57 protein-coding genes and 1 other RNA gene (1 of these 58 only partly in view) are annotated in these 55,439 nt (G+C 66.4%); 37 read left to right on the top strand and 21 right to left on the bottom strand.

What is annotated here, in order from left to right:
• Positions 1-32 precede the first annotated feature (32 nt).
• From IBX22_RS10295 to IBX22_RS10285, 3 genes are all read right to left on the bottom strand, one after another.
• Positions 33-974, bottom strand: coding sequence for an alpha/beta hydrolase family protein (locus tag IBX22_RS10295; protein ID WP_194815065.1), 942 nt, complete (start codon positions 972-974; stop codon positions 33-35).
• 247 nt (positions 975-1,221) lie between these two features.
• Positions 1,222-2,442, bottom strand: a complete 1,221-nt coding sequence (locus IBX22_RS10290) for an acyl-CoA dehydrogenase family protein (protein WP_194815064.1) — start codon at positions 2,440-2,442, stop codon at positions 1,222-1,224.
• Between the two features lie 33 nt (positions 2,443-2,475).
• Positions 2,476-3,870, bottom strand: coding sequence for an acyl-CoA dehydrogenase family protein (locus IBX22_RS10285; RefSeq protein WP_375540212.1), 1,395 nt, complete (start codon positions 3,868-3,870; stop codon positions 2,476-2,478).
• A gap of 141 nt (positions 3,871-4,011) precedes the next feature.
• On the opposite strand from IBX22_RS10285, the gene IBX22_RS10280 reads away from it, so the two are divergent.
• The 3 genes from IBX22_RS10280 (at position 4,012) to IBX22_RS10270 (ending at position 7,240) form a co-directional block, all read left to right on the top strand.
• Positions 4,012-5,550 (top strand): glycosyltransferase family 39 protein, encoded by a 1,539-nt coding sequence (locus IBX22_RS10280; RefSeq protein WP_309234518.1) that lies wholly within the window; start codon positions 4,012-4,014, stop codon positions 5,548-5,550.
• Positions 5,551-5,686: 136 nt separating this feature from the next.
• On the top strand, positions 5,687-6,652 hold the full coding sequence (locus IBX22_RS10275; protein WP_194815062.1) for an SMP-30/gluconolactonase/LRE family protein: 966 nt from the start codon (positions 5,687-5,689) through the stop codon (positions 6,650-6,652).
• A gap of 75 nt (positions 6,653-6,727) precedes the next feature.
• Positions 6,728-7,240 carry a GNAT family N-acetyltransferase gene (locus tag IBX22_RS10270; protein ID WP_309234517.1) on the top strand — a complete coding sequence of 171 codons (513 nt, stop codon included), beginning with the start codon at positions 6,728-6,730 and terminating at the stop codon, positions 7,238-7,240.
• Here the strand turns inward: IBX22_RS10270 and hisN are convergent.
• On the bottom strand, positions 7,237-8,019 hold the full coding sequence (gene hisN / locus IBX22_RS10265) for a histidinol-phosphatase (protein ID WP_194815061.1): 783 nt from the start codon (positions 8,017-8,019) through the stop codon (positions 7,237-7,239). The genes IBX22_RS10270 and hisN overlap by 4 nt on opposite strands.
• A 50-nt stretch (positions 8,020-8,069) precedes the next feature.
• Positions 8,070-8,648, bottom strand: a complete 579-nt coding sequence (locus IBX22_RS10260; protein ID WP_194815060.1) for an NADPH-dependent FMN reductase — start codon at positions 8,646-8,648, stop codon at positions 8,070-8,072.
• Between the two features lie 183 nt (positions 8,649-8,831).
• Between IBX22_RS10260 and IBX22_RS10255 the strand changes: the two genes are divergently transcribed.
• From IBX22_RS10255 to smpB, 11 genes are all read left to right on the top strand, one after another.
• Complete coding sequence (locus IBX22_RS10255) at positions 8,832-9,689, top strand: helix-turn-helix domain-containing protein (protein ID WP_194815059.1); 858 nt, start codon at positions 8,832-8,834, stop codon at positions 9,687-9,689.
• Between the two features lie 96 nt (positions 9,690-9,785).
• Entirely contained in the window at positions 9,786-10,901 is a 1,116-nt protein-coding gene (gene prfB, locus IBX22_RS10250; protein WP_194815058.1) for a peptide chain release factor 2, read from the top strand.
• 198 nt (positions 10,902-11,099) lie between these two features.
• Entirely contained in the window at positions 11,100-11,951 is an 852-nt protein-coding gene (locus tag IBX22_RS10245) for a mechanosensitive ion channel family protein (protein ID WP_194815057.1), read from the top strand.
• A 25-nt stretch (positions 11,952-11,976) separates the two neighbouring features.
• On the top strand, positions 11,977-12,144 hold the full coding sequence (locus IBX22_RS10240) for a hypothetical protein (protein WP_194815056.1): 168 nt from the start codon (positions 11,977-11,979) through the stop codon (positions 12,142-12,144).
• Positions 12,145-12,194: 50 nt separating this feature from the next.
• Positions 12,195-12,884, top strand: coding sequence for a cell division ATP-binding protein FtsE (ftsE, locus tag IBX22_RS10235; protein ID WP_194815055.1), 690 nt, complete (start codon positions 12,195-12,197; stop codon positions 12,882-12,884).
• On the top strand, positions 12,884-13,786 hold the full coding sequence (gene ftsX, locus IBX22_RS10230; RefSeq protein WP_194815054.1) for a permease-like cell division protein FtsX: 903 nt from the start codon (positions 12,884-12,886) through the stop codon (positions 13,784-13,786). Before ftsE ends, ftsX begins: the two co-directional genes overlap by 1 nt.
• Positions 13,787-13,936: 150 nt before the next feature.
• Positions 13,937-15,811, top strand: a complete 1,875-nt coding sequence (gene recQ / locus IBX22_RS10225) for a DNA helicase RecQ (RefSeq protein WP_375540211.1) — start codon at positions 13,937-13,939, stop codon at positions 15,809-15,811.
• A 91-nt stretch (positions 15,812-15,902) separates the two neighbouring features.
• Complete coding sequence (locus tag IBX22_RS10220; protein WP_194815052.1) at positions 15,903-16,691, top strand: alpha/beta fold hydrolase; 789 nt, start codon at positions 15,903-15,905, stop codon at positions 16,689-16,691.
• A 147-nt stretch (positions 16,692-16,838) separates the two neighbouring features.
• The gene (locus IBX22_RS10215) at positions 16,839-17,903 is read left to right on the top strand and encodes a metallophosphoesterase (protein ID WP_194815051.1); all 1,065 of its coding nucleotides are present in this window, start codon (positions 16,839-16,841) and stop codon (positions 17,901-17,903) included.
• A gap of 100 nt (positions 17,904-18,003) precedes the next feature.
• Positions 18,004-18,231, top strand: a complete 228-nt coding sequence (locus IBX22_RS10210; protein ID WP_194815050.1) for a hypothetical protein — start codon at positions 18,004-18,006, stop codon at positions 18,229-18,231.
• Between the two features lie 48 nt (positions 18,232-18,279).
• On the top strand, positions 18,280-18,756 hold the full coding sequence (gene smpB, locus IBX22_RS10205; RefSeq protein WP_194815049.1) for an SsrA-binding protein SmpB: 477 nt from the start codon (positions 18,280-18,282) through the stop codon (positions 18,754-18,756).
• On the opposite strand, the gene IBX22_RS10200 is transcribed toward smpB, so the two are convergent.
• Both IBX22_RS10200 and IBX22_RS10195 read right to left on the bottom strand, forming a co-directional pair.
• Positions 18,753-19,424: a class I SAM-dependent methyltransferase gene (locus IBX22_RS10200; protein ID WP_194815048.1), complete on the bottom strand. Its 672-nt coding sequence runs from the start codon at positions 19,422-19,424 to the stop codon at positions 18,753-18,755. The genes smpB and IBX22_RS10200 overlap by 4 nt on opposite strands.
• Before the next feature lie 33 nt (positions 19,425-19,457).
• Positions 19,458-20,207, bottom strand: a complete 750-nt coding sequence (locus tag IBX22_RS10195; RefSeq protein WP_194815047.1) for an SDR family NAD(P)-dependent oxidoreductase — start codon at positions 20,205-20,207, stop codon at positions 19,458-19,460.
• Positions 20,208-20,258: 51 nt separating this feature from the next.
• On the opposite strand from IBX22_RS10195, the gene IBX22_RS10190 reads away from it, so the two are divergent.
• Positions 20,259-21,806, top strand: a complete 1,548-nt coding sequence (locus IBX22_RS10190; RefSeq protein WP_194815046.1) for an AMP-binding protein — start codon at positions 20,259-20,261, stop codon at positions 21,804-21,806.
• A gap of 106 nt (positions 21,807-21,912) precedes the next feature.
• Positions 21,913-22,989 carry a phospho-N-acetylmuramoyl-pentapeptide-transferase gene (gene mraY, locus IBX22_RS10185; RefSeq protein ID WP_194815045.1) on the top strand — a complete coding sequence of 359 codons (1,077 nt, stop codon included), beginning with the start codon at positions 21,913-21,915 and terminating at the stop codon, positions 22,987-22,989.
• A 33-nt stretch (positions 22,990-23,022) separates the two neighbouring features.
• Here mraY and IBX22_RS10180 read toward each other — a convergent pair whose 3' ends face one another.
• Positions 23,023-23,607 (bottom strand): hypothetical protein, encoded by a 585-nt coding sequence (locus IBX22_RS10180; RefSeq protein ID WP_194815044.1) that lies wholly within the window; start codon positions 23,605-23,607, stop codon positions 23,023-23,025.
• Between the two features lie 209 nt (positions 23,608-23,816).
• On the opposite strand from IBX22_RS10180, the gene IBX22_RS10175 reads away from it, so the two are divergent.
• Genes IBX22_RS10175 through IBX22_RS10155 form a run of 5 tightly spaced genes read left to right on the top strand, consistent with a single transcriptional unit; the run spans position 23,817 to position 26,121 of the window.
• Positions 23,817-24,101 carry a hypothetical protein gene (locus tag IBX22_RS10175; RefSeq protein ID WP_194815043.1) on the top strand — a complete coding sequence of 95 codons (285 nt, stop codon included), beginning with the start codon at positions 23,817-23,819 and terminating at the stop codon, positions 24,099-24,101.
• Complete coding sequence (gene atpB / locus IBX22_RS10170) at positions 24,098-24,820, top strand: F0F1 ATP synthase subunit A (protein WP_194815042.1); 723 nt, start codon at positions 24,098-24,100, stop codon at positions 24,818-24,820. The genes IBX22_RS10175 and atpB overlap by 4 nt, the downstream gene beginning before the upstream one ends.
• Positions 24,821-24,860: 40 nt before the next feature.
• The gene (atpE, locus tag IBX22_RS10165; RefSeq protein ID WP_194815041.1) at positions 24,861-25,121 is read left to right on the top strand and encodes an ATP synthase F0 subunit C; all 261 of its coding nucleotides are present in this window, start codon (positions 24,861-24,863) and stop codon (positions 25,119-25,121) included.
• Between the two features lie 6 nt (positions 25,122-25,127).
• Positions 25,128-25,601, top strand: a complete 474-nt coding sequence (locus tag IBX22_RS10160; protein WP_194815040.1) for a F0F1 ATP synthase subunit B — start codon at positions 25,128-25,130, stop codon at positions 25,599-25,601.
• 4 nt (positions 25,602-25,605) lie between these two features.
• Positions 25,606-26,121 (top strand): hypothetical protein, encoded by a 516-nt coding sequence (locus IBX22_RS10155; RefSeq protein WP_194815039.1) that lies wholly within the window; start codon positions 25,606-25,608, stop codon positions 26,119-26,121.
• Between the two features lie 5 nt (positions 26,122-26,126).
• Here the strand turns inward: IBX22_RS10155 and IBX22_RS10150 are convergent, their stop codons facing one another.
• Positions 26,127-27,335 (bottom strand): multidrug effflux MFS transporter, encoded by a 1,209-nt coding sequence (locus IBX22_RS10150; RefSeq protein ID WP_194815038.1) that lies wholly within the window; start codon positions 27,333-27,335, stop codon positions 26,127-26,129.
• Between the two features lie 53 nt (positions 27,336-27,388).
• Positions 27,389-28,858, bottom strand: a complete 1,470-nt coding sequence (locus IBX22_RS10145; protein ID WP_194815037.1) for an alpha/beta fold hydrolase — start codon at positions 28,856-28,858, stop codon at positions 27,389-27,391.
• A 108-nt stretch (positions 28,859-28,966) separates the two neighbouring features.
• Here IBX22_RS10145 and IBX22_RS10140 point away from each other — a divergent pair, with 108 nt between their 5' ends.
• Complete coding sequence (locus IBX22_RS10140) at positions 28,967-29,881, top strand: LysR family transcriptional regulator (RefSeq protein ID WP_228538279.1); 915 nt, start codon at positions 28,967-28,969, stop codon at positions 29,879-29,881.
• A 51-nt stretch (positions 29,882-29,932) separates the two neighbouring features.
• Here IBX22_RS10140 and IBX22_RS10135 read toward each other — a convergent pair whose 3' ends face one another.
• From IBX22_RS10135 to ssrA, 3 genes are all read right to left on the bottom strand, one after another.
• Positions 29,933-31,009: a class I SAM-dependent methyltransferase gene (locus tag IBX22_RS10135; RefSeq protein ID WP_194815036.1), complete on the bottom strand. Its 1,077-nt coding sequence runs from the start codon at positions 31,007-31,009 to the stop codon at positions 29,933-29,935.
• Positions 31,010-31,020: 11 nt separating this feature from the next.
• Complete coding sequence (locus IBX22_RS10130) at positions 31,021-31,383, bottom strand: cupin domain-containing protein (RefSeq protein ID WP_194815035.1); 363 nt, start codon at positions 31,381-31,383, stop codon at positions 31,021-31,023.
• 720 nt (positions 31,384-32,103) lie between these two features.
• Positions 32,104-32,475, bottom strand: a transfer-messenger RNA (tmRNA) gene (gene ssrA, locus IBX22_RS10125).
• A 215-nt stretch (positions 32,476-32,690) separates the two neighbouring features.
• Here ssrA and IBX22_RS10120 point away from each other — a divergent pair.
• Genes IBX22_RS10120 through IBX22_RS10095 form a run of 6 tightly spaced genes read left to right on the top strand, consistent with a single transcriptional unit; the run spans position 32,691 to position 38,941 of the window.
• A complete protein-coding gene (locus IBX22_RS10120) occupies positions 32,691-33,476 on the top strand; it encodes an ABC transporter ATP-binding protein (protein WP_194815034.1) in 786 nt (261 codons plus the stop codon).
• A complete protein-coding gene (locus tag IBX22_RS10115) occupies positions 33,473-34,270 on the top strand; it encodes an ABC transporter ATP-binding protein (RefSeq protein WP_194815033.1) in 798 nt (265 codons plus the stop codon). The genes IBX22_RS10120 and IBX22_RS10115 overlap by 4 nt, the downstream gene beginning before the upstream one ends.
• Positions 34,267-35,499, top strand: a complete 1,233-nt coding sequence (locus IBX22_RS10110) for an AMP-binding protein (protein ID WP_194815032.1) — start codon at positions 34,267-34,269, stop codon at positions 35,497-35,499. Before IBX22_RS10115 ends, IBX22_RS10110 begins: the two co-directional genes overlap by 4 nt.
• Positions 35,496-36,434, top strand: coding sequence for a branched-chain amino acid ABC transporter permease (locus IBX22_RS10105; protein ID WP_194815031.1), 939 nt, complete (start codon positions 35,496-35,498; stop codon positions 36,432-36,434). The genes IBX22_RS10110 and IBX22_RS10105 overlap by 4 nt, the downstream gene beginning before the upstream one ends.
• Positions 36,431-37,609 (top strand): branched-chain amino acid ABC transporter permease, encoded by a 1,179-nt coding sequence (locus IBX22_RS10100; protein ID WP_194815030.1) that lies wholly within the window; start codon positions 36,431-36,433, stop codon positions 37,607-37,609. The genes IBX22_RS10105 and IBX22_RS10100 overlap by 4 nt, the downstream gene beginning before the upstream one ends.
• Before the next feature lie 27 nt (positions 37,610-37,636).
• Positions 37,637-38,941, top strand: a complete 1,305-nt coding sequence (locus IBX22_RS10095; protein WP_194815029.1) for an ABC transporter substrate-binding protein — start codon at positions 37,637-37,639, stop codon at positions 38,939-38,941.
• Here the strand turns inward: IBX22_RS10095 and IBX22_RS10090 are convergent.
• Positions 38,910-39,569 (bottom strand): TetR family transcriptional regulator, encoded by a 660-nt coding sequence (locus IBX22_RS10090; RefSeq protein ID WP_194815028.1) that lies wholly within the window; start codon positions 39,567-39,569, stop codon positions 38,910-38,912. The two genes, IBX22_RS10095 and IBX22_RS10090, sit on opposite strands and share 32 nt — an antisense overlap.
• A 97-nt stretch (positions 39,570-39,666) precedes the next feature.
• Between IBX22_RS10090 and IBX22_RS10085 the strand changes: the two genes are divergently transcribed.
• Complete coding sequence (locus IBX22_RS10085) at positions 39,667-40,062, top strand: nuclear transport factor 2 family protein (protein WP_194815027.1); 396 nt, start codon at positions 39,667-39,669, stop codon at positions 40,060-40,062.
• Positions 40,063-40,083: 21 nt separating this feature from the next.
• Here the strand turns inward: IBX22_RS10085 and IBX22_RS10080 are convergent, their stop codons facing one another.
• Positions 40,084-41,352 (bottom strand): MFS transporter, encoded by a 1,269-nt coding sequence (locus IBX22_RS10080; protein ID WP_228538278.1) that lies wholly within the window; start codon positions 41,350-41,352, stop codon positions 40,084-40,086.
• A 317-nt stretch (positions 41,353-41,669) separates the two neighbouring features.
• Here IBX22_RS10080 and IBX22_RS10075 point away from each other — a divergent pair, with 317 nt between their 5' ends.
• On the top strand, positions 41,670-42,506 hold the full coding sequence (locus IBX22_RS10075) for an alpha/beta fold hydrolase (protein ID WP_194815026.1): 837 nt from the start codon (positions 41,670-41,672) through the stop codon (positions 42,504-42,506).
• Between the two features lie 29 nt (positions 42,507-42,535).
• A complete protein-coding gene (locus IBX22_RS10070; protein WP_194815025.1) occupies positions 42,536-43,438 on the top strand; it encodes an alpha/beta fold hydrolase in 903 nt (300 codons plus the stop codon).
• Positions 43,439-43,442: 4 nt separating this feature from the next.
• On the opposite strand, the gene IBX22_RS10065 is transcribed toward IBX22_RS10070, so the two are convergent.
• Positions 43,443-44,276, bottom strand: a complete 834-nt coding sequence (locus IBX22_RS10065; protein ID WP_194815024.1) for an SDR family oxidoreductase — start codon at positions 44,274-44,276, stop codon at positions 43,443-43,445.
• 146 nt (positions 44,277-44,422) lie between these two features.
• On the opposite strand from IBX22_RS10065, the gene IBX22_RS10060 reads away from it, so the two are divergent.
• Positions 44,423-45,901, top strand: a complete 1,479-nt coding sequence (locus IBX22_RS10060) for a DUF6882 domain-containing protein (RefSeq protein ID WP_194815023.1) — start codon at positions 44,423-44,425, stop codon at positions 45,899-45,901.
• Here the strand turns inward: IBX22_RS10060 and IBX22_RS10055 are convergent.
• Positions 45,898-46,803 (bottom strand): triacylglycerol lipase, encoded by a 906-nt coding sequence (locus IBX22_RS10055; RefSeq protein WP_194815022.1) that lies wholly within the window; start codon positions 46,801-46,803, stop codon positions 45,898-45,900. The genes IBX22_RS10060 and IBX22_RS10055 overlap by 4 nt on opposite strands.
• A 190-nt stretch (positions 46,804-46,993) precedes the next feature.
• On the opposite strand from IBX22_RS10055, the gene IBX22_RS10050 reads away from it, so the two are divergent.
• Entirely contained in the window at positions 46,994-47,869 is an 876-nt protein-coding gene (locus IBX22_RS10050) for a hypothetical protein (protein ID WP_194815021.1), read from the top strand.
• Between the two features lie 9 nt (positions 47,870-47,878).
• Here the strand turns inward: IBX22_RS10050 and IBX22_RS10045 are convergent, their stop codons facing one another.
• Together IBX22_RS10045 and IBX22_RS10040 are read right to left on the bottom strand one after the other, a co-directional pair.
• Complete coding sequence (locus IBX22_RS10045) at positions 47,879-48,550, bottom strand: response regulator (protein ID WP_194815020.1); 672 nt, start codon at positions 48,548-48,550, stop codon at positions 47,879-47,881.
• Entirely contained in the window at positions 48,547-50,106 is a 1,560-nt protein-coding gene (locus IBX22_RS10040; RefSeq protein ID WP_194815019.1) for a sensor histidine kinase, read from the bottom strand. The genes IBX22_RS10045 and IBX22_RS10040 overlap by 4 nt, the downstream gene beginning before the upstream one ends.
• 174 nt (positions 50,107-50,280) lie before the next feature.
• Between IBX22_RS10040 and IBX22_RS10035 the strand changes: the two genes are divergently transcribed.
• The 3 genes from IBX22_RS10035 to IBX22_RS10025 are packed head-to-tail and all read left to right on the top strand — an operon-like array spanning position 50,281 to position 53,376.
• Complete coding sequence (locus IBX22_RS10035) at positions 50,281-51,258, top strand: tripartite tricarboxylate transporter substrate-binding protein (protein ID WP_309234515.1); 978 nt, start codon at positions 50,281-50,283, stop codon at positions 51,256-51,258.
• Positions 51,255-51,830 (top strand): tripartite tricarboxylate transporter TctB family protein, encoded by a 576-nt coding sequence (locus IBX22_RS10030; RefSeq protein WP_194815018.1) that lies wholly within the window; start codon positions 51,255-51,257, stop codon positions 51,828-51,830. The genes IBX22_RS10035 and IBX22_RS10030 overlap by 4 nt, the downstream gene beginning before the upstream one ends.
• A 1-nt stretch (position 51,831) precedes the next feature.
• Positions 51,832-53,376, top strand: a complete 1,545-nt coding sequence (locus IBX22_RS10025; RefSeq protein ID WP_194815017.1) for a tripartite tricarboxylate transporter permease — start codon at positions 51,832-51,834, stop codon at positions 53,374-53,376.
• 80 nt (positions 53,377-53,456) lie between these two features.
• Here IBX22_RS10025 and IBX22_RS10020 read toward each other — a convergent pair whose 3' ends face one another.
• On the bottom strand, positions 53,457-54,392 hold the full coding sequence (locus IBX22_RS10020; protein ID WP_194815016.1) for an ADP-ribosylglycohydrolase family protein: 936 nt from the start codon (positions 54,390-54,392) through the stop codon (positions 53,457-53,459).
• 186 nt (positions 54,393-54,578) lie between these two features.
• Here IBX22_RS10020 and IBX22_RS10015 point away from each other — a divergent pair, with 186 nt between their 5' ends.
• Complete coding sequence (locus IBX22_RS10015) at positions 54,579-55,358, top strand: Rossmann-like fold-containing protein (RefSeq protein ID WP_194815015.1); 780 nt, start codon at positions 54,579-54,581, stop codon at positions 55,356-55,358.
• A 6-nt stretch (positions 55,359-55,364) separates the two neighbouring features.
• On the opposite strand, the gene IBX22_RS10010 is transcribed toward IBX22_RS10015, so the two are convergent.
• Positions 55,365-55,439, bottom strand: the 3' end of a protein-coding gene (locus tag IBX22_RS10010) for a GNAT family N-acetyltransferase (RefSeq protein ID WP_194815014.1). The gene runs 417 nt beyond the window's last position; the window shows 75 of its 492 coding nt (coding positions 418-492); its start codon lies off the right edge, out of view; it ends in the stop codon at positions 55,365-55,367.

Raw genomic sequence — 55,439 nt, 5'->3', positions numbered from 1 at the left:
CGCTCGCCTTCGGCGATAAGGATCGGTTCGGGTCAGGCGCCGATGGCGCGGGCCAGGTGCGGCCAGGAGTCGTGCAGGTCGGTCTCGAACTGTCCCCAGGTGTGTGAACCCTCCGGGCGGTTTACGTGGATGACGGGTAGTCCGAGCTGGGTCAGGCGGGCTGCGAACGCCGCGGTGCACGAGCTCGCGATGGCTTCGACGGGCGGGGCCGGCCACCCGCCCTGGTCGATAGCGCCCGGTGTGCCGGTCGCGGCGGACAGGTAGATGGTTTTGCCGGCCAGTGCCGCCGCGTTGGCGAAGGCGTCGTGCGCTTGCCAGATCGCGCTACCGGGCGCGCCCCACATGTTCGCGGTGTTGGCGCCGCCGCGCCCGACCTGCGCGTTGATCATCGCAATGCCGAGCGGGTCCGCGGTCCACGGGCAGCCGCTGTAGGCCGCGACCGCGCTGTACAGATTGCCGGACTGGATCGCCAGATCCACCGCTGATCCCGCGCTCATCGACACTCCGGCGATCGCGTTGCGTCCGGTGCTGCCGAGCCGCGCGTCGAGCACACCGGGCAGCTCCTGGGTGAGGTAGGTCTGCCACCGGTTGCGGCCGATCGCGGGATCGTCGGTGACCCAATCGGTGTACAGGCTGAACTTGCCGCCCACCGGCATCACCACGTTGACGTGCTTGTCCGCGAAGAACTCTCGCACATCGGTGTCGTCCCACCAGGAAATGCCGTCTTCGCCACCGCCGACGCCGGTGAGCAGGTACAGCGTCGGCGCGGGGCCACCGGCCGCGTGGATCACCCGATTGCTGATCACCCGATTCATCGCGGGGGAGTAGACGTCGATCCGGGAGATGTTGTCGGCCAGTGGCGCCTCGTCCACCAGCCGGGGTTGCGCCGCGGCCGGCCCAACGGCCAAGACGGACAACACGAAAGCGGCCACGAGCACCCCCGAGAACGAGGCCGACAACTTTGAAAACGCCATAGTTCATCTATACCGCTAGGTGATCATGATGAAACCCCTTGCGCCGAACCACGATCCGGAACCACCCGCACGCGGGCAGTCGAGTGTGAGCCGAAACACGCACGCGCACCGTGTCGTAGCTCCTCGCCGAGGGCGACGCCGCAGCCGACCGGAGCGAGCCGGCGAGGCCAGTACAACCGACTCCGGGAACAAGAAATCCGGTGCGAGTCGAATTGCTGACTCGCACCGGATTTCGTTGTCTACCAGCTTACTTCAGTTCGGCACTGGTCTTGCCGAGTACACGCCGTGCCACGATCAGCTGCTGAATCTGCTGGGTACCTTCGAAGATGTCGAGGATCTTCGAGTCGCGACCCCACTTCTCCAGCAGGGTGTGCTGCGAGTAGCCGATGGTGCCGGCCAGTTCGACGGCCTTGAGGGTGACGTCGGTGCCGGTGCGGCCCGCCTTGGCCTTGGACATCGAAGCCTCGAGCGAGTTCGGCTTCTTGTTGTCGGCCATCCACGCGGCGCGCAGCGAGAGCAGGTAGGCCGACTCGTAATCGGCTTCCATACGCAGGAATTCGGCGGCGGCGGCGTGCTGGTTGTTCGGCGGGGTGTCGTAGGAGATCTCGACACCGGCGTCGGTCAGGATCGCACGCAGTTCCTCGAGGGCGGCGCGGGCGACACCGACGGCCATCGCGGCCACCAGCGGACGGGTGTTGTCGAAGGTCTGCATGACCCCGGCAAAGCCCTTCTCCACGTTGACTTCCGGGCTGCCGAGGATGTTGTCGGCGGGAATCCGGCAGTCCTGCAGCAGCAGCACTGCGGTGTCGGAGGCCTTGATGCCGAGCTTGTGCTCGAGCCGCGCCACCGACAGGCCCGGAGCGTCCCGCGGCACGACGAACGACTTGATGGCCGCGCGGCCCAGGCTCTTGTCGACGGTCGCCCACACCACGATGTGGGTGGAGCGCTGACCGGCGGTGACGAAGATCTTCTCGCCATTGAGCACCCACTCGTCGCCGTCGCGCACCGCGGTGGTGGTGACCGCGGCCGAGTCGGAACCGAAGGACGGCTCGGTGATCGCCATGGCGGCCCACACCTTGCCGAAACGCTCCAGCTGCTCATCGGTGGCGACCGCGGCGATGGCGGCGTTACCCAGGCCCTGGTAGGGGATCGACAGCATCAGGCCGACATCACCCCAGGAGGTCTCCAGGGCGTTCAGCAGCGCGGACATGTTGCCGCCGTTGCTGTTTCCGAGCAGTTCGGTGGCGTGCTCGTCCTCGTCGGAACGGCCACCGGCCGCGCCGCCGATCTTCTGGGTGCCCGAGTCGGCGAGGCCTTCCACCATGGCGGCCATGGTGTCCAGCTCGACCGGGTAATCGTGCTCGCCGAGGTCGTACTTGCGCGAGATCGGACGGAAGATCTCCTGCGCGACCTGATGCGCCTGGTTGGCGCTGGCCCGCAGCTTCTTGGGGAGTTCGAGGTTGATCATGAGGAATTCTCCTGGAAGTAAGGAACGGGCCGGTTAGATGAGCACGACACCTTCGGCGACGCCGACGGCCCGCAGATCGCGGTACCAGCGCTCGACCGGGTGTTCCTTGGTGAAGCCGTGACCGCCGAGCAGCTGCACGCCGTCCAGGCCGATCTGCATGCCCTTGTCCGTGGCCAGCTTGCGGGCCAGCGCCGCCTCGCGACCGAACGACAAGCCCTGCTCCGCGCGTGACGCACCCCGCAGGGTCACGAGACGGAGACCGTCGAGCTCGATGGCCATGTTGGCGACCATGAAGGCAACCGCCTGCCGGTGCGAGATCGGTTCGCCGAACGCCTCACGCTCGTTCACGTAAGGGATCACGTAGTCGAGCACGGCCTGGCCGGTGCCCGCGGCGAGCGAGGCCCAGCCCAGGCGCGCCAGGCGCACCGCGTCGGCGTAATCCTCGGCGCGGGACTTCGAGTCACCGTCGCCCAGGATGGCGTCGGTGCCGACCGCGACATTGTTGAGGAGCAGACGGCCGATGCCCGCGGCGCGCAGACCCATGCTCGGGTCGGCCTCCACGACCAGGCCGGGGGCGTCCGACTCGACGATGAAGATCGCCGGGCGGCCGTCGAGCTCGGCGGCGACCAAGAATAGTTCGGCGTCCGCGGCGGCCGGGACCAGGGACTTCACGCCGCTGAGACGGTAGCCGCTGGGCGAGCGGGTGGCCTTGGTCTGCAGCGCGAACGGGTCGAACAGGGCGCGCGGCTCGCTGATCACGACCGAGGCCTGCGGCACGCTCTCGCCGGTGAAGGCCGGGAGGTAGGTCTTCTGCTGGGCGTCGGTGCCCCACTGTGCCAGCGCGACCGCGACACCGGAGGGCGCCAGGATCGGCAGCGCCAGACCCATATCGCCGTGCGCGAGCGCCTCGGCGACGATCGAGTTGGTGACCGCGCCCCGCTCGGAGGCCGCGCCTTCGAGCTCCTCGGGCACATTGATCAGGGTGATGCCGAGCTCGGCGGCGCGTTCCAGCAGGTCACGCGGGGCCTTGGCGGCGGCATCGGCTTCGTAGGCGGCTGGGCGCAGGATCTCGGCGGCGAATTCCTTCACCGTCTCGACGATCATCTGCTGCTCTTCGGACGGAGTGATGTCGAAGAGGTCCTTCTTCTTGGACTCGTTCTCCGGCAACCGCTTCGGCGCGCCGCCGCCGGCGACCTTGTTGAACACGCGGGTCGCGGCGCCCAGGGTGCGGAAACCGGTCTTCGTGCCCTCGTAGGTGACTCGCTCGATCGGCTTGCGCAGGTTGTACTTCTCGGCGAGCTCCGACCCGGTAATGGTCGTCATGACCCGCATCGCCGCCCCCATCCAGTCCCGCTTGGGGTGGCTGAGGCCGACTGCGGACGTGTCTTGACGTCGCGTCGTTGCGCTGTCTCGAGTGCTCATCATCACCTGTTTTCTCGGGTGGGTGGGGTGAGGTCTTGTCCCAGCTATCTTACTGCGGAGTAAGTCTATCTTACTCCTCGGTAAGAACTGCGTCGAGGCGCAGCATACGCCGTTGTTTCCGATCACGGCACCGGGGCGGGTATCGCTGTGGCCGGCAATAGTGCGCAGCGCCTGGTCGGCGGGGTTTGCGCGCGGACCCGTACCCATGCCGCGAAGGTGGTCGCGGGCCACCGCGCGGTGTGGGACAGTGGCCGAATGTACTGGGTGGCAGGGGCTTTCGCCGCCGTACTGGCAGCGTTCGCGAACCGTTACGGCTATCACCGTGACGAGCTCTATTTTCTGGCCGCGGGGCGGCGACTGGAGTGGGGGTATGCGGATCAGCCGCCGCTGACGCCGTTGGTGGCTCGGGTGCTGTCCGCTATCGATGCGGAATCGCTTGTATCGCTCAGAGTTCCGGCTATTGCCGCGGCCACGCTGGTGGTGCTGTGCACGGGCTGGATGGCGCGAGAACTCGGCGGGGGACGGGCGGCGCAAGCGTTGGCCTCGGGGGCGGTAGCCAGCGCGGCGATGGTGCTGGGTGTTGGGCACATGCTGAGCACCGCGGTGTTCGATCTAGCTGCGTGGGCGCTGGTCGTTCTGCTGGTGCTGAAGGTGGTGAATGACGCCGACCGGCGCTGGTGGCTGGTGATCGGGGTGGTGGTGGGTGTCGGTTTGCAGAACAAGGTGCTGGTGATCTTCCCGGTGCTCGCCCTCACGATTGCGCTAACTTTGGTCGGTCCGCGGAAAGTGTTCTCCACCAGGTACTTTCCGGCCTCTGTTGGCATCGCCGGGCTGATCTGGCTGCCGTATCTGGCGTGGCAGGGCGGCAATGGGTGGCCGCAGTGGGAGTTGAGCCGCGCGATCGCGGGCGGGTCGTCGGGGACTTCGGATTCGCCGATCGAGTTCGTGGTCTTGCAGTTCGGTTTGATGGGGCCGTTGCTGGTGCCGCTGTGGGTGTTCGGGCTGTGGCGTTTGTGGCGGGCGCCCCGGTATCGCGCGTTCGCGGTGAGTTATGTGCTGTTGTTCGTGGTCTTCCTGGCGACCGGCGGGAAGGCGTACTACCTGGGCGGGATGTACCCGATCCTGCTGGCCGCCGCCGCGGTGCCGGTCGCGGAGTGGTTGGCGCGAAGCCGAATCCGTTGGGTCGCAATGGGTTCTGTCGTCGCGGTGAATGCCGTGGGTTCGGCGCTGTTGTTCCTGCCGGTGCTTCCGGTGTCGGCGTTGAACGATTCCCCGGTCCTCGCCGTCAACTACGACGCCGGAGAGACCGTCGGCTGGCCCGAATTCGTGCGGCAGATCGGCCAAGTCCGCAGTGGTCTCGGGCCCTCCATCGCCATCCTCACCGCGAACTACGGTGAGGCGGGCGCCATCGAACGCTTCGGTGCGGCCCACAACCTGCCGACGCCACACTCCGGTCACAATGCGTACTGGTGGTGGGGCCCACCGAGTGACACCGCATCCGAAGTGATCACCGTCGGTATCGACACCGACCGGCTCACCCAGTTCTTTGCCGACTGCCGGCCCGCAGGCCACATCGATAACGGCCTCGACATCGACAACGACGAGCAGGGTGAACCGATCCATATCTGCCGCAGCCCGCGTGCGCCATGGTCCGATCTCTGGCCCCAGGCAAAGCATCTCGGCTGATGAGCCCCCCGCGCGGTTGTGCTGTCGGAAGTGTTTGGAGCGGAGCGAGTTTCGATCTTGAAGGCCTCTGGTGCGGGCTGTGGTCGGCGATCTCGACACGCGCGGATACCAGGGTGCGGCTGTTAGGTTGTCCCGCATGGGAAAAGGGATGGGGAGTCGGCGGATTCGGGCTGTCGGCCTGACGTGCGCGATGGCGGTCGGGTTGATCGTCGGAGCGCCACAGACGGGGTTGGCGAATCCTGGAACATGCTCGGACGGTTGGGAAGTCGGTAGCGTCGTCAGCGGGATCGGGAATCTGGAGAATCTGGATTCCGATGGGGCGGGCGGGTTCTACGTGACGGGCATTCTCGACGGATATCTCGCACACGTCGATGCGCGTGGGCGGGTCGAGAAGCTGGTGACGGGGTTGAAAAGCCCGGCCGGCGTGCGCGTTGCCGGGAAGTACGTCTACTTCGTCACCGGCGACGGATTTATGGAGGAGCCCGGCACGCTGGAGCGCTACGACCGTGAAACCCGCACGGTGACAACACTGCTCACGGGGTTGAACGGCCCGAACGGGCTCCTGCTGCTGCCGGACGGCGACCTGCTCTTCACCAATATCGGCGTCAACGGCGTGCCATCCGGGATCTCGCGCTACCGCCCCAGCACCGGCGAATACACCAAGACCTGGGCCAATGTGCCACTGTCCAACGGAATCGCGCTCGCCCCAGACGGCACATCGATCTTCGCCGACAATCTGACCCTGCGGATCTTCCGCATCCCGCTGAACCGTCCCAGCGAGCAGACCGTCGTCGCCGGTGTCCCGCAACTGATGGGCCTGCTCGACGACATGGAGGCCACCCGCGCGGGCCAGCTCTTCGTCGCCGACCATATGCAGGGCGCGATCTACCAGGTAGACACCGCCACCGGAACCGCCTGCTCCATCGTCACCGGCTTGATCAAGTCCGCGGGCAACCGCAACCCGCCGGACGGCGCCACCTCCGTCCGGATCGCCCGCGACGGCGACACCTGGGCGCTCTATGCCACCAGCATGGACGGCACGCTCTATCGCCTCCGTCCGCCGGCCGGGCTCGACCTCACCCCCGCCACTCCCCAGCGCTGACCCAGGCGGGCAAGGGGCCACTGGCGTCCGGTGGTGGCGCGGTACTGTCGATTGAACTTCGTGAGAGGAGCGTTGGTGGTCGAGGCAGCTCCGATGGTGATGGCTCGGCCCGCGGATGCGGTGGATATCGCCGCGCTGCGGGATCGGCTGGCGCAGTGGATGATCGACAACGGGATCGCGCAGTGGTTGCCCGGCGAGTACACGGTCGATCGGGTGGCGGCGGAGGTGGCGCGCGGCGAGTGGTTCCTCTGGCGTGAAGGTGCGCAGCTGATCGCGACGGTCCGGTTGATCTGGCGGGATCCGGAGTTCTGGGGCGCCGACGACGCCGAAGCCGGGTACATCCACGGCCTGATGGTGGCCCCGGAGCAGCGCGGTCGTGAGCTCGGCGCCCGGATAATCCAGTTCTGCGCCGAGCGCACTCTTGCCCAGGGCATCACCCGGCAACGCTTGGATGCCGCGGCCGACAACCAGGTGCTCCGGAAGTATTACGCCACACAGGGTTTCACCGAACTCCGGGAAGCGCCGTTGCCGCCGGAGTTTCAAGGCACCGCGACGGTGCTCCTCTTCGAGAAAGACCTCGCCGACTAACGCAGGCGGTCGAGCACTTCGTCCTGGAGCAGGCCGTTGCTCGCGACCGCGTCGCCGCCGTGCGGTCCGGGCTTGCCGTCCAGCGAGGTGAAGACGCCGCCGGCCTCGCGGACGAGGATGTCGAGGGCGGCCAGGTCCCACAGCGACACTTCGGGTTCCGTGGCGATGTCGACCGCACCCTCGGCGAGCAGGCAGTAGGACAGGAAGTCGCCGTATCCGCGCACCCGCCAGACCGCGTCGGTCAGGTCGAGGAACTTCTCGCGCAGGCCACGCTCCCGCCAACCGGAGAGGCTGGAGAACGCCAGGCTGGCCGAAGCCAGGTCTGCGACGGCGGACACCGAAATCGGCTTCGCCGCCTCGGATCCGAAAGCCGACCAGGCCCCGGCGCCGCTCGAAGCCCACCACCGCCGGGCCAACGCGGGCGCGCTCACCACGCCCAGCACCGGTACGCCGTCTTCCAGCAGTGCGATCAGGGTGGCCCAGATCGGGACGCCGCGCACGAAGTTCTTGGTGCCGTCGATCGGGTCGACCACCCACTGCCGCCCGGTGAACTCGGCCTCCCCGCCGAACTCCTCACCGAGCACCGAATCGCCGGGCCGCGCATGTTCGAGCAGCCCCCGGATCGCCTTCTCCACGGCCAGGTCGGCATCCGACACCGGCGTCAGATCCGGCTTCGAATCCACCTTCAGATCCAGCGCGCCGAAGCGCGCCTTGGTGATCGAGTCGGCCTCATCGGCCAACCGGAGGGCAAGTTCGAGGTCAGAGGAGTGCGCAGCCACGAACCGAAACCCTATCCGGCGCTACCGCGCGAACAGTGCCCGGCACACGCTCACCCGACCGCCACGCTGCGGGCTGCCGTCAACGCGGCCGACCACCAGTGCAATTGGTCGAGCATCGCCGCGGCGGCCTCGTTCGGCTCGGCCGGGTCGACCAGTTTCCCTTCCTCATCGAAGAGCAGGTAGTACCGCGGGAACGAGACGTAGTTGCGGACGGTGTGGGCGTTGAGCTCGTTGAAGACCTGGCGCAGGTGTTCGATGGCGAGCAGGCCGCCGGTGAGGCCGCTGTAGCCGACGAATCCGATGGCCTTCTCGTTCCACTCGGTGAAGTGCCAGTCGATGGCGGTCTTGAGCGAGGACGGGTAGCTGCGGTTGATGTCGGGGGTGACGATGACGAAAGCGTCGGCGGCGCCGAGCCGCTCGGTCAGGTCCATCATGCCCGCGGGGCGGGGTGGGTTCGGCTCGAACATCGGTGGGGTGGCGGGCAATTCGAGCGGCAGGTGCGCATCGGCCAGGTCGATGACGTCGACCTCGAATCCGCCGTGCGCCTCGGCCTGTTGGGCGAACCAGTTGGCGACGGTGGGGCCGAAGCGGCCTTCCCGGACGCTGCCGATGATCACTGCGAGCTTCATGGGGTGCTCCTTCGACGGTGCGGGCCGCGGGTCGGCCGCCCCTCAAATCTGCGGCCGCGCGGCGTCCCCAGGAAGACCGCCGTGAGAGTGGTAGTGACAGGGTCACCTACGGGTCTTCGGATCTTGTTAGGTTCGAAGAGTGCGGGAGTGACCTGCACGGGGAGTTGGGGAGGAGTGAGGCAAGTGAGCGACAACGAGCTGGGCCTGTTCCTGCGGAGCCGCCGGGAAGCGGTCGCGCCCGCGAAGGTCGGCCTGCCCGCCGGCCCGCGCCGCCGCACTCCCGGATTGCGCCGCGCCGAGCTGGCCACCCTGGCCGGAGTGAGCGTGGAATACATCATCCGGCTGGAGCAGGGCCGCGACCGCCGGCCCTCGCCGTCGGTGCTCTCCGCCATCGCCGACGCCCTGCATCTCACCCCGAACGAGCGAATTCACCTGCACCGCTTGACCAAATCCGCGGACGCCGGATTCAGCTGCATGGGCTTCGTGCAGCCGAACCGCGAGGTCCGACCCGCGGTCCGCGCGATCCTCGAGCATCTCGAACCCGCGCCCGCCGTGGTGGTGAACCGCCTGAGCGAGGTCATCGCCTACACCGACGGCTACCACCGGCTGATGTCCTCGACCGGCCTGCTCGACGACCCGCTGCGCGCCAACCTGATCCTCTTCGCCTTCTGCGATCCGCGCGCTCGTGCCCTGTATCCGGACTGGTCGCATGTAGCCGACGAACTGGTCGCCGGCCTGAAGAACGGCCCGTTCCGCACCGATCCGGCAGCCGCCGCACTGGCCGATGAACTGACCGTCCTCGCCGGCGAGGAATTCACCCGCCGCGTCGACACGGTGCCGAGCCTGGCCGCCGCCACCGGCACCACCCGGATCGAGCACCCGGAGGCGGGCACTTTGCGACTGACCTTCGAAACCCTGGACCTACCGGCCGACGACGACCAGCAGCTGATCGTGCACCTCCCCGCCGACCAGGCCACCGCCGCGGCCCTCGACACTCTCGCCGGGCGTCGCCCAGGAGCGCTCCGCGCAGTCTCCGGTTGAAAAGGTCTCGTCAGCGCGAGGGCGCTGTCGCAAGCGGCATCCGCTCACCCGGCCTGAAGAGCCGCGGGGGGACGGAGCCCGCTAGTCTTGAACACCGTGCATCCTGACGTTTCCGCTGATCTCGCCGAACTCGACGCCACGCTCAAGACGGTCGAGTCGGTCCTCGACATCGAGGAACTGCGCCGCCGCATCGATGAGCTCGAACATCAGGCCGCCGACCCGGAACTGTGGAACGACCAGGACCACGCCCAGCAGGTGACCAGCGAGCTGTCGCACGCTCAGGGTGAGCTGCGCCGCGTCGAGGATCTGCGTCAGCGTCTCGAGGATCTGCCGGTGCTCTACGAGCTGGCCGAGGGCGAAGAGGAGGGTGACGCGCAGGTTCAGGCGCTCGCCGATGCCGATTCGGAACGGGCCGCGCTGCACATTGACGTGGAAGCGATGGAGGTCCGCACGCTGCTGTCGGGTGAATACGACAAGCGTGACGCGCTGGTCAACATCCGCTCCGGCGCCGGTGGCGTGGACGCCGCCGACTGGGCGCAGATGCTGATGCGCATGTACATCCGCTGGGCCGAGCGGCACAAGTACACCGTCGAGGTCTACGACACCTCCTACGCCGAAGAGGCCGGCATCAAGAGCGCCACCTTCGCGGTGAAGGCGCCCTACGCCTACGGCACCCTGTCGGTGGAGATGGGCACGCACCGCCTGGTGCGCATCAGCCCGTTCGACAACCAGGGCCGCCGCCAGACCTCCTTCGCCGAGGTCGAGGTGCTGCCGGTGGTGGAGACCACCGACCACATCGAGATCCCGGAGAACGAGATCCGCGTCGATGTGTACCGCTCCTCGGGCCCGGGTGGTCAGAGCGTCAACACCACCGACTCGGCGGTGCGCCTGACCCACATCCCGACCGGCATCGTGGTCACCTGCCAGAACGAGAAATCCCAGCTGCAGAACAAGATTTCGGCCATGCGCGTGCTGCAGGCCAAGCTGCTGGAACGCAAGCGGCTTGAGGAGCGCGCCGAGATGGACGCCCTCAAGACCAACGAGGGCGCGTCCTGGGGCAACCAGATGCGCTCCTACGTGCTGCACCCGTACCAGATGGTGAAGGATCTGCGCACCAACTACGAGGTGAACAACCCGTCAGCGGTACTGGACGGCGAAATCGACGCCTTCGTGGAGTCGGGCATTCGCTGGCGGATGCGCGAAGGCAACTGACGAATTGAGTTCTACAGGGATCGCAGAATCCGCAGGGTTTTTCGGGACCGGCCGAATTAGCTTGCGGCTGGCCGGTTTTCGGCCCGCTCACGCATTCGCTACCGAGCGGCAGCGCTCGTGTCGCGCGGCGCTGCGCGGTAGCCTGTCTGGCGTGTGTGTTACGGATGGTACGAAGCTGCGACCGGGCGGTGAGCGGTGATGTCTCTCGGTATCGCCTCGGACACCACGGTGTGGTTGCGGTCGCAGGGCCTGGAGATTGTGCTGCTCATCCTCGGCGCGATCTTGTTCAGCCGATTCGCCACCTTCGTCCGGGACCGGGTCACCAGCAACATCGACGCCGGATTCCGCAGCAGCGACGCGCTGGTACGGACCGAGGCAGCCAAACACCGGCATGCGCTGGCGCAGGTGCTGACCTGGGTCGTGCTGACCATCGCCTATGTACTGGTCGGCATGGAGGTGCTGCAGCGCCTCGGATTCCAGGTCACCGGCCTGGTCGCGCCCGCCGCGGTGCTCGGCGCCGCCCTGGGTTTCGGTGCGCAGCGCATTGTGCAGGACATTCTCGCCGGGTTCTTCCTGATCACCGAGCGGCAGTACGGCTTCGGTGATGTGGTGAGCATCTCGGTCACTGGCTCCGCGGAGCTGGCCGAGGGTACGGTCGAGGACGTCACGCTGCGGATCACCACGCTGCGCAATGCCGATGGCGAAGTGATCACCGTGCCGAACGGTCAAATCGTGAAGGTGACCAACCTGTCCAAGGACTGGGCGCGCGCAGCGATCGACGTGCCGGTGTCGGCCAGCGCCGACATCACGCGGATCAACGAGATCTTGCACCAGGTAGGCGCTGAGGCCTATCGCGACCGCAGGCTCGAGCCGCTTCTGCTCGACGAGCCCAGTGTGATGGGCGTCGAAGATCTCACCGTGGACCAAATGAACATCCGAATGGTTGCCCGCACGTTGCCAGGCAAACAATTCGAAGTCAGTCGCGAGCTGCGGGTCCGTGTGGCCGCCGCGCTGCGACGAGAGGGAATCAGTGAAACTTCAACTTCGTAAACCGACTTCGCTCAAGCCGCCGCAGATGACCGAGATGAAGCCGCGAAAGTCCACGGCCCTCCTGATGGCGGCCTGGGTCGGAACGTTCGCGCTGTGGCTGTTCGTCAAGCCTGATGAACCAACTCAGCCGGGCGCCGGGTTATTCGTGAATAGCGTGTCTACTACGCAGAATGCCGATCCCGCTGCGCGATAGCTGTTGCGCCCAGGTGTATGCGCGGGCGTTGCTGGCTACACTGGCACCTCGTGATCACCATGCGGAACGTCACCAAGCTGTATAAGACGTCGACGCGGCCCGCGCTCCAGGACATTTCACTGCATGTGGACAAGGGCGAGTTCGTCTTCGTGATCGGTCCGTCCGGGTCCGGTAAGTCGACCTTCATGCGGCTGCTCCTGAAAGAGGAGGCGCCGACCGCCGGGCAGATCCAGGTCGCCGACTTCCAGGTCGACCGGCTGCCCGGGCGTAAGGTCCCGAAACTGCGCCAGCGAATGGGCTGCGTGTTCCAGGATTTCCGGCTGCTGCAGCAGAAGACCGTGTACGAGAACGTGGCGTTCGCGCTGGAGGTGATCGGCAAGCGACGCCAGTTCATCGACCGCACCGTCCCGGAGACGCTCGACATGGTCGGGCTGGGCGGCAAGGCGGACCGGCTGCCCACCGAGCTCTCCGGCGGCGAACAGCAGCGGGTGGCGATCGCCCGCGCGTTCGTGAACCGGCCGCTGGTGCTGCTCGCCGACGAACCGACCGGCAACCTCGATCCCGACACCAGCGCCGACATCATGATGCTGCTGGAGCGGATCAACCGGGTCGGTACCACCGTGGTGATGGCCACGCACGACAACAACATCGTCGACGCGATGCGCAGGCGGGTCATCGAACTCGACCGCGGCCGCATGGTGCGCGACGATGCCTACGGCGTTTACGGAGTGGATCGGTAATGCGGCTGAGCTTCCTTTTCAACGAGGTTTTCACCGGTCTGCGCCGCAACGTCACCATGACGGTCGCGATGGTGCTGACCACCGCGGTGTCGCTGGCCATGCTCGGCGGCGGCCTGCTGTCGGTGCGGATGGCCGACAAGACCGAGCAGTACTTCACCGGCCGGCTGGAGGTGCGCTTCTATCTCGACGAGACCATCTCCGACAGCGACCCGGATTGCGCGACGGAGCCGTGTAAGTCGCTGCTGGCGGACATGAAGAAGACCGACGGCGTGGTGAGTGTGCAGTTCCTCAACCGCGCGGCCGCGCTGGAGGAGGCGAAGAAGCTCTTCGCCGACCAGCCCGAGATGGTGCAGTACATCTCCGAGACGCCGCTGCCCGCGTCGATGCGGGTGAAGATGACCGACGGCAGCCAGTACGAGCACATCTACGAGAGCTTCCACGGCCGCCAAGGTGTGCGGACGGTCGCCAACGATCGCGAGTTCGTGGACCGGCTGCTGCGATTGTTCGACGGATTGCGCAACGCGGCCTTCGGTCTGGCGATCGTGATGGCGCTGGCGGCGCTGCTGTTGATCGCGAACATGATGCAGATCGCGGCCTTCACCCGGCGGACCGAGGTCAGCATCATGCGGCTGGTCGGTGCGACGCGGTGGTACACGCAATTGCCGTTCCTGATGGAAGCCGTGGTCGCGGCGCTGGCCGGATCGCTGCTGGCCATCACGGGTCTGCTCATCGCGCGTCCGCTGGTGATCGACCGGGCGCTCGGGCCGTTGTTCGACAGCAATGTGTTCCCGCGCATCACCGGTGACGACATCGCGGTGGTGGCGTTGACCATCGCGCCGGTCGGTGTGCTGGTCGCGGCTCTGACGGCGTACGCCACGCTGCGCTATTACGTGCGTGAATGACGCAACCTCGTTGTCCCGGCGAGCTTTCCGCCGGGACCTACGACCATCGATGAATTTGGTTTATGCACATGTGGACAACTTCACGTCCGGCCCAGGTCGACCTTCGCAACGGCGGCGCGGTCGTCGGGGACCGCTCGTAGGATGGGCCGGGTGACCCTCTCCGAAGCATTCCCGGTGACCGACGGCGACGCCCCCGTGGGCGCGGAATCCACTGCGGCGCAAGAGGTTTTACGCCGTGTGTTCGGCTACGACAGCTTCCGCGGCGAGCAGGAACAGATCGTCGAGCAGGTGATCGCCGGTGGCGATGCCCTGGTGCTCATGCCGACCGGCGGCGGTAAGTCGCTGTGTTATCAGGTGCCCGCGCTGGTGCGTCCCGGTGTGGGCGTGGTGGTGTCGCCCCTGATCGCGTTGATGCAGGACCAGGTCGACGCGCTCAGTGCGCTCGGGGTGCGAGCCGGGTTCCTGAACTCCACGCAGTATCCGGACGAGCGCCGCATGGTCGAGGCGCAGTTCGTCTCCGGCGAACTGGACCTGCTGTACCTCGCCCCGGAGCGCCTGCGCCTGGAATCCACCGCGCAGCTGCTCGACCGCGGCAAGATCGCGCTGTTCGCCATCGACGAGGCGCACTGTGTGTCGCAGTGGGGCCACGACTTCCGGCCTGACTATCTGGCGCTGTCCATGCTGCACGAGCGCTGGCCCGACGTGCCGCGCATCGCACTCACGGCCACCGCGACGGGGAAGACCCGCGACGAGATCGTGCAGCGGCTCGACCTCGGCGGCGCGCAGCAGTTCGTGGCGAGCTTCGACCGGCCCAATATCCAGTATCGGATCGAACCGAAGAACCGCCCTGATCGTCAGCTGCTCGAGTTCCTCAAGGCCGAGCATCCCGGCGATGCGGGCATCGTCTACTGCCTGTCCCGCAATTCGGTGGAGAAGACGGCGGCGTTCCTCACCGAGAACGGCATCACCGCCGTCCCGTATCACGCCGGTCTCGACAATCGCACCCGTGCCGAGAATCAGTCCCGGTTCCTGCGTGAGGAAGGTTTGGTGGTGGTCGCCACCATCGCCTTCGGCATGGGCATCGACAAACCGGACGTGCGTTTCGTCGCACACCTGGATCTGCCGAAGTCGGTGGAGGGCTACTACCAGGAGACCGGTCGCGCCGGTCGCGACGGGCAGCCGTCCACCGCGTGGATGGTCTACGGGCTCAACGACGTTGTGCAGCAACGGAAGATGATCGATTCCTCCGAGGGCGACGCCGCGCACCGCCGGCAGCTGCAGCTGCATCTGGACGCGATGCTGGCGCTGTGCGAGACCGTCAGCTGTCGCCGCACCCAACTGCTGGCGTACTTCGGCCAGCCGGGCGAGCCGTGCGGCAACTGTGACACCTGCCTGACCCCGCCGGAGTCCTGGGACGGCACCGTGCCCGCCCAGAAGCTGCTCTCGACGGTGCTGCGCCTGAAACGCGAACGTGGGCAGAGCTTCGGTGCCGGGCATGTCATCGACATCCTGCTCGGGAAGTCGAATCCCAAAGTGCTGCAATACGATCACCACGAGTTGAAGGTGTTCGGCATCGGCACCGATCTGCGCGATCTCGAATGGCGCGGCGTCGTCCGGCAGTTGCTCGCGCAGGGCCTGCTCGCGGTGCACGGTGACTTCGGCGTGCTCACCCTCACCGAGGCGGGCAACGAGGTGCTGTTCGACGGTCGCCAGGTGCGGTTGCGTCGCGAGCCCGAGCGCGCCACGAAGCCCGCGCGCGCGGCAAAAGCCAAGTCCGGCAAGGCTCCCGCCGCGGATCTCGCCGCCGCGGATGTGCCGCTGTTCGAGCGTTTGCGGGCCTGGCGCGCCGCGACCGCCAAAGAACAGGGCGTGCCCGCCTACGTGGTCTTCCACGACGCGACCCTGCGAGAGATCACCGCCCGCAAGCCGACCAGCCTGTCCGAGCTCGGGGGAGTGGGCGGTGTCGGCGAAGCGAAGCTCGCCAAGTACGGCGAGGGTGTGCTGGAGGTCCTCACGGCCGAGTAGGGGCTGCTCGATGAATTTCGCGACGTGACGGCGTCTTACCGGTAGCGGACCTCGAGATCCGGGGTCGAAGCACGCGCTAGGAGACCGATTCATGAGTGACCAGCTGACCACCTCTCGCGGCGACCGAGTCGCCTACGACCGCCGCGGTTCGGGCCCCGCACTGATCTTCATCGCCGGTGCCGGTCCGTACCGTGCCATCGATCCGACGACCACGACTACCGCCGAACTCGCTGCGCAGCAAGGCATTACGACCATCGTCTACGACCGCCTCGGCCGCGGCGAGAGCAAGGTCGAGGGACCGATCGACCTCGCTCGGGAACTGGAAGCCGTAGCCGCCCTCATCGAGGTGGCGGGTGGCAGCGCCGTCCTGTGTGGTCACTCGTCGGGCTGCTCGATCGCCCTCGCCGCCACCGTGCGCGGGCTCGCTGTCGACGGACTCGCCCTCTTCGAAGCGCCACTGGGTCCGCCGGACAGCGGCGCGCGGGAGTGGGCCGCCGAGGTCGACCGGCGCATCGACGCCGGCGATCTGGAAGGCGCCATGCGGTACTACATGAAGGACATGCCGCCGGAATTCTTCGAGACCTGGCGGCAGTCCCCGGAATTCCCCGATCTGGTCGCCCAAGCCGGCAGCCTGCGCGCCGATGGTGAGTCGCTCGTGTGGGCCGAATCCGCGCCCCACGCCGAACTGTTCGCGAACATCGCGGTCCCGGTCCTGGCGATGACGGGACAACAGACCTTTCCGGTGATGCATACCGCCGCCGATTCGATCGTCGCCGCCATCCCGGGCGCGACCCAGAAGGAAGTGCCCGGGGCGCAGCACACCTGGGAGCCGGAATCGATGGCGAAGGAGCTCGTCGAATTCGTGCGCGCGACCCGCTGAAGCTCGGTAATCTCCGCCCGGATCCGGTCGTTGCGGCACTATGCCCGGTGTACGGGTCATGAACGACCGGTGCGGCACTGGACACATATTGGTCAATCGACCAATATGTGCGAGGGGCGGTCGCCTGAAACCAGCTGGAGGCAATGAATGAGTGGCGCGCAGGGCATCGGACGCCGGGAACTGCTGACCGGTGCGGCCGCCGTCGCGGCGAGCGCAACGCTGGTCGGCCTCTCACCCGCGCAAGCGGTGCCGGTCACCCCCGGCGTCGACAAGTTCGGCTTTCCCGCCGATCAGCGCAACGTCCGCGTCCTCATCACCGGTGACGCCGGCACCGGCACCCGCACCCAGTGGGCCGTCGCCGACGCCGCCCGCGAATTCCACCGCCGCGAGCCCTTCGCCCTGGCGCTCGGCCTCGGCGACAACATCTACGAATCCGGCCCCACCAGCGCCACCGACGTGCAGTTCGCCGACAAATTCGAAAACCCCAACGCCGGACTCGATTTCCCGTGGGCGATGGTGCTCGGCAACCATGACACCAGCTCCATCCTCCCCGGTGACGGCGGCTGGCTGCTGCGCGGCAACGCCGAGGTCGAGTACCACGCGAACTCGCCGCGCTGGTGGATGCCGAGTCGCTACTACTCGGTCCGCCCGAACCCGGTGGTCGAATTCTTCATCCTCGACCTGAACCCGCTCGCCTCCTACATCCCGCCGCTGCTGTCGGAGTACTGGGCGGTCGACGGCACGTTCATGAACGAGCAGCGCGCCTGGCTGGACCGCGCCCTGGCCGACTCCCCGGCCAAGTGGAAGATCGTCTGCACACATCACCCGTACCTGAGCAACGGCAGCCACGGCAACGCCGGCCGCTACGAAGGCCTGTCCATCGAGCCGATCAACGGCGTGCATGTGAAGCGCTTCATCGAGGAGCACGTAGCCGGTCGGGCGCACTTCATCTTGTCCGGCCACGACCATGACCTGCAGGTGCTGGAACCGACACCGGAATCCAAAGGCACTCGCCAGCTCGTCTCCGGCGCGGCCGCGAAGACCTCCGGCCACGCGGGCCGGACCGGTCCCAACGCGGCCCTGTTCGAGGACCACCACCAGCTCGGTTTCATGGTCATGGATCTGTCGATCAACGCGGTCGACCTGCGCGTTGTCACCGTCGATCCGGCGACCGGCGCGGGCACGGAGGCGTTCCGCCGCCGCCTGGCCTGAGCGCAATAGCCCTGCGTCGCAACATCACCGAATCGCAACGGCGGGGCCGATCGGGGACCAAACCGGGCAGGATGGCGGAAGTGCCCGCTACCGTGCTCGCATGGCATCCGGTGACGGCGCGTCCGAGGACGAGTCCGAGGTGTCCGGCGGCTCCCCTTCCGAGGGCGGGAATGCCGACACCGACGGCCGCAGGAAAGGAGACCCCATCGTGGAGTCGGTCTGGCTAGGCCATCGTTATCCCAGACATCTCGGCCGCCCCCGCTACACCACTTTGCTGATGCTGGCCGCCTTCATCGGCCTGCTCATCCTCTATCTCAACCTGCACTGAATCCGGCCGTGGAAAAATCCACTTGCTGCGTCACATAAAGTGGACCGAATGAAGGAGAAGGGGCGCAAGGTCATCGCGACCAACCGCCGAGCGCGGCACAACTACACGATCCTGGAGACCTTCGAGGCCGGGATCGCGCTGGTGGGCACCGAGGTGAAGAGCCTGCGTGAGGGCAAGGCCTCGCTGGTCGACGCCTTCGCGACGGTCGACAACCGCGAGGTCTGGCTGCGTGGCCTGCACATCCCAGAGTTCAGCCACGGCACCTGGACCAACCACTCGCCGCGCCGCGTCCGCAAACTGCTGCTGCACAAGCGGGAGATCGAGCGCCTCGTCGGCAAGTCCCGCGAGGGCAACCAGACCTTGGTGCCGCTGTCGATGTACTTCTCCGACGGCAAGGTGAAGGTCGAGCTCGCGCTGGCCAAGGGTAAGCAGGACTACGACAAGCGCCAGGACATCGCCCGGCGGACGGCCGAACGCGAGGTCACCCGCGAGATCGGCCGCCGCGTGAAGGGCATGAGCCGCTAGGGCTGCCGGCGGAATCGGGCCAGCCAAGCGGCGACGCTCACCCGGCCGTCGATCTGTTCCAGCTCGGCGGCCTGCTCGGCCACCGACTCGGTCACCCGGCCCAGGTAGCGGACCGGCTGCAGGTCCTCCAACTCCCAGCCGTCGGCGAAGGATTCGCGGATGAGGGTGTCGCTGATGCGCGGACCGATCCCCGGTTCCCGGTCCGAGAGCGCCAGCACGTGGACGAGCCCGCCCGGCTTGCACACCGAGTGCAGGCTGCGCACGTAGGCGGCGCGAGCGTCGGGATCCTCGCCGAAGACGTGGAACAGGGCGCTGTCGACGATCGTGTCGAACACCGGTGCGCCGCCGTCGTCATCGGAGAGCGCCTCGGCGGCGGCGAGATTCAAGGCATCGGCGACATGGAACCGGGCCGACGGCACACCCTGCGCGGCCGCGTTCCGGCGGGCGTACTCCACCGCGCTGGGGGAGACATCGATGCCGCGGACGTCGTAGCCCAGCCGCGTCAGCAGGATGGTGTGCTCACCGGCGCCGGTACCGGGGTCGAGAACTCGCCCGCTGATCCTGCCCTGTTGCTCCAGCGCCACGATCGCGGGCTGTGGCTCTCCGATCACCCATGGCGCGGAGTCGTTGTCGTAGACGGCATTCCAGGTTTCCAAAGGTACGCTCATCACTCCACTGTGCGCGCTCAACCTTGGTTCAGGTCAACCGAGACCGCGCCCGCCATCCACGACGAGGCGCTGACCGGTGACGAAACCGGCGGCCTCGGAGGCGAAGAAGCTCACCGCGTGCGCGATGTCCTCGGGTACTCCGATGCGCCCCACCGGCGTAGCAGCGGCGTAGTCGGCACGCTCGGCCGCGGATACTTCGGTGTGCCGCTCCACCGGGATGAAACACGGCGCGATCGTGTTGACGGTGATCCCGTCCGGCGCGAGCTCACGCGCCCAGCTCCGGGTCAGCCCGATCTGCGCGTTCTTGGCGGTGGCGTAGGCGGATCGCCCGGGTCCGGACCGATCGGCGATATCGGAGTCGATGTGCACGATCCGCCCGAACCGGCGCCTGCGCATCTCCGGAATCACCGCCTGCCCCAACAGGATCGGGCTCTTCACGAAGAAGTCCAGCTGCGCCAGGTGATCGTCCCAGGTGACGTCGGCGAGCAGCCCTTCCGGTTGCGGGCCCGTCGCGTTCAGTACCAGGACATCGACCGGCCCGAACCGGTCGGCGACCGCCGCCACCAGCCCCCGAACCTGTGCCTCGTCGGTGACGTCAGCCGGAATCGCTTCGGCGGCGCCACCTTCGGCGCGAATTTCCGCAACGACCTGATCCAGGTCCGTCGATGCCCGTAACCCGTTCACCGCGACAGCCATTCCGTCGCGCGCCAGCCGTTGCGCGATCGCCTTACCCAGCCCGCGTGAACTGCCGGTCACCAGCGCTACCCGTCGCGTCACCGCCATCCATCGATCATGACACGGCCCTGGTGCGCACCGCCGTGGCAGACTGCGCACATGCAGGATGCCTCGGTCCCCACCATCACCTGCGGCGCGCGGGTGCGCCCTCAGCCCGACGCGCACGCTCGTGCCGGAAGGTTCGCTGCCGCACTCATTTCCGCGGGTATCAACCGCGGTGATCGCGTTGCGGTGGTGCTGCGCAACGACATCGAGTTCCTGGAGGTCGCGCTCGGCATCGCGACCTGCGGTGCGAACCCGGTGCCGATCAACACCCGGTGGAAGGCCGCCGAAATCGCCCACGTCCTGGCCGACGCCGGCGTCCGGCTGGTGGTCGCGCACACCGAGTTCATTCCCGTCGTCGAAGCCGCTGCCGCACAAGCGGATACCGCGCCGCTCATCGCCGAGGTCGCGATGCCTGAGGAGCTGGTGCGCACGCTCCGGCTCGACCCCGCCTGCGCCCGCCCGACCGACCGGCACCCCACCCTCGAAGAATGGATCGCCGCCCATCCTGAGCCGCTCGGCTACGTCGAAGGCGCGATCAGTGACTCGATGGGTTTGATCTACACCTCGGGTACCACCGGCAAGCCCAAAGGTGTTGCCCGCGAACGCATGACCCCCACACAACTGCTCTCCATCGCGGGTGGCACCGCACAGCGCATGGGCCTCACTCCCGGCGGGCACATGCTGGTAGCCGGTCCGCTTTACCACACCAGCCCGAACGCCGTTGCTGTCCTCGCCCTGCGCATGGGCACCAACATCACTCTCATGCCCCGCTGGGATGCCGAAGATTTTCTGCGCCTGGTCGATCGTGACCGCATCCAGCACGCCAAAGTCGTCCCCACCATGCTCAGCCGCCTGCTGAGCCTCCCCGCCGAAACCCGCTCCCGCTACGACGTTTCCAGTCTCACCCACCTCATCCACTCCGCCGCGCCCTGCCCGCCCGCCATCAAACGCGCCGCCATCGACTGGTTCGGCGCCGCACTGCACGAGTTCTACGGCTGCAGCGAGGCCGGTGCCATCACCTGGATCACCGCCCCCGAATGGCTCGAGAACCCCGGCAGCGTCGGCCGCCCCGTCGACGGTTCAGCCGTCCGCATCCTCGATGACCAAGGCGCGGATGTCCCGCCCGGCTCCATCGGCAACGTCCACATCCGCGGCGCCGACTACTGGCCGACCTTCCACTACCTCAACCATCCCGCCACCCGATCCAGCCCACTCCCGGGCATGATCACCGTCGGCGACACCGGCTATCTCGACCCCAACGGCTACCTCTACCTCACCGGCCGCTCCGCCGAAATCATCATCTCCGGCGGCATCAACATCTACCCCGCCGAAATCGAGAACGCCCTCATGACCCTCCCCGACATCGAAGACGCCGCCGTCTTCGGCGTCCCCACCGACTCCGACCTCGGCGAATCCGTCCACGCCCACATCGTCCCCCGCCCTGGAACCACGCCTGACCCCACCGACATTCGCGCAGCCCTCGCCGACCTCCTCGCGAACTACAAACTCCCGGAAGTCCACGTCGTTGCCGAACTCCCGCGTGACGACTCCGGCAAGGTCTACAAACGCCAGCTCCGCGAGCAGCACACCGCACGGGTCTGACGGCGGCGCGCGGTCGAAACCGGCCGATGGCTACCATCTTTCGAGACGCAGGCGCGTCGGCGTTGATCGGTGGCAGCCGGAGTGATCCGGCGGGGTTGGGTGGCGTATGAGGCAGATCCTGTTTTCGGCGATGATCGCGCTCGCGGTCTCGATCACCTTGACGCCCTTGCTGATCAAGCTCTTCGCCACCAGGCGGGTGGGGCAGGAGATCCGGGCCGACGGACCGGCGAGTCACCAGGCCAAGCGCGGGACGCCGACCATGGGCGGGATCGCGATCCTGGCCGGCATCTGGGCCGGATATCTGGGATCGCACCTGATCGGGATCCGCTACGACGCCGAGAGCCCGTCCGCCTCGGGTCTGCTCGTGCTCGGATTGGCCACCGCGCTGGGCATTGTCGGGTTCCTCGACGACTCGATCAAACTCCGTAAGCGCCGCAATCTGGGTTTGACCGCGACCGGAAAGTACGTCGGCCAGCTCGGTGCCGCGGTGATTTTCGGCGTGCTGGCCCTGCGGTTCCCCGACAACACCGGGCTGACCCCGGCGAGCCGGCACCTGTCCTACGTCCGTGACTACACCACCGTGACCTTCGGGATAGTCATCTTCCTGCTGCTGGTCTGCTTCCTCGTGGTGGCGTGGTCCAACGCGGTCAACATCACCGACGGCCTCGACGGCCTCGCCGCCGGCTCGATCAGCTGCGCCCTCGGCGCGTACATGATCATCACCTTCTGGCAGTACACCAACGCGTGTTCAACCACCCCGGAAGCCGGCTGCTACAACGTCCGCGACCCCCTGGACCTCGGCGTAATCTGCGCCGCCGGCGTCGGCGCCTGCATCGGATTCCTGTGGTGGAACGCGCCACCCGCGAAAATCTTCATGGGCGACACCGGCTCCCTCGCCCTCGGCGGCCTCCTCGCGGGCCTGTCCATCACCACCCGCACCGAACTCCTCATGGCCGTAGTAGGAGCCCTGTTCTGCGCCGAAATCCTCTCGGTCCTACTGCAAATCGTCGTCTTCCGCTCCACCGGCAACCGCCTGTTCAAGATGGCCCCGTTCCACCACCACTTCGAACTCAGCGACTGGCCCGAAACCACAGTCATCATCCGCTTCTGGTTGCTCGCCGGCATAGCGGCGGCAGTCGGCCTGATGCTCTTCTACGGCGAATACCTCGCCGCAGTGGGATAACTCGCCAGGCGAGCGATAAGGGCATCGGGTGGTTTACTCCGAGGCGATGATCTTGAGGTATTTCGCGCCCCGCGGTGAAAGCTCGTAGCCGACGTCCAGGCTGTGGGTGAGGCCGAGGTTCTTCAGCTTGCGGACGTCGAGCTTGAGGGACTCTTTGTCCCTGCCCATCAGGTCGGCCAAGTCGCCGGCGCGGCGCCCTGGATGCTTTGCGATGATGTCGAGTACGGCGGATGTCCATGGTCCGCGTCGGCTCGCTCGGTCCAGCCGGGACAGTGCGGCGCTGATCTCCTCGATGTCGGGCTCGGACAGGTCTGCCTGGCTGCGTAACTCCACTCGCTCGTCGGGGCCGACGAAACGAACCGCGATCCGGAAGACGGGGTCGTCGGCAGCGCCACGAAAAGCTGCCCGCACCGCCTGGGCGCTCGACTCGCCTGCCTTGCGGGCATCCTGATCCGAGATGTCGCGTGGCGCAACTGGATCCACGCTCACGATCTCGATGATCCCGGCGGAGGTGTGTAACCTGCCGCCGACTCGGACGCGGGGTGCGGCCCAGCGCCGGAAGACCTGCACGACGTCCCCTGCTGCGATGCCGCGCGCCACACGATCGGAGAGCATCATTCCCCGATCGTAGGACCGGTCCTTCGCCAACCTCGACGTCCGCACCGGTAGGTCCCACGGGGGTCTGAATCGAGCGTTCTCCGGCCAGCAGGTAGCCAAGCGCGCATCTCTCTATTTCACCGCACAAGGGTAGCCGCAGTCAATAGCCTTGTTGCGATCAAATGTAGCAACTATGCTACGTAGTATCACGACCTCAACGGGGAGGCCTTATGGCGATATCGCTGGTTTTGTTCATCTGCTTCGGGTTGGCGCTGGGCTGGGGGAATGCTCGATTCACCCAGATGTGGGTTGACCGGATCGCGGATTCGGAGGCCGTGGGCGTCGGCGCACTGGCCCTGTTCTCGGGAGCGAGATTGATTGTGCTGACCGGTGTTTCGGTTGCGGTGGCTTTCCTGGTCCGGCCGGGCGGCGTCGGGATCCTAGTGGGGCTGGCGATATTTCAGGCTTTCGCGCCGTTCTGGGTGGCTCGGCCGATGTGGCGGGGGCGGACATGACGACAGTCAAGGTTGGTGAGCATCAGACCGCGCGGTGGCTCGGGATGGAGTTCAACATCGACACGATCCTGTCCACGTCGGTGGCCGCGGCGATCGTGCTCGGGTTGGCGTTCTATCTGCGGGCGACGGTGACTTCCGGTGTGCCGAACGGGGTTCAGCTGTTCTTCGAGACCGTGACAATGCAGATGCGCGGGCAGGTGGAATCCGCCATCGGAATGCGGGTCGCGCCGTTCGTTTTGCCGCTCGCAGTCACCCTGTTCACCTTCATCCTGCTGGCGAACTGGCTGGCGGTGCTGCCGGTGCGCTACGGCGAGGGCGAGTTGATCCACCCGCCGACGGCGGACATCAATTTCGTCTACGCGCTGGCCGTGTTCGTCTTCCTCGGCTACCAGGTGGCCGGTGCCGTCCGGCGCGGCCCACTTACCCACCTGAAAATGGTGCTGAAGGGTCACACCGGTTGGGGCCCAATGGTGTTCATCAACATCATCGAAGAGATCGCGAAGCCGCTGTCGCTGTCGCTGCGACTGTTCGGGAACATGTTCGCCGGTGGCGTGATGCTGTCGGTCATCACCCTGCTCCCGGCCTGGATCAGCTGGGGCCCCAACGCGATCTGGAAACTGCTCGACCTGTTCGTCGGGTTCATCCAGGCCTTCGTCTTCACCCTGCTCACCATCCTCTACTTCGGTCAGTCCATGACTCGTGCGAACGAAAAGCACTGACCAGCAAGACGTTCCAGTTTCACCAAGAAGGGAAACGAAAATGGCTGATATCACGGACACCGGCATGATCCAGGCGGCGGCCCTCATCGCCGGCGGATTCATCCTGCTCGGCGGCGCGATCGGCGCGGGCTTCGGCAACGGCATGGCCGGCTCGGCATTCATCAACGGTGTTGCCCGGCAACCGGAGCTGGAATCCCGGCTCCGCGGCAACTACCTGATGGCAGTCGGCCTGATCGACGCGGTCTACTTCATCAATCTGGCGTTCATGGCGCTGTTCGTGTTCGCGACACCAGGGAAGTAGCCGGCCATGTCGACGAAAAACACCGCCGGAGACAACTTCCTGCTCCCCAACGGCACGTTCTTCGCCGAACTGCTGATCTTCCTCACCGTCCTCGGTGTCATCTGGCGCTTCGTCGTTCCGCCGATCCACCGCGTGCTGGCGGAACGCGAAGCGCGAGCCGCCCAGACCGCGGCCGATCAGAAAACAGCGAAGAAAGCGCGCGCGGAAGCCGAAGCCGCCTACCAGGCGGCCCTTGCCGAAGCTCGCAGGTCGGCGGCCGACATCCGGAAACAGGCACGCGAGCAAGGTAATTCGTTCTTCAAGGAGCATCGCAATGCTGCACAAGAAGAATCCGATGCGCAGGTAGCCCGGTCGCTGGCCGAGCTACAGGCGGAAGCGGATCGGGTGACCGCCGAGCTCCAAGACAACGTCGATCCACTCGCGCAGGCGTTGGCCGACCGGGTCATCGGCGCTGAAACCGCTAGGGCAGGAAAGGGATAGGAGAATGCACCCCATCGTCTGGGACTGGCCGATCTTCCTCAGCCAGCTCTTCGGCTTCGCAGTCGTCCTCTACGCCCTCAACCGCTCGGTCAAGCCCCGCATCCGTGCGGCAATGACCAAGTCGCAGGACACCATCCGAACCCAGCTGGCAGACAGCCAACGCGCCGCCACCCAGGTGATCGCAGCGGCCGAAGCCCACGAATCCGCCCTGGCCCAAGCAGAACTGGCGAAAATCCAATACGCGAAGGAGGCAACAACCGCCGCGGACCAGATCCTCGCGGACATGCGTGCCGAAGCCGAAGAAGCGGCAGTGCGCACACGCCGTCAGGGCCGCGCTCGAATCAGGCAGGCACGCAGGGAGCTGGTCGACCAGCTGCAATCAAACCTGCACACCGCCGTCCTGGATCGAACCGAGCACCTGGTCCGCCACCGGCTGGCCGCCCCGCCGGCCAGGTTGGGCAGCATCGACCGCTTCCTCGACGATCTGGACGAGGTGAGTGAACGCCGAGTGGCCTACTGAGCTGGTCAACGAGAGCCCGTCGGCACGATTGTGCGGGCGGGCTCTTCGGCGGTGAAGAGTACGAAGACGATGGGGGCGGCGATGGTCAGCACTGTGATGATCCAGGCGAGCGGTCGGGCGTCGTGCGGACCCGCTATGCCGACCAAGGGGGCTACCAGACCGCCAATGACGAACTGGGCCAAGCCGAGTAGGGCGGAGGCGCTGCCCGCGACTTCCGGTGGGCTGCTGGACAGAGCCAGGGACACGCTGTTGGGCATCGTCAATCCGACAGACGCGACGACCAGGAAGAAACCGGGCAGGAGCGTGGGCAGCCCGAGGTCGGCGAGAATCGCTGCGGCAACGGTCGTTCCGCCGATCAGTCCCAGGGTCAGGCCGGCGGCCAGCAGGGTGCGCGGGTCGTATCGCCGGTTCAGGCGGGTGGCGACCTGCCCCGCCAGGATGATGCCGACGCCATTGCCGGCGAAGACCAGGCTGAACGCCAGCGGCGACAGTCCGTAAATATCCTGCAGGACAAAGGGGGAGCCGGAGATGTAGGCGAACATCGCGGCGAAGGACAGTCCGCCCGCGAGGGCGTACCCGGCGAAGTTCGGCGTCGCGCCCACCCTCAGGAGCGTGCGGAACATCGGGGCAGCGCTGCGCACCGGGTTCGTCTCCGGCAAACGCAGGACGGCGGCGAGCAGAACCACGCTCATCGCGGTGATGGCCACGAACAGTCCGCGCCAGGACGTCACCTCCAGCAGCAGCCCGCCCACCAGGGGCGAAAGTATCGGCGCGACTCCGCTGACCTGCATGAGCGTGCCGAAGAACCGGGCGGCGGGCGCTCCTTCGTAGAGATCGCGGACGATCGCCCGGGCGATCACGATGGCGGCCCCGCCCGCCAAACCCTGTAGCAGCCTGGCACTTACGAGGAACTCCGCGCTCGGTGCGACGACGCACAGCAGCGAAGTGATCGTGTAGAGCACGGCAGCGATCACCAAGGGTCGACGCCGACCGTGCCGGTCGCTCAACGGTCCCGCGATCGCCTGGCCAAGTGCGAGCCCGACCAGACAGGAGGTGAGGGTCAGCTGAATCAGCGATGGACCGGCGGTGAGCTCGCGGCTCAGGTCGGGCAGCGCGGGCAAGTAGAGGTCGATGGACAGCGGGCCGAGCGCGGTCAACGCAGCCAGCACCACAACGAGCCCCGGGATAGTCCGGCGTTCGACAGTCGTGGTCAACGATGCTCCTCGAGACACCCCTCCGGGTACACGGAGGGGTGTCGGGTTATGGCTCAGTACGAGACGGTGAAGCGCTGGCGGAGGAAGGAGCCGTTCTGCAGTGCGTCGACGATGGCGCAGGCGTAATCGCCGACGCTGATGCGACTTTCACCATCGGCGTCGACGATGGGGGTGTCGCGAGCCTCGGCCCGGTACACGCCGGTCGCTTCGCCCGGGATCAGGTGGACCGGGGGTGGGCTGACGTAGGACCACTGGACCGTCGAGCCGGAGCCGCGGAAGATCTCCAGCGCCTCGGACTGGTCGCGAGCCGTCTGCAGATACTGGGCCGGGAAGTTCGGAGAGTCGACGAAGCGCTGTCCCGGTGCGTATTCCAGGCTGCCTCCGCCGCCGAGGAACACCAGGCGGTCGACCCCGGCCAGCGGGAGCGCTTCGAGCAGGGTCTCGGCGCCGCGCGGTACCAGCCGGTCGTCGCCCTTGATGGCCGCGACCACGGCGTCGTGGCCGGCGACGGCGTCCTTGACCGAGGCCGGGTCGGTGACGTCCATGGTGTCCCGGTCGAGGGCGGTGACCTGGATTCCGCGGGCGGCGGCTGCGCGGGCGACGGCGCTGCCGAGGTTGCCGCGGGCGCCGATGACAGCGATCTTCAAGGGGTTCTCCTGATGCAGTTCATCGACGAAATCGGCGATGAGCGGGGCGATTTCGGGAAGGTTCTCTTCGAGGGCGAAATGACCGGTGTCGAAGAGGTGGAGCTTGGCGTCCGGCAGGTCACGAAGGTAGGCGTGCGCGCCTGCTTCGGGGAAGAACGCGTCGTTGCGCCCCCAGAGAATGAGCGCCGGCGGCCGGTGGTCGCGAAGCCACTGCTGCCAGGCCGGGTAGAGCGCCAGGTTGGTGTGGTAGTTCAGCGCCAGGTCGACTTGGGCGTCCTTGCGACCCGGTGCGTCCAAGAAATGCTGGTCCAGGGTCCAGCCGTCGGGTGCGATGAGCTCGACATCGGTGGTGCCACCCTCGTACTGACCGCGCGTGACCGGCAGTTCGAGGATCTCGCGGACGTTCTCCTCGGCGCCCTCGACGCCAGGCATATTGGCGGTCATAGCCCGAGCCAAATCCGACAGGCCCTCGTCGTAGGCGTTGGAGTTCTGGACGATCAGCCCGGCGATCCAGTCGGGGTGCCGGGTTGCCAGCCGGAAACCCACGGGCCCGCCGAAGTCGAAGGCGTACAGCACGAATCGCGCCAGGCCGAGGGACTCCACGAAACCTTCGATGACATCGGCGAGCCGATCGAAGGAGTAGGTGAACCCGGCGGGAGCTTCGGTATGCCCGAAACCCGGGTAGTCGGGGGCGATCATTCGGTACCGGTCGCCCAGCGCGTCCATCAGCCGCCGGAATTGGTGCGACGCCGACGGAAAGCCGTGCAGGAGGAGCAGAACCGGCGCCGCCGCGGGGCCGGTTTCGCGGTAGAAGACCCGAACCCCGTCGACCTCGGCGAATCTGTGCCTGATGTGCGGAACACGCACTACCGCCATGTCATTCCGACCTTTCTAAAACCTGTTCAGATATCCCGTCTACGATCAGGCGTTCGCCGGACATGAACAACGACAAATCACCCAATCGTCGTTAACCGGTGGTTGACGATGACGAGGGCGAGTGTGGAACGGTACGAGATCGAGGCGTTCCTGACGCTCGCGGAAGAGCTGCACTTCGGCCGCACCGCCGAGCGGCTGCGGGTGTCGACAGCGCACATCAGCAAGACGATCAAGAAGATGGAGCGTCAGGTCGGGGTCCCGCTGTTCGAGCGGACCAGCCGTAAGGTCGCGCTCACACCCGTCGGATCGCTGTTGCGCGAGCAACTGCGCCCTGCTTACGACCAGGTCCAGCAGAGCGTCCAGAACGCGAAGGACGTCGGGCGCGGAATCCGCGGGGTCCTGCGGGTCGGCTACTTCAGCTCGGCCGGTGGCCGATTCATGCTCGAGGTGAGCGAAACCTTCCATGCCCGGTATCCCGACTGCACCGTACAGATCCGAGAGCTACAGCTCAGCGACGGCGCATTCCGGCTGCGCGGCGGCGGTGTCGACCTCCAAATATGCGGCTTCCCAATGGAAGAGCCCGATATGACCATCGGTCCAGCCCTGTACCGGGAGGCGAAGATGCTCGCCGTCCCCGCTCGGCACCCGTTCGCCCGCCGGCCCTCGTTGTCTCTGGAAGACCTTGCTCACGTCAAGATGGTCCAAAATCCCCCAGAACTACCCGCCTACTTCGACGAGTTCCACCACCCGAGACGCACACCGTCCGGTCGCCCCATCGAGCCCGGTCCCACCGCCGCTACCTTCCCGGAGATCCTCGCTCTCGTCGGAGCAGGCAAGGGTGTCTACCTGACCACCGAACAAGCCACCCAGTTCTATCTCCGACCCGACGTCAACTATGTCCCCGTCCTGGACGCGCCACCCCTGGAATTCGGCCTCGGCTGGCTCACCACCGGACACACGCATCGGATTCAGGCATTCGTGCAGGCGGCCAACGACACCAGGGATGCGCTGACCGGGCGATGATTCACGCCGATGCGACAACCCAGTGTTGGGCTGTCGCATCGGCGTTCGCGTTCACCCCTTCCGTGCGATGTAGTAGCTGTTGAAGATGTCGGCGTCGACGTGCTCGACATTTACGGAGGCGAACCCGGCTTCGTGGAGCATGCGCGTTGCGACCTGTTCACCCCACATGGTTCCGAGCCCGTCGCCGTCGAGCGCCAGTGACACTGTCATGCAATGCATTGTGGAGATGGCGTACATGCCCGGCCCGAGGGGATGCTCCATATTTTCTTCCAGATTGCTGGACGCCTGGATATCGACCATCAGAAAGGTGCCGTCGGCCTTCAGCGCCTCGGCGATGCTGTGCAGGACCTGCGCCGGGTGGGCCTGATCGTGGATGGCGTCGAATGCGGTGATCAGATCGAACTGGTCGGACACCCCCAGATCGGTGACGTCGCGAACCTCGAATCGCGTATTCGTCACCCCCATTACCGCCGCTTCCGCGCGGCCGACCGCGACACCTTCCTCTGAGAAGTCGTAACCGATGAATCGACTGTTCGGAAACTCCCGGCCGAGCAGGTTGAGAGCGTGTCCGCTGCCGCAGCCCACATCCGCGACATCGATTCCTTCCCGCAGCCGCTCGGGCAACCCGGGAACGAGGGCGATGGTGACGTCGATCAGCGCGACATCGTGAATCGCCGCGCTTTCCTCGGCCATGAGCTGCTGAAATCGGCCGTACTTCGAGTAGGGGACACCGCCGCCGTTTCGAAAACAGTCGACAACCTCGGCCTCGACGGTCGCGGCCATGGGGATGTACTGCGCGAAGGACGCTATATTCTCCGGACCTGCCGCCCTGGTCAGTGCCGCGGCATGTTCCGGAGGCAGCGCGAAGGTCTGAGTGCCGGCCTCGTAGTCGACAATCTTGCCGACAGTAAGCGCGGCCAACCATTCCCGCACATAGCGCTCATTCAGCTTGGCGGCGCGGGCAATGTCCGCGCTGGTAGCGGGCGGCATCGAACTCATGATGTCGAACAGGCCGGTTTGATGGCCGACGCTGATCATGAGGGTCAGAAACCCGTCATTGACGATCTCCAGCATCCGGCCGCCGAAAGCTTCTGCCCGCGTGGCGAATTCCGCATCGGTGGCAGTCATGGACTCATTCCCTACCGCTTGGCGTAGTCGGCGAAACCCTGCCAGTCGAGCATTACGCAGGGTTCGTCGCCCACCACCCACGCATCGTGGCCAGGCGGCGCGATCATGACATCCCCCGCACCGAATTCCTGCTGCTCCCCATCGTCCATGACCACAACCATCCGCCCGGCCAGGCAGTAGCCGGCATGCGGCGCTTGACAGCTATCGGTCTGGGCAATCGGCTTGACGTGCTCCGACCACCGCCAACCGGGTTCGAACACCGCCCGTCCCACCGGGCCGCCATCGAGATTGACGAGATCGAGTCTGCCCTTGCCCTGCTCGAAGGGCCGAGTTTCCTCAGGTGAATCGAATGTTCTACGCACTAGACCAGACATGGCCGTTCTCCTGTTGATCGCACTACGGCAGCTGGCGATAGCCAGAAACTTGCTCTGATTGCCGACGCCCTCCGTTGCATCGTGACCACGGCCGCCGCCTTAGAAAGACATCCACCCCGCATATGTATCGAAAACACGTACGCACTTCGACTGATCGAATAGTGACGTGCATCACATGCTATTCCTGCTCGGCGGCGGTATCAAGGTAGCTGCGCAAGAGCGGCGAAGGTTCGCTAGTCGTAATCCTGACGTTGTATACCCGACAACCGTGATGCGGCCTTCCGGTGCCGTCGACCAGCGCCGCTTGAAACCTGTCCGCGAGCCCTGAGGCAAGGCGGACCGATGATCTGGTGGCGCGCGGCGGCGTGCCCGTAGTATTGCTGATGCCTCGCCGGCCGCAGTTCGACTCGACTACGAAGTGCGTGGATCACGTTGGGGTACTGTCATTTTCAAGCTACTGAAGCCATGCACTGCTGGCGGCTTGGGGCTGCTGTTCACCCTGGCCGCTGCCTGCGCTAGTGGCGATTCCGGAGATCTGAGCAAGGTGGCGAAATGCGGGAATTTTGTATTTCCGGATAGTGCGAAGGTGCTGGCGAGCGGCTGATGTCGGGGGTCCGGGGGCGAAGCCCGCCGGGTGGGGTGTGGGGGCTGCGCCCCCACAAAATAGACGAAACGAGAAGCGGCCCATGCTCTCCATGAGCATGGGCCGCCAATCGAGTGAAGTGGAGCTGCCGGGAATCGAACCCGGGTCCTCCGCCGTGTCTTCAGGGCTTCTCCGTGTGCAGTTCGCTAGGTCTCTGCTCGGATCTCCGGGTCTCGCGAACAAGCTCGGATGACGATCCCAGTCGCTGTTAGATGTCCCGCCCAGATCCGCGACCGACCTGGACGGTGATTCCCTCTAGCTGATGCCAGTACCCGGGTCGAGGGACGAACCCGGACTGACAGACACGCTTCGCTACTTAGGCAGCGAGAGCGTAGTCGCGCTGATTGGAATCGGCGCTTAATTGGTTGCAGCGACGCTTACGGTGGTCTCTTGCCTGCACCGACACGCTTCCCCTGAATCAACGTACGCAGTCGAAACCGTTCAGCCCCGTACGTGCCCGCACCTTGCGGGCTAGTCATGTTAACACTGCCCGCGGCTGGGTTCATTCCCATTATTTCGGCGCGGTTCGGCCGCTCCCGGCCCGGTTTTGAGACGGCTCCGCCTCAGATCTAGCAAAACGGACATATCGCCGTTTCGTGACAGGTACTGTGCCGTCTCAACTGCGTAGGTGAGTGTGGCGCAGCGCACATTTAGGAGCGCCCGAGTGCTGGAAGTTCGGGACCTGCAGGTTGTCTACGAAGACGTGATTCTGGTGTGCCGCGGCGTCTCGCTCGAGGTCCCTGAGCAGGGCATTGTCGCGCTGCTGGGCGCGAACGGGGCGGGCAAGACCTCCACGCTGCGAGCCATCACCGGACTACTCGGCGTGCACCGCGGGCGCATCAGCGCCGGTTCGGTGGCCGTGGACGGCGCCGAGCTGACCTCCGCGAATCCTTCGCAAATCGTGGCGGCGGGTGTCGGGCAGGTGATGGAGGGCCGGCGGGTGTTCGCGGGGTTCACCGTCGAGGAGAACCTGCGCGCGGGTGCGCACACGCGCAAGCGCGCGACCGTCGCGGCGAGCCTCGAGCGGGTCTACGAGATGTTCCCGATCCTGGCCGATCGGCGTGAGCAGCGCGGTGGCCTGCTCTCCGGCGGGGAGCAGCAGATGCTCGCGATCGGGCGGGCGCTGATGGCGGAGCCGAAGTATCTGTTGCTCGACGAGCCGAGCCTCGGTTTGGCGCCGCGGGTGGTCGAGCAGATCCGCGATCTCATCGTGCGGATCAATGCCGAGGGAACCGGGGTGCTGTTGATCGAGCAGAACGCGGCGATGGCGTTGTCCATCGCGACGCACGGTTACGTGCTCGAACAGGGGCGGGTCGTGATGGACGGTCCGGCGGCCGAGTTGTCCGCCAACTCCGACATCCAGGAGTTCTACCTGGGACTCGGTGCGGAAGGCCAGGTTTCGCTGCGCGACCTCAAACACTACAAGCGGCGCAAGGGGTGGGCGGCATGACCGCGTTGCTCCAGGTCACCGACTTGAGTCTGAATTTCGGTGGTACGAAGGCACTTTCGGAAGTGTCGTTCGAGGTGGAGCCGGGTGAGCTGCTGGCGCTGATCGGGCCGAACGGTGCGGGTAAGACCTCGATCTTCAACTGTCTCAACGGGGTCTATCGCCCGCAGCGCGGCAGCATCGTTCTGAACGGCCAGGAGTTGACCGGCCGGACTCCGGACGCGATCGCCCGGCTCGGCGTCGCCCGAATGTTCCAGAACATCGAGCTTTTCGACAACCTGACGGTCCTGGACAACATCAAACTCGGACGACATCTGCAGCTCGGGTACGGCCCGGTGGCGGCGGCCCTGCGCCTGCCCAAGGCCCGGCAGGGCGAGCGCGCCGCCCGGCTCTTCGCCGAAGGACTGATCGAATTCCTGGAACTGCAGCAGGTACGCAATCAGCCGGTGGGTCTGCTGCCCTACGGCGTGAAGAAGCGGGTGGAGCTGGCCCGGGCATTGGCCATGGAGCCCCGGCTGTTGCTGCTGGACGAGCCGGTGGCGGGCATGAATGTGGAGGAGACCGCGGATATGGCGCGGTTCATCCTCGACGTCCGGGCCGACCTGGAGCTGGCGATGATCATGGTGGAGCACGACATGCGTCTGGTGATGGATCTGGCCGATCGAATCATGGTGCTGGACTTCGGTGCCCGGATCGCGCTCGGCGCACCTGCCGAGGTTCGGCACGATCCGGCTGTGCTCGCCGCCTACCTGGGTGGAGCCGCCGAAACTGCTGCGGACCAGGAGGTTACGCGGTGACGGCGGTATCGACGGTTACGTCGGAACGAGATTCGGCGCTGCACATGCAGGCAGCCCAGCGGGCGGCGCGGACGCCGAACACGGTGGCGGTGCGGGCCAAGAAGCTGGGCATCTGGCAGCAGACCTCCTGGGCCGAGCTGGACGGCGAACGACAGCTGATCGCGCACGGGCTCGCCGATCTCGGCGTCGGCGCGGGGGATCGGGTGGCGATCCTGGCGGGCAACCGGCCGGAGTGGGTGTATGCGGAATTGAGCGCGCTGTCGTTGCGGGCCGTCTTCGTCGGCGTGCACCCGGAGACCACCGGCACCGCGCTGGAGCAGATGCTCAACGATGCGGCGGTCCGCGTGCTGATCGCCGAGGATCAGGAGCAGGTCGACAAGGCGCTGGACACCGGGTGCCCGCGGTTGCGCTGGATCGTCCATCTGGAAGACCGTGGGATTAAGGACTATTCAGATCCGCGGCTGATCTCCTACACCGAGCTGCGGGAGCGGGGCGAGCGGCATCGGTCGGCCCATCCGGATCTGCCCGACGCGGAGCAGCTACCGGATGACGTTGTGGCGCTGGTCTTTCCACCCGGCATTGGTCTGGACGATCCGTCGCCCGCACAGCTGCGTGGCTCCGATATCGCCGCCGCGACGACTGCCTTGCGCGCGGCGATCCCGGGGCTCGGCCCCCACGACGTGGTCTTACCCGGATTGTCCCTCGCCGAGCCCGCCGAACGCGCGGTCACGGTGTGGGCGAGCGTGACCTGCGGTGCCGTCCTGCATTTCGCCGAGTCCTATGCCACGCTGGCCGCCGATCTGGCCGAGGTGCAGCCAACAGTGCGGCTGGCTCCGGCGGCGGGCTGGCAGCGCATCTTCAGCGGTATCGAGAACCGGATGTCCACGGCTTCGTGGTTCAAACGAGGTTGTTACCGGCTGACCGCGCAGACAGCGGATCGTATTGCCGCGCAGAGAAACCGGGGACCGCGCGCGCGGCTGATGTACGCGGCCGGCTACCTGGCGAGCGGGCGCGCCCTGCGCGACAAACTCGGACTCCGCAAGACCCGGGCCGCTTTCTGGAGCATCGCGATCCCGGGAACAGCGCTGCCGCACGACATTCCGCCCGATCCGGACACGGCGGCGTTCTTCCTCGGGCTGGGCGTGCCGATCACCCGCGTGCGGGCCGCTGTTCCGGCCGCCCGCACCGACGCATCCGACCCAACGGCGAATCCGGACACCACTGCATGAACGAACTCCTCCAATCCCTGATCCGCGGCGCCGGATTGGGCGGCATGTACGCGACGATCGCGGTCGGATTCGTGATCATCTTCCGGGCCACCGGAGTCCTGAACTTCGCGCAGCCCGTCTTCATGATCTTCGGCACGCTGTTCTCCTACTACCTGGTGGATTCGGCCGGGTTGCCGTTTCCGCTCGCGGCCCTCGCCGCCGTGGCCGCGGTCGCGGCGATCGCCACGGCGACCGAGCGAATCGCTATGCGCCCCATGGTCGGACGCCCGGCGTTCTCCGCCACGCTGGTGACGGTCGGGCTGTTTGCCGCCGGGCTCGTGCTGGTGCACAAGCTGTTCGGGGCCAAGGTGATCACCTCCGGGGATCCCTGGGGCCTGTCGAACTTTTGCCTGGGCGGGCACCGGCCCGCCGACAGCGTGGTCGCCGCCTGCGTCGACGGCGTGACGGTGAACTACACCGACATCTTCAAGGTGATCACCGCCGTCGCGGTGATCGCGGCGCTGGTGCTGTGGCTGGAGCGGTCCCGCTATGGGCTGGCCATGCGAGCCGCGGCGATGGATCAGGAAACCGCGATGGCGCAGGGCATCGATGTCGGCCGGGTGTTCTCGCTGTCCTGGGCGCTGGCCGGCGCGCTGGCGGCGGTCGGCGGGATTCTGCTCGGCACCGCGCCGGGCGGGGTGGAGGCGGCCGCGGTGCTGATCGCGTTGAAAGCGTTGCCCGCCATCATCATCGGTGGGCTGGATTCGATCACCGGGGCGCTGGCCGGCGCCATGATCGTCGGGCTGGCCGAGGCGTTGACCAAGACTTATCAGCCCGATATCGCGCCCTGGCTCGGCGCCAATTTCGACGTGGTCATGCCGTATGTGCTCATGTTCGCGGTGCTGCTGATCCGGCCGCACGGGCTGCTCGGCTCGAAAGAGGTGCAACGGGTATGACCGCGACGATTCCGACCTCGACGGAGAAGCGCTCTCGCATAGACGTTCCCCGTGCTGTGCGACGCGGCCGGCCCCGGCTCTACACGTCCTACGCGCGCGCCGAGAGCGCGTGGAACACCGCCGCCAAGGCGTGGTGGACCGGTGGGCTGATCGTATTGGCCCTCCTCGCGCCTTTTTTCGTTGCCAAGGACATCACGAACCTGCTGACCCTCGCAGCCATCTACGCGATCGGCGGCATCGGACTGAACATGCTGACCGGGTATGCGGGCCAGGTATCACTCGGTCACGCCTTCTTCGTCGGCGTAGGCGCTTACACCGCAGCGGTTTTCGGCGGTACCGGCACGAAAACGGTGTACGGGCTGGGCTGGGACATGGCGCTGTGGTTGCCGTTGACCGCGGCGATCCCCGCGGTCCTCGGATTGCTGGTGGCGCCACTGGCGGCACGCGTCCGCGGATTGTATTTGGCGACACTGACTCTCGGTCTGGTGATGATCGGCGAGCACGTGTTCAAGGAATGGCACTCGGTAACCGGTGGCGGCGGACTCGGCCGCGCGCCCGCCCCGCCCGTGCTGTTCGGCGCGGATCTGCGCAAGCCGGTGCGGGTCGCCGGAGTGCTGATCAACGAGCAGCGCGCGCTCTACCTCATCGCCCTCGTCCTGCTCGTCGTCATGGCGGTGCTGGCTCGAAACCTGATGTGTTCCAATGTCGGCCGGGCCTTCGCCGCCGTCCGGGACCGCGATGTCGCCGCCGAGATCATGGGAATTCGGCTGCAGCGCACCAAGACGCTGGCGTTCGTAGTTTCCTCCGCCTACGCCGGGGTGGCGGGCGGTCTGCTGTCGGTGGTGATCGGCCGGATCAGCCCGGAACGCTGGAATCTGCTGCTCTCAGTGGATTTCCTGGCGATTGTGCTGATCGGCGGCGCCGCGACCATTACCGGGTCGATCATCGGCGCCTGCTTCGTAGTGTTGCTGCCGCGGGTGCTGGAGGAATTCACCCACGCCGTGCCGGCCATCACCTCCGAGGGCGGACAGATCCTCGGGTTCACGCTCGACGAGTTGAAAACGATCCTGTTCGGCCTGCTGATCGCCGGGGTGATCGTACTCGAACCGAGGGGCATGTTCGGGCTGTGGCTGCGTATCCGCAACTACTTCCGTACCTGGCCGTTCTCCCACTGATCAGCAGTAGTGAAAGTAGGAAAGATTATGGGAGTCAGTAGAATTCGGCGCCTGGCCGTCGTGCCCGCCGTCGCCGCGCTGGTGCTGGCCGGGGCCTGCTCCAGCGCGGAGGACGAAGCCACCGGTGCGACCGGGCCCGGCGTCACCAGCGAACCCTGCCCGAACGCCGTCGACAAAGCCAAGGGCTGCATCTATCTCGGTGTGCTCTCCGACCTCGAGGGTGGACCGTTCGCCGCCCTCGGCCGCGACATCAACGACGGTCAGCTGGCGTTCTGGAAGAAGGTCAACGAGGCGGGCGGTATCGGCGGCAAATACGAGGTCGACATCGCCACCCATACCAAGAACACCTCCTACGATCCGCAGAAGCACGCCGAGGCCTATCAGCAGGTGGAGCCGAATGTGCTGGCCCTGTCGATGAGCCTGGGCACCATCCACACCCAGGCCGTGCTGGACCGCATGGACGCCGCCAACCTGGTGTCGGTCGCCGGAACCCTGTGGTCCGGTTGGCAATTCAAGAGCATCGACAAGGGGCTGTTGCTGGAGACCGGCTACTCCTACTGCTCCGAGGCGATCATGGGCCTGGATTGGCTGGCGCAGAACAAGTCCAAGCCGACCAAGCTCGTATCCGTCACCTACAAGGGCGATTACGGCGGCGACTACGCGACCGGCGCGAAGAAGTGGGCCGAGGCCAACGGGGTACAGGTCGCCAATCAGATCCAGACCGGACCGAACGCCGCCGTCGGCAACCAGGACGGCGCTGTCAGCCAGATCATCGCCGCCGCACCGGATGTCGTGATGCTCGCGACCGGCCCCGCGGAAGCCGGCGAGATCATCGGCAAGGCGGCTGCCGCCGGATACAAGGGCCGTTTCCTCGGCTCCGGGCCCACCTGGAACGGCGGCCTCCTGAAAAGCGCTGCCGCACCGGCGATCACAGCGCTGTACAACTCGACCTCGCCGGTAGACGGCTGGGACGGCACCAGCGAGGCCGCCAAAGCCGCCAAGGCCGCAGCCACCAAAGAGCCTGCCACCTGGGGCTTCAGCGCGGGCTGGGCCTTCTCATATCCGATGAAGGCCCTGCTGACCAAGGCGCAGGAAAACGGCAATCTGAACCGCAAGGGCCTCCGCGATACCGTCGACGGCCTCGAAGTCGACTTCCAAGGCGGCGCACCGAAATACACCTACGGCTCGGACAAGCCTGACCTCACCAAACAGCGCGCGATTATCGGCGCTCCCGACGCCGCCTCCCCGCTGGGCACAAAGACCCTGCTCACCGACTACCACGGCCCCAGCCAGGACAAGATCACCTTGAGCGAGCCCTGCGTGCAGCCATAGGTTTACCAGGAGCGGCGGGGCGTGCATGCCTCGCCGAACCGGCCCGGGCAATCGTGCCATCGAGGGTGGCCTGTAGTTGATCGCGCAACGCCTCGATGGTCATGGCCGGATCCACGAAAGCGAGCGTGCATACCCGGCGTAGTGAACGGTTGAGTTCGAGGGCTTGCGGGTCACTCAGCTCGGGGTGCGCGCGCTGCACCGTCTCCACCAACCCGACCAGCTCGGTGGTCAGGACCTCGTCCATGGCGGTGCGGAAGACACCCAGATCGAGCTCCAGAGCGGCGAGGGTCGACGGCTGGATGAAGTGCACCCCCGCCCACGCGAGGGTGTCCAGGCTCGCGGTCAGCAGCGCGGACGGGTCGGATTCGGCCAGCTCCGCGTGCTCGCGGCGGAAGTCCGCACACACCCGCTGCAGGTTTGCCGGATCGATGCCGAACAGCACCAGGCTGCGCTTGGACGGGAAATAATGGTAGAGCCCGCCCACCGACAGATGCGCCTGCCGGGCGGCCGAGGCCATCGTCAACTCACGGCAGTGACCGGGCTTCAGCTGCGACCGGATCGAACCGAAGATTTCCTGCTGCCGAGCCAACCGGTCCTCGGGCGGGCGGCCTGGTTTACCGAATCCCATGGCCATTTCCTCTCCGTATCTGCCCTGACTATGGCACTTGCCGGTCGGCTCCGGCGACGATCGAGACAACAACACACCGAGCTTCCGAGGAGCAGTCATGGACACCGCCGATCTCGACACCGTCGCCCAGCTGTACCGCGCCTTCGCCGAGCGAGACATTCCGGCCATCCTCGGCCGGTTCGACCCCGACATCGTCATCAACCAGTGCTCGCAACTGCCGTGGGGCGGCACGCACCGCGGCCGTGATGCGGCGGTCGACTTCTTTACCACGCTGCTCACCCACGTCGACAGCTCGGTGGAGCCGCAGCGGATGTTCTCCGCGGGCGACGCCGTGATCCAGGTCGGCCGCACAACGGGCAAGACCGTCGCCTCAGGCGCCGCGTTCGAGGTCGACGAGGTCCACGTCTGGCGCCTGCGCGACAACCGGGTCGTCGCCTTCGACATCTACGTCGATACTCCGGCGATGCTGACGGCCCTGGAATCGGATCGGTAACCGACGGTCCGGCCGAACAACTCACCGAACAGTATCTTCCGGAGCAGACCCCGTCGGCTGGCTACCGGCTTGGTGCCGGGTGAGGGTGCGGACGCTGGGGACGAGTAGCGCACCCGCCGTTGCCAATACGACCAGCGCGGCCAGGCCGGTGAGGGTGGTGGCGGAGCCGAACTCGGCGGAGAGGGGGCCGACGGCGATTTGGCCGAGGGGGATGGCGATGAATGTGCCGAGGACGTCGTAGGAGTAGACGCGGGCGAGGCGGTCCGGGGGGATGTTTTCCTGGACGGAGACGTCCCAGGCGACGCTGAATTGTTCGATAGTTATGCCGGCCAGGAAGTAGGCGGCGAGCAGGGGGATTAGTTCTGGGGCGTGGGCGAGGGTCAGTAGGGGGATGGCCTCGACCATGACCAGGATTGTGCCGAAGAGGAGAGCTCGGCGGGGTTGCCAGCGGCTGGCGAGGATGCCGCCGAGGAGGGCGCCGGCGGTTTGGGCGCCGAGCACGATGCCCCAGGCGAATCGGCCGATGGTGGAGTCCGCGATGGCGGGGCCGAGGACATGGGTGCCGCCGACCAGGGCCGCGTTGACGATCATGAAGGCCAGCACGATCGTCCACACCCAGGTGCGGGAGGCGAATTCGGTCCAGCCGGCGCGCAGTTCCGTCAGGGGCTTGGTCGGGGCGGACGGGGTGATTCGGGGGACGCGGACGCGGGCGTAGAAGAACGCCGCGGCGGCGAAGATCACGGCGGTCACCGCGATCGCCCAGCCGGGCCCGGCCAACGCGGCGAGCATGCCGCCGAGTGCTGCGCCGGTGATCATGGCGGCGTTGATGCCGACGCGGACGAGCGCGTTGGCTTGGCGAATCAGGTTGGGCGGCACGGTTTGCGGGGTGAGGGCCGCCGCAGCGGGGAAGGACATGGCTGCGACGGCGCCGTTGATGACGCTCAGCACTATCAGCAGTGGGATCGAGGCGAAGTCGAGCAGCACGGCCAGCGCCGTCGCGGCCTGGGAGATGGCCGCGGCGAGGCTCGCGCCCTGCAGGATTATCCCGCGCGGTAGTCGGTCGGCCAGCACACCGCCCATCAAGATGAGGACGACGTTGGCGATCGATCGGGCACCGACGACCAGGCCGAGTGCGGAGACCGATCCGGTGAGATCGAGGACGGCGAAGGCGAGCGCCACGGGTGCGATGGCATTGCCGATGAAGGTGGTGACGCGGCCGATGGCCAGGCGGCGGAACATCGGCTCGCGCAGCGGGGCAAGCATTCCGGGCTCTCGTGCACGTATCGCCATCGCAACAACCGTTCGATCCCGCCGAGGGTGACAGGCGCCCCCCGATCACCAGAACCACCCTACCGGCCGATTCGTCTCGCTACATCGAATGGTTGAGCCGGGCTACATGATTGGTTGCCGGTTTGTGGCTTGTTGCGCCGTTGCTGACGGCCGAAGATTCAGGAGAACACCACAGCGTGCAATGACTCTGTCGCTGAACGCAATTCGACCCGATCTGTGTGTGGCACGCCTCACAGGACGGGTCCGATCAAATCCGGATCGCGCGCTCGTCTACATGAGAGCAAGCGTCGAATTCCCTGCCACGAAAGGCTTTACTGATGGAAACTGTGACCACGAGCTCGGGAATCGAGATCGCGTTCGATCGCATTGCCGGTGGCGATTCCGGAACCGTGATCCTGATCGGTGGCGCGTTCAGTTACCGCAGGTTCCCGAAACTCGTTGCACTGTCGGAGAAATTGGCGGAGGAATACCGCCTGACAGTCATCAATTACGACCGGCGTGGTCGCGGTGACAGCACCGACTCGCCCGGCGTGTACAACGTCGACAACGAGATCGACGACCTCGCCGCGCTGGTCGAGGCGGCCGGCGGCCGGGCGGCGTTGTTCGGCTGGTCGTCGGGAGCGGGGCTGGCGCTGCGGGCCGCGGCCTCGGGACGGGTGCCGGGCATCACCAAGGTGGTCGCCTTCGAACCGCCGTTCGTGGTGGACCACGAGAACTTCGTGCCGCCCGCCGGCCTGGCCGAGAAACTGCACGCCCTGATCGCCGCGGACAAGCGGGCCGAGGTGGTGCGGTTCTATATGACGAACGGCATGGGTATGCCGCGAATCCTCGGCCGCCTCATGCCGTTCACGCCGATGTGGAAGAACCTGCTCGCCACCGCTCCGGCCGCCGCGCACGATTGGGCGATCATGGGCGAGTTCATGCGCGGCGAGCCGTTGCGCCCCGCCGATTGGGCGGGTGTCGAGGTTCCGACGCTGGTCATTTCCGGCGCGAAGAGCAATGCCCTGTTGCGTACGGCAGCCCGCGCTATCACCAAGGTGCTGCCCAACGCCCGGCACCAGGAACTGGCGAAGCTGAGCCACAACCCCGATGTCGACATCCTCGCGCCGGTCGCGGGCGAATTCCTCGCCGCCGCGGACCGCCCGGTGGCCTGAATCATAACTCGGAATAGAGAAACGAAGCCATGAACATCCGTACCAAGGCGCTCGCATCCATTGCCGCGCTTGCGCTTTCCACGTTGCTTGTCACCGCTTGCGAATCCTCGAATGAAACCGCCGGTAACACTCCCTCCTCGGAAACCCGGAAAGCCGACACGCCCAGCGCGGACGGCAAGGGTTTCTATGCAGAGATCGGTGGCGCCCGGCAGTACTACGAAATCCACGGCACCGGGCAGCCATTGATTCTGCTGCATGGTGGACTCACCGACGGCAGTTCCACTTTCGGCGCGCTCATTCCCGAGCTGGCCAAATCCCGCAAAGTGATCGCGGTGGATTTGCAGGCCCACGGCCACACTCCCGATCGCGACCGCCCACTGAGCTATGCGGGCTTGGCTGACGATATCTCCGCACTCATTACCCACTTGAACCTCGGAAAGGCCGACCTACTCGGCTATTCCCTGGGCGGCGGCGTGGCCCTGCAGGTGGCGGCCCGCACGCCGGACCTGGTGAATCGGCTCGGCATCGTCTCGGCCCCGTACCGCTCCGACGGGTGGCTGCCCGAAACCCGCGCCGGCATGGCGGCCATGGACCCCGAGGCCATGCGCCAAACCCCCATCTTCCAGCTCTACAGCAGCGTCGCGCCCGACCCTGCCGGATGGACCGCACTGGTCACCAAGACCAGGCAGCTACTCACCGAAAACTATGACTGGACACCGCAATTGGCCCAGGTGCAGGCCCCGGCCCTACTGCTGACCGCCGAATCCGATGCCCTGTCCCGAGAGCACGCCACCGATCTCGTAGCCCGACTGTCGAAATCGGGCGCGCAACTCGAAATCGTGCCCGGTACAACCCATTACGACATCATGTACCGAGCCGACCTCCTCTTTCCCCTCCTCACCCGGTTCCTCGAGACCCCCGCCAATCGGTAGCCACTCACCGGAAGGCCGGCGCGTTCTCTTGGGCCCAGAGGTGGAAGGGGCGGGCGGGCGTGCCGGTGAGATGGGGGACGGTGTCGCGGACTTGCAGTAGCTCGTCGTTGAGGTCGCCGCCGGTTACGTCGAGTACGGCGTCGACCGAGGCCGGGCCGAAGAAGGGGAGCATGTCCGCGCGGGCCGCTTCGGGGCTGATTTCGGCGAACTCGATGTTCCGGTGCAGGGCGGTGGCGATGGCTGCCGCCTGTTGGCGGGGCGTGATGCGTTCGGGGCCGGTCAGAGCATAGGTTCGGCCACGATGGCCGGGCTCGGTGAGGGTGACTCGCGCCACTGCGGCGATGTCGGCTGGGTGGATGGTGGGGAGCCCGGTGTCGGCGTAGGGCACGCGGACCGGGCGGTGTTCCCGGATCGCCTCGGCCCACAGCAGCGTGTTCGACGCGAACTGCGTGGGGCGCAGGATGGTCCAGTCCATGCCGCTCGCCTTGAGTTCCATTTCGACAGTGGACTTTTCGGCTGCGGGGAGCAGGTGGGGGTGGGTCTGGACGGTGATCGAGGAGACCAGCACCACGTGCTCGACACCGGCTCGGCGGGCGGTGTCGATGATGTCGGCATCCGGGCCGAGGCCGGATACCAGCAACATCGAGCGCACTCCGTCCAGCGCTCGTCGCAACGAGGTGCTGTCGGCCAGGTCAGCGCTGGCTGCCTCGACGCCGCCGGGGAACGTGGTCCGGGCGGCGTCGCGAGTGAGAGCGCGCAGCGGGCCGGCGTTGGACGCGTGCAACTCCTGCAGTAGGGGGCGTCCGATATTGCCGGTGGCACCTGTGACGAGCAGCATGAGCGTTCTCCTGTCCACGATTACAACTGCGGAGAACGCTAAGACCTCAACTTAACTCGAGATCAAGAGTTGTTGTGCTGCTCACAGCTCGGGCCGGGAAAGTTTGGGGCGCAAGCGGTTCCGGCGGTCCTGGTAGGGTCCGCCTCGTGGACACGTTCAGTGATGCGTTGTTGTCCTTTGCACGGGGGTATCTGGGCGGGGCGATCGAACAGTATTCGGCTTTTCAAGAGCAGGTGCCGAGCGGGCGGATGCGGATGGAGCATGCGACCGGCACGGCGTGGATCGGGGATCGGGCGCTGCGCCGGTCCGGGGAATTGGGGACCTTCGCCGAGGACCTGACGTTCATGTGGGCGTGGGCCAAGCCCGATCTGGCGGGGCTGCCGGGCGTCGAGCATGCGCATCGGTTGCGGGAAATCGGTGTGCAGCAGGGGATTCTGGAGTTCGCTGAAGGACTGTTGGATTTCGGAGGCTTCCCGGACCCGAAGCTCGCCGCCGATCACCTATCGCTGATCGCGCTGGGCGTGTTGCGGGCGCGCGGGTCGATGAAGTTCAACCACGGTGGTCGTGCGTACGCCTACCTCGTCACCGACGACGAGGAAATAACCTGTGCCGCAACAGATCCAGCGCGGGTCGGTGAGTATCTGCGGATCGCGGCGTTGCTGCTACCGGGCGATGGCACCCGTGATGTGCTCACCGGGTACGCGCGCTGGCACGGGCTGACCACCCGGCCGACTCCCGACGGGATGGAACTGATGCTGCCTGGCGGTCATCGGTTGATCGCCCGAATCGATCTGCGGGACAACATCATCGAGGCGTCGATGGTCGATCCGGAAGGTGCGTCGTATGCGCCCGAGGCGGCGGTGCGGCAGCAGGCTCAACGGGTGGCTCCGTTCGTCCCCGACGGTCTGCTCGCCGAACTCGCGCCTGCGGTCGCGATCACGATGGGGCTGAAGGGCGGGCTGCTCGATTTCGCGGAGGGGTTGCGCGAGCTGGAGCGCCCGACGTCCATCTGGGATCCCGCGCAGGGACGGTTCGGCGTCGCCGAACTTCCCGAGCTGTCGATAGCCGCGGCGGAAATCGGGCGGTACGACCGTGCTGCCCAGCGCTGGGACTGGGCCGAAAATGATTGGGCGGGAAGCCAGGCCGTGCGGCATCTCGCGCGCGAGCACGGTGCGGACCACCTCGCAGCGGCCGCAGTGGACCTGACGCGCATCGCACCGCACGGGGAGAACGCCATCGATGTGCTGTCCGCGGCCGCGGTCCAACTGGGTGGCGCGGTGGGCTGGGCTTTCGTCCCGGATGGTGCGGGTTACCGCATCCTCGCGCTGACCGATGAGCGCATCACCGCGCCCGGCACGGATCCGGATCTGGCTTGTGCTGTATTCGACGCCGCCGCGAATCTCCTGCACCCTCTTACCGATCCGGAGAATCGTTATCGCACTATGCGGGAGCTGGTGGTCGGATATTTCCGCCGGTACGGCATTCCCACGATCTATGTCGGTGAGCCGCAACTGCTGATGGGGCATTTCGGGCTGTACGAGGTACGGGTCGAGTTCGGCGTCGACGGGGCGGTGAGCCGCACCGGCTTCGGCATGATCGGTGGCGCGCTGACGATGAATCCCTAACTGATACTCGGGCAAGGGGTTCCGGCGAAGGGCAGGTCCAGCGCCTCGTGCACAAGATAGGAGACCGCAGGGGAGTCGGGCAGGATCCCGTGGTGGAAAGTGTCTGTGGGACAGACATCTTGGACCCACACGTTGTCGACTGTGGCCCCAGGCCCGGCTTGTAGAAACGTGGCCTCCGGTGGCGTGACGACATGATCCATCCGGGTGGCGATGGCGGTGTATTCGATCCCGGGCTCGGTATCGCCCGCCGCGTTAAGTCGGCGCAGGAACTCGCTACCCGCCAACTGCTGTGCGGCAGCGGTTCCCAGCATCTTCGCGATCACCGTGTCCGACGTGGCCGACGCGCTGCCGCTGGGCAGCAGCTGGCCCAGCCCGTCCGCCGTAGTGCCGTGATGGGTGGCGGCAAGCGTGACCAGCCGCCGAACCTCGGGACCGAGTTCCGCCCCACCCTCGAACCGCAGATACTGCCGCACCAGCGGCCCGCCCTGCGAGTGCGCCACGACATCGACCCGTCTGGCGCCGGTCGCCTTCCGCACCCGTCCCACGAACGCCGCGATCTCCTTGGCGGACGACCGAATATCGGCGGTGCCGTACACCCCTGGCTCAGAACCCCTGACGCTGAACATCTTCTGCCCGTAGTTCAGCGAAAAAACGCACACCCCAGCCTGTTTCAACTGCGGTGCCAATCCCGCCCAGGCTCTCTGATTCCCCCACGTCCCGTGCACGAGCAGCACCGGCTCCGGATGCTCTGCCGTCGGCACGCACCCCCAATCGTTCGCGCCCGGCGGTGCGGCGGCCCAGTCGTCTGTCACCTCCGCGTGCGCGGGTCCGGCGACAAGAACTCCCGCCACGGCTACCGCCGCACCAAGTCTTGCCCACCGACGTAGCTCCCATACCGCCATCCGGCACAGCTCCTTTCGCTCGCACAGTGCTCCGCGAATTCGGCCGCCAGTCCATCCATCAGGTGTTGCGGCCCATAAAAGCACCGACGTGAACAGTCACCAAACGCCGCGCCGGGCCGGCGCGGAACTGTCTTCAAAAATGGCCTGTGAGCTGGTCGAATTGTCGGTCGGCGGGTCTAGCGTTCGCGTCGTGCCCTCCAACAATCACGAGATGCCGCTGGAGCTGTTCCGCGAAAGACCCGAGCTGGGCCCGAAACTGGCCCGCGACCTGCTCGGCCTACCCGTGCCGGATGAGCTGTGCTGGCGGTTGGGCCCGGAGACGGTGACGTTGCTGGGGCCGATGGAGTTGCACCTGGATGTATCGCTGGTCGGAGAGCATGCGGAACGACCGAAGTACGCGGTCATCCACGAAGTCCAGAACACCTGCACCCGCGACGATCGCGAGCGGATCGCGGAGAGCTGGCCCGAGTACGTCACCAATCTGCGCAAACGATTCCACTGCCCCGCAGTGCTGCTGGCCTATTGCCCGGACCAGGAGACAGCGGCGAAGGTCGGCAGATCCGTCGACACCGGCCACCCGGGATTCGTCTTCACCCCAGTGACGTACTGGCCGGGCAAATTACCCCCGGTCACAGACCCTGAATCTGCACGTCGATGGCCTGAATTGGTCCTCCTGGCGGTGCCGGGACATGTGGACGACACGCACCGGCGGCGAGTACTCGAGATGGTTCCGGAGGCCATCGGGGCCTTCGGCGAAGAACGCGGATTCATCTACTATGACTATGTCCGAAAGCGTCTGCCGGAGGCAGCGCGCTTGGAGCTGGAGGAGATCATGGCGCTCTCTGCTGAAACCTACAAATGGGAAAGCGACTTCGCTCTGCGCCACCAGGGCATCGGGCGAGCTGAAGGTAAGGCCTCAGCGGTGGTGGAGGTCTTGGAGGACCGAGGCATCGAAGTCGACGAGGCGACCCGCGAGCGAGTGCTGACCTGCTCGGATTTGAGCCAGTTGTCCTACTGGCTGAGCCGCGCCCTCACGGTGTCTTCCGCCTCCGAGCTGTTCGACTGATCTCCGTTATCAAGCGCCAACCCAGCGGTAGCGCCGCTCCGGCCGCCCGGTTCCGCCGTAGCGCAACCGCACTTCCGCGCTGCCGGTTTCGGCGAAATGCTCCAGGTACCGTCGCGCGCTGACGCGGGAGAGTGCAGTGGCGTCGGCGCATTCCTGGGCGGAGAGGTCGGAATCGGTTGTGCGCAGGACGGTTTCGACAAGGTGGGCGGTTTGGGCAGTGAGGCCTTTGGGGAGGGTTAGGGCGCTTCGGGGGCGGCCGGCGAAGACTTGGTCGACGTCGGATTGGGCGGCGTGGGAGATTTCGCCGAGCTTGGTGTGCAGGGCGGCGAAGTGCTGGAGCTGGTCGTAGAGGGCGCCGTAGGTGAAGGGTTTGATGAGGTAGTGCAGGACGCCGCCGCGCATCGCGGTGCGGATGGTGTTGACGTCATCGGCGGCGCTGATGACGATCACGTCGGTGGCCTCGGCGGTTTCGCGGATGCCGCGCAGGACGGTGAGGCCGTCCAGGTCCGGGAGGTAGATGTCGAGCAGGACCAGATCGGGTTGCAGGTCGCCGATCAGGCGGAGGGCTTCGGCGCCGGTGCGGGCGACGCCGGCGACGGTGAAACCCGCTGTTTTGCTGACGTATCCGCTGTGCACCTTGGCGACCATGAAGTCATCGTCGACGACCAGGACGCGGATCATGCGGTGACCTCCATGGGCAGGGTCGCGGTGAAGACCGCGCCGTCGGCGTTGTGCACCGAAACGGTGCCGCCACGCCGGACGCAGGCCTGCCGGGTGATGGCCAGGCCGAGTCCGCGCTGACCGCCCGCGGCGGCCTTGGTGGTGAAGCCGTGGCGGAAGACCTCGCGCGCGAGTTCGGGGGCGACGCCGGGGCCGGAGTCCCGGACCACCACGTGCACGGCGCGATCCAGCACCCGCAGGTCGACTTCGATCCAGCCGGGACCGGACAGCGCGTCGAGGGCGTTGTCGACCAGATTCCCGACCACGGTGACGATGTCGCCGGACAGCCCGGCATCCACCTCGGACAACGAGCTGGTAGCCGAAAGCCGTAGCCCCACACCCTGTTCGGCGGCCAGACTCGACTTCGCGATGAGCAGCGCCGCTACCGCGGGATCGGCGATCCGCGCGGTCACTTCGGCTTGCCACTGATCACGATTGGCACTGACTCGCGTGATGTAGCGGGAAACCTCGTCGTACTCCCCGAGTTCGATCAGCCCGGCAATTGTGTGCAGCCGGTTGCTGAACTCGTGCGTCTGGGCGCGCAAAGTGTCCGCGGTATTGCGGTTTTCGGTGAGCTGATCCTGCAACCGCACCAGCTCGGTCCGGTCCCGCAGCGTCACCACCGCTCCCAGCGTGCGCTGATCCCACTGGATCAGAGTCCGGTTCATCACCAGCACTTTGCCGCGGCGCAGCCCGATCAGGTTGGTGCCCTCGGCTTTCCCGGTGAACACGTCGAGCAGACGTTCGTTCAGTCCGAGCTCGTAGACGCTGTGCCCGACCACATCGCCCAGTGTCAGTAGATCTTTGGCTTGATCATTGACCAGGGTGACCCGATGCTGCTGGTCCAAGCCGACCACACCTTCGTGGACGCCGTGCAACATCGCCTCGCGATGTTCGACGAGTCCCGCGATCTCGGCCGGTTCCAACCCGAACGTCTGCCGCTTCACCCACCAGGACAGCGACAGCGATCCGGCGACGCCGACCGCGGTGGCGATCCCGAGCAGGCTGAGCAGCCCGGGGAAGGATTCGGTGAGGATCTGCCAGATCGCGGGCTGTTCCTTCTTCGCCGCGACATAGCCGACGACCTGATGATCGCCCTGCCCGATCACCGGCACGTGCGCGACCACCGCGTCGTCGATCTCGCCGACCCAGGCCCGGCCCTCGCCGACCGTGGAGTCGGCCAGCCGCAGCGGTTTGTTGATCTCCGAAGGGTCCTGGGAGGTGAGCACTTTGCCGTCGGCCCGGGCGATGACGACCTCGTCCGCACCGGAGGCGACCTGTGCGGCTGTCGCGAACGGGGCCAGCAGCAAATGTTGTTTCGGATCGGCCAGCAACACCCGCAAGCTCGGGTTGGCGGCGACGTCCTCGGCGATGCCGAGCATGCGCCGTGACTCGGTGTTGCGGAACGTCTCGCTCACTTGCGCGACCACCACCGCGGCGACCGCGGCGAGCAGCACCAGCACGATCAGCAACTGCAGGGCAAGCAATTGCCGTGCCAGTGAGCCCTTCTTGCCCACGCCTACCTCCTGTGAAACTTGCCCGCAGCCAGTGTCGCCGCTACCCCGCTGAAATGGGTCATGTTCGGCGTGAACACTATGACCACAACAAACGTTGTGGACGCAAAGCAGACAGGACCACGTGCGCCAGCTCACAATTCCTCCCAGCTCAACGATGAGAGATGAGGATCTCCAGTGAAAACTCGGAAGTTGCTGACCGCGTTCGTCGGTGTCTTCGCGGCCGTCGCCCTGACCGCCTGCAATGGCGCGAGCGGCTCGGCCGACAAGTTGTCCGGCGTCCGGATCATGGTCCCGAACTCGCCCGGCGGCGGCTACGACATCACCGCCCGTACTTCGGCGAAGGTCATGGAGGACGCCGGCGTCGCCCGCTCGGTGGAGGTCTTCAACCTGCCCGGCGCCGGCGGCACGGTGGGCCTGGGCCGGCTGGTCGGGGAGAAGGGCAACGGCAAACTGGTCATGCAGATGGGCCTGGGCGTCGTGGGCAGCGTCTACACGAACAAGTCGCCGTCCAAGCTGACCGACACCACGCCGATCGCCCGGCTCATCGACGAGCCCGACATCATCGTCGTCTCCAAGAACTCCAAGTACACCTCCATCGACCAGTTGGTCGCGGACTGGAAGGCGAACCCGGGCGCGGTCCCGGTCGGCGGCGGTTCCTCGCCCGGCGGTCCGGATCACCTGGCCCCGATGCTGGTGGCCAAGGCCATCGGCATCGAACCGAAGGCGGTCAACTACGTCCCCTTCGACGGCGGCGGCGAGCTGCTGGCCTCGGTGCTCGGCAACAAGATCGCGTTCGGCGTTTCGGGTGTCGGTGAATACCTGGACCAGATCCAGGCCGGTGAACTGCGCGTACTCGCGGTGACCGGACCCAAGCGCATCGACGGCGTGACCGCGCCGACCTTGAAAGAGGCCGGTATCAATGTGGAATTCACCAACTGGCGTGGCGTGGTCGCACCGCCCGGCATCAGCGACGAACAGCGCAAGGCCCTGATCGACGCGTACACCAAGATGCACGAGTCCGCGGAATGGAAGGAAGCGGTCCGCACCAACGGCTGGGGCGAGGCGTTCCTGTCCGGCGCGGAGTTCGGCACCTTCATCCAGCAGCAGACCGACCAGTGCGGCGCCGTGCTGAAGGATCTGGGGCTGGCATGACTTCGGCAGCCCCGGAGCCCGGCGACTCGGAGACGAGCGCCGGGCCGGAGCACCGCGTCCCGGAATCGCGCACCGGTGTGGCCGGCTGGTTCCAGGACCGCTCCGAATTGGTGGTCTCGGTATTGCTCGCCGGTGCGGGCGCCGTGGTGATCGTCGACGCCATGCGGATGTCGACCAGCTTCACCCAGCGCGGCCCCGTCGGGCCGAAGGCGATGCCGCTGGTGGTCGGCGCGTTGCTGGTGCTCGTCGCCGTCGCACTGGCCTTCGATGTGCTGCGCGGTGGCCGCGGTGAAGCCGAAGGCGGCGAGGACGTCGACCTGTCCACGCCGCCCGAATGGCGGACCGTCGCCCTGCTGATCGGGGTGTTCGTCGCGAACATCGTGCTGATCGACATCGTCGGGTTCCCGATCGCGGGCACGCTCCTGTTCTGGGGCGCGGCATTCGCGCTGGGCAGCAGGCACTTGGTGCGCGACCCGCTGATCGCGGTGGCGCTGGCCCTGGTGACCTACGTGGTGTTCGGCGAATTGCTGGGCGTCACGTTGCCCGGGGGACCGTTGGAAGGAATTCTCTGAGGTGGACGCGTTATCCAATTTGATGGCGGGCTTCGGCACCGCCCTCACTCCGACGCATCTGCTGCTGGCCGCGGTGGGTGTGCTGCTGGGCACCGCCATCGGCGTGCTGCCCGGCATCGGGCCGGCGATGGCGGTGGCGTTGCTGCTGCCCATCACCTACAGCATCGAGCCGACGGGCGCGTTCATCATGTTCGCCGGTATCTACTACGGCGGCATGTTCGGTGGGTCGACTACCTCGATCCTGCTGAATACCCCGGGTGAGACCGCCTCGGTGGTCACCGCCATCGAGGGCCATCCGATGGCGAAGCGGGGCCGGGGCGCGCAAGCGCTGGCCACCGCGGCCATCGGGCACTTCATCGGCGGTATCGCGGGCACCACGCTGCTGGTGCTGACCGCACCCCTGGTGGCGAAGTTCGCGGTGGATATCGGCGCACCCGACTACTTCGCGATCATGTTGCTGGCGTTCATCGCCGTCACGTCGGTGCTCGGCAGCTCGCGGGTGCGCGGATTCGCGTCGCTCGGAATCGGTTTGACGTTGGGCCTGATCGGGTTGGACCCGATCACCGGTCAGCAGCGCCTTACCTTCGGGTCACTGCAATTGGCAGACGGTATCGACGTAATCATCGTCGCCGTAGGGCTTTTCGCAGTGGGCGAGGCTCTGTGGGTCGCAGCGCATCTGCGCCGCCGCCCCGGCACGGCGATTCCGGTCGGCCGAGCCTGGTTGAGCCGCAAGGATTTCGACCGTTCCTGGAAGGCTTGGTTGAGGGGGCCTTTCATCGGATTCCCGTTCGGCGCGGTGCCGGCGGGTGGTGCGGAAATCCCGACGTTCCTGTCCTATGCGACCGAGAAGCGGCTGTCCAAGCACAAGGACGAGTGGGGCAAGGGCGCCATCGAAGGCGTCGCCGGCCCGGAGTCGACCGCGAGCGCGTCGGCGGCGGGCACCTTGACCACCATGCTGACCCTCGGCCTGCCGACGACGGCGACCGCGGCGGTCATGCTGGCGGCCTTCCAGCAGTACGGCATCCAGCCGGGACCCCTGCTGTTCCAACGGGAATCGGAACTGGTGTGGACGCTCATCGCGAGCCTGTTCATCGGCACCGTGCTGCTGCTGGTGCTGAATCTGCCGCTCGCTCCGGTGTGGGCGAAGCTGCTGCGCATCCCACGGCCGTACCTGTACGCGGGCATCCTGTTCTTCGCCAGCGTCGGTGCGTACGCGGTCTCCGGTGATGTGGTGGACCTGGTGCTGCTGCTGGTGATCGGCGTAATCGGTTTCATCATGCGCAGATTCGGGCTGCCGCTGCTGCCCGCGATCATCGGCGTGATCCTGGGACCGAACGCGGAGATGCAGATGCGGCGCGCGTTACAGATCAGTGATGGCGCGCTGAGCGGGCTAATCGATACCTGGTTCGCCAGAATCGTTTACGCGATCATCGCGGTGATTCTGCTGTGGCCGGTGATCGCGATGGCGATCCGGAAGCTGCGTGGCGGTGGGGATTCCGACGGTTCGGGTAAGCCCGCAGCGGTCGAAGCTCCAGTGCAGGCGTAAATCAGCGTATTCCTCGGCCGGGGCCCAGCGTTCGGAATGAACGTCCGGGTCCCGGCCGAATGCATGCCGGGACGACGGATTCAGTCGATGGAATAGCGATCGTCCGGGGCGCTCCAGCCCGACCAGAGTTCTACTGTCCCCGAAGGTAATCCGGCCCACTTCGGAAGGGGTTCGCAGCTCCGCAACCACTCCGAGGGGATCGCGTCGATCCCCAGGCGGGCGGCAAGGATGCCGCCGACGATGGCGCAGGTGGTGTCGACATCGTCGGAGGCGACGGCGGTGGCCCACAACGCTTCGGCGAAATCGTGCGGGTACTTCGCGACCGCCCAGAGGCAGAGCGGGACGGTATCGGGCGCGGAGACATCGCGGCCGGTGCCGAGAGTGGCTGCGGCACTGCGGGAATCCTGGAGATGGAGCAGTCCGGCGGCGGTTTCGATGCCGCTGCGGACCAGGCCGGGCGGGGTGCGCTCGGCGACCGCGGCCAGTAGTTCGGGTCCGCGGAGATCCAGTGCGGCGGCGACGGCTACCGCGATGGCTCCCGCAATGCCCTCGGGGTGCGTGTGGGTAACTTCCGCCGACGCCGCGGCCTCCCGCACGACCCGATCGAGGTCGTCGGCGAAGAACGCGCCGAGCGGTGCGACCCGCATCGCGCCGCCGTTTCCCCAGGACCCCTTTCCGTCGAACGCGGCGCGCGCCAGTGCGCGCCAGTCTCCGTTTTCCTGACGGATCAGGCGCAGCATCCGGTTCACGCCCGCGCCGTAGCCCCGGTCGAAGTCGTGGTGCTTGGCGAAGGATGCGGCCAGTGCGTCCTGGTCGATACGCCCGAGCCGGTCCAGCACGGCGTAGACCGAGCAGGCCATTTCGGTGTCGTCGGTCCAGAACCACGGTGCGCGCGGCAAGGTGCGGGTTTGCAGGCCCCGGAAGGTGCCCGGGACGAAGAAGGAGGAGCCGAATCCGTCGCCGACGGCCAAGCCGTGCAGCGACGCGACGGCACGAGTACGGCGGTCAGCGATCATGTGTCCGATCTTGCCGAACCACCGGCGTTTTCAGCAAATACACTTTCCGTGCGAACCGACCGGAGTGTCCTTTTGGCTGCGGCTGAATTGCCTGCGGCACAACATGTTCCACTCATACACTGGGATCGTGAGATTCCGGCATTATGCCGGAATGCGACAATCTTTTGCAGAATCGCAGGTATTCCCATGCGTGTAATCCTCTACGGCTGCGGCGATTTCTCCTACGTGATCGAGTATTTGCAGGAAGCTCTGAAAGCGCTGCAACTGCCGGCCTATGCGGCGTTCGACCCACAGAACTCGGCCGCCCATGTGCCGGTGGATGTGATGGCCACCGAGCTGCGCACCCTCGACCAGCTGAAGCGTCAGTATGGGCCGCGAGTGCTGGACAACATCGCGGCCCTGAAAGCGAAGGGCGTCAACGTCGAACTGGGCGTGAACGCGGTCGGTCACCCCTCCTACGGCCCATTCGACCTGGTGATCTTCCGTAACCCGCACACCGGAAACTATGGCAACAGCCAGGATCCGTCGATGACGTCGTATCTGGAAGCGATCGGATCCAACAACGGCCTGTTCCAAGGCGTCCTCGCGCAGACCAACCACACTCGGGTGCCCTACGGTCTGGTCCTGATCACGGTGGTGGGCTGGCCGTACCTGGGTAAGAACCCGAAGTCCCAGCTCGGATTTCAGGGCCTGCAACTCGAAAACCCTACCTACGCTCAGCAATACGGCACCCAGGCGGGCCTGGAATTCTTGAAGTACATCAACTTCGGGCCGCAATGGGTGGCCCGCAATACCGGCGGCAGCTTCCAGGCCGACGAAATCGGGTTGCTGTATCGCGATGCCACGCATTGGCGCGATATCCGGGAACTGGAACACACCATGCGCGCCTACGACGCCGACCGCGTACCGGCCTGGTGCAAGCTGCATCCCGACTACGAGAAGATGCGGCAGCACATCGGCAAATGAGCGCCGCTAGGCCAAGTGCTTGATATAGCGATGCGCCGGCACCGCGACCGGACCATCGGGACCCGGTGCGGCGTGGGTGAA

Origin of the sequence: Nocardia sp. XZ_19_385, from assembly GCF_015355755.1 — a bacterium.
Taxonomy (GTDB): Bacteria; Actinomycetota; Actinomycetes; order Mycobacteriales; family Mycobacteriaceae; genus Nocardia.
Note: the sequence above shows the minus strand (reverse complement) of the source record. Positions and strands in the feature narration are given on the sequence as shown.

What these genes read in the sequence shown, in the direction of transcription:
- IBX22_RS10155 (WP_194815039.1), top strand. Translation starts at nt 25,606, where the DNA reads ATGCACCCCATCGTCTGGGACTGGCCGATCTTCCTCAGCCAGCTCTTC.
- mraY (WP_194815045.1), top strand. Translation starts at nt 21,913, where the DNA reads ATGAGGCAGATCCTGTTTTCGGCGATGATCGCGCTCGCGGTCTCGATC.
- IBX22_RS10065 (WP_194815024.1), bottom strand. Translation starts at nt 44,276, where the DNA reads ATGCTGCTCGTCACAGGTGCCACCGGCAATATCGGACGCCCCCTACTG.
- smpB (WP_194815049.1), top strand. Translation starts at nt 18,280, where the DNA reads ATGAAGGAGAAGGGGCGCAAGGTCATCGCGACCAACCGCCGAGCGCGG.
- IBX22_RS10210 (WP_194815050.1), top strand. Translation starts at nt 18,004, where the DNA reads ATGGCATCCGGTGACGGCGCGTCCGAGGACGAGTCCGAGGTGTCCGGC.
- IBX22_RS10180 (WP_194815044.1), bottom strand. Translation starts at nt 23,607, where the DNA reads ATGATGCTCTCCGATCGTGTGGCGCGCGGCATCGCAGCAGGGGACGTC.
- IBX22_RS10195 (WP_194815047.1), bottom strand. Translation starts at nt 20,207, where the DNA reads ATGGCGGTGACGCGACGGGTAGCGCTGGTGACCGGCAGTTCACGCGGG.
- IBX22_RS10200 (WP_194815048.1), bottom strand. Translation starts at nt 19,424, where the DNA reads ATGAGCGTACCTTTGGAAACCTGGAATGCCGTCTACGACAACGACTCC.
- IBX22_RS10075 (WP_194815026.1), top strand. Translation starts at nt 41,670, where the DNA reads ATGGAAACTGTGACCACGAGCTCGGGAATCGAGATCGCGTTCGATCGC.
- IBX22_RS10240 (WP_194815056.1), top strand. Translation starts at nt 11,977, where the DNA reads ATGACCGAGATGAAGCCGCGAAAGTCCACGGCCCTCCTGATGGCGGCC.
- IBX22_RS10295 (WP_194815065.1), bottom strand. Translation starts at nt 974, where the DNA reads ATGGCGTTTTCAAAGTTGTCGGCCTCGTTCTCGGGGGTGCTCGTGGCC.
- IBX22_RS10145 (WP_194815037.1), bottom strand. Translation starts at nt 28,858, where the DNA reads ATGGCGGTAGTGCGTGTTCCGCACATCAGGCACAGATTCGCCGAGGTC.
- IBX22_RS10215 (WP_194815051.1), top strand. Translation starts at nt 16,839, where the DNA reads ATGAGTGGCGCGCAGGGCATCGGACGCCGGGAACTGCTGACCGGTGCG.
- IBX22_RS10105 (WP_194815031.1), top strand. Translation starts at nt 35,496, where the DNA reads ATGAACGAACTCCTCCAATCCCTGATCCGCGGCGCCGGATTGGGCGGC.
- IBX22_RS10030 (WP_194815018.1), top strand. Translation starts at nt 51,255, where the DNA reads ATGACTTCGGCAGCCCCGGAGCCCGGCGACTCGGAGACGAGCGCCGGG.
- IBX22_RS10015 (WP_194815015.1), top strand. Translation starts at nt 54,579, where the DNA reads ATGCGTGTAATCCTCTACGGCTGCGGCGATTTCTCCTACGTGATCGAG.
- IBX22_RS10245 (WP_194815057.1), top strand. Translation starts at nt 11,100, where the DNA reads ATGTCTCTCGGTATCGCCTCGGACACCACGGTGTGGTTGCGGTCGCAG.
- IBX22_RS10175 (WP_194815043.1), top strand. Translation starts at nt 23,817, where the DNA reads ATGGCGATATCGCTGGTTTTGTTCATCTGCTTCGGGTTGGCGCTGGGC.
- IBX22_RS10055 (WP_194815022.1), bottom strand. Translation starts at nt 46,803, where the DNA reads ATGGCGGTATGGGAGCTACGTCGGTGGGCAAGACTTGGTGCGGCGGTA.
- IBX22_RS10095 (WP_194815029.1), top strand. Translation starts at nt 37,637, where the DNA reads ATGGGAGTCAGTAGAATTCGGCGCCTGGCCGTCGTGCCCGCCGTCGCC.
- IBX22_RS10290 (WP_194815064.1), bottom strand. Translation starts at nt 2,442, where the DNA reads ATGATCAACCTCGAACTCCCCAAGAAGCTGCGGGCCAGCGCCAACCAG.
- IBX22_RS10160 (WP_194815040.1), top strand. Translation starts at nt 25,128, where the DNA reads ATGTCGACGAAAAACACCGCCGGAGACAACTTCCTGCTCCCCAACGGC.
- IBX22_RS10275 (WP_194815062.1), top strand. Translation starts at nt 5,687, where the DNA reads ATGGGAAAAGGGATGGGGAGTCGGCGGATTCGGGCTGTCGGCCTGACG.
- atpE (WP_194815041.1), top strand. Translation starts at nt 24,861, where the DNA reads ATGGCTGATATCACGGACACCGGCATGATCCAGGCGGCGGCCCTCATC.
- atpB (WP_194815042.1), top strand. Translation starts at nt 24,098, where the DNA reads ATGACGACAGTCAAGGTTGGTGAGCATCAGACCGCGCGGTGGCTCGGG.
- IBX22_RS10080 (WP_228538278.1), bottom strand. Translation starts at nt 41,352, where the DNA reads ATGGCGATACGTGCACGAGAGCCCGGAATGCTTGCCCCGCTGCGCGAG.
- IBX22_RS10070 (WP_194815025.1), top strand. Translation starts at nt 42,536, where the DNA reads ATGAACATCCGTACCAAGGCGCTCGCATCCATTGCCGCGCTTGCGCTT.
- IBX22_RS10220 (WP_194815052.1), top strand. Translation starts at nt 15,903, where the DNA reads ATGAGTGACCAGCTGACCACCTCTCGCGGCGACCGAGTCGCCTACGAC.
- IBX22_RS10260 (WP_194815060.1), bottom strand. Translation starts at nt 8,648, where the DNA reads ATGAAGCTCGCAGTGATCATCGGCAGCGTCCGGGAAGGCCGCTTCGGC.
- IBX22_RS10130 (WP_194815035.1), bottom strand. Translation starts at nt 31,383, where the DNA reads ATGTCTGGTCTAGTGCGTAGAACATTCGATTCACCTGAGGAAACTCGG.
- IBX22_RS10045 (WP_194815020.1), bottom strand. Translation starts at nt 48,550, where the DNA reads ATGATCCGCGTCCTGGTCGTCGACGATGACTTCATGGTCGCCAAGGTG.
- IBX22_RS10085 (WP_194815027.1), top strand. Translation starts at nt 39,667, where the DNA reads ATGGACACCGCCGATCTCGACACCGTCGCCCAGCTGTACCGCGCCTTC.
- IBX22_RS10135 (WP_194815036.1), bottom strand. Translation starts at nt 31,009, where the DNA reads ATGACTGCCACCGATGCGGAATTCGCCACGCGGGCAGAAGCTTTCGGC.
- ftsX (WP_194815054.1), top strand. Translation starts at nt 12,884, where the DNA reads ATGCGGCTGAGCTTCCTTTTCAACGAGGTTTTCACCGGTCTGCGCCGC.
- IBX22_RS10115 (WP_194815033.1), top strand. Translation starts at nt 33,473, where the DNA reads ATGACCGCGTTGCTCCAGGTCACCGACTTGAGTCTGAATTTCGGTGGT.
- IBX22_RS10100 (WP_194815030.1), top strand. Translation starts at nt 36,431, where the DNA reads ATGACCGCGACGATTCCGACCTCGACGGAGAAGCGCTCTCGCATAGAC.
- IBX22_RS10190 (WP_194815046.1), top strand. Translation starts at nt 20,259, where the DNA reads ATGCAGGATGCCTCGGTCCCCACCATCACCTGCGGCGCGCGGGTGCGC.
- IBX22_RS10140 (WP_228538279.1), top strand. Translation starts at nt 28,967, where the DNA reads ATGACGAGGGCGAGTGTGGAACGGTACGAGATCGAGGCGTTCCTGACG.
- IBX22_RS10090 (WP_194815028.1), bottom strand. Translation starts at nt 39,569, where the DNA reads ATGGGATTCGGTAAACCAGGCCGCCCGCCCGAGGACCGGTTGGCTCGG.
- IBX22_RS10020 (WP_194815016.1), bottom strand. Translation starts at nt 54,392, where the DNA reads ATGATCGCTGACCGCCGTACTCGTGCCGTCGCGTCGCTGCACGGCTTG.